Annotated in this window: 42 protein-coding genes, 1 pseudogene and 1 riboswitch (2 of these 44 cut by a window edge); of the genes and pseudogenes, 21 read left to right on the forward strand and 22 right to left on the reverse strand. The window is 42.3% G+C overall.

The annotated features are described in order from the left end of the window. On the forward strand, positions 1 to 2,680 hold the 3' portion of the coding sequence (locus tag D0907_RS15950; protein WP_065979461.1) for an ExeM/NucH family extracellular endonuclease. Its footprint begins 71 nt before the window's first position; 2,680 of the gene's 2,751 nt are visible here — the last part of the coding sequence; the start codon falls outside the window, past its left edge; the stop codon is at positions 2,678 to 2,680. A 43-nt stretch (positions 2,681 to 2,723) separates the two neighbouring features. Here D0907_RS15950 and D0907_RS15955 read toward each other — a convergent pair whose 3' ends face one another. The 7 genes from D0907_RS15955 to D0907_RS15985 all read right to left on the reverse strand — a co-directional run bounded on the left by D0907_RS15955 (position 2,724) and on the right by D0907_RS15985 (position 10,514). After that, entirely contained in the window at positions 2,724 to 3,143 is a 420-nt protein-coding gene (locus tag D0907_RS15955; RefSeq protein WP_036973553.1) for a hypothetical protein, read from the reverse strand. Positions 3,144 to 3,544: 401 nt separating this feature from the next. Then, on the reverse strand, positions 3,545 to 5,632 hold the full coding sequence (fusA, locus tag D0907_RS15960; RefSeq protein WP_118844741.1) for an elongation factor G: 2,088 nt from the start codon (positions 5,630 to 5,632) through the stop codon (positions 3,545 to 3,547). A 226-nt stretch (positions 5,633 to 5,858) separates the two neighbouring features. Then, the gene (locus tag D0907_RS15965) at positions 5,859 to 6,518 is read right to left on the reverse strand and encodes a 3-oxoacid CoA-transferase subunit B (RefSeq protein WP_074989499.1); all 660 of its coding nucleotides are present in this window, start codon (positions 6,516 to 6,518) and stop codon (positions 5,859 to 5,861) included. Positions 6,519 to 6,529: 11 nt separating this feature from the next. Then, positions 6,530 to 7,237, reverse strand: a complete 708-nt coding sequence (locus tag D0907_RS15970; protein ID WP_118844742.1) for a CoA transferase subunit A — start codon at positions 7,235 to 7,237, stop codon at positions 6,530 to 6,532. A gap of 9 nt (positions 7,238 to 7,246) precedes the next feature. Next, positions 7,247 to 8,008, reverse strand: coding sequence for a 3-hydroxybutyrate dehydrogenase (locus D0907_RS15975; RefSeq protein WP_036973558.1), 762 nt, complete (start codon positions 8,006 to 8,008; stop codon positions 7,247 to 7,249). 4 nt (positions 8,009 to 8,012) lie between these two features. Beyond that, complete coding sequence (locus D0907_RS15980; RefSeq protein ID WP_118844743.1) at positions 8,013 to 9,203, reverse strand: E22 family MetX-like putative esterase; 1,191 nt, start codon at positions 9,201 to 9,203, stop codon at positions 8,013 to 8,015. Between the two features lie 9 nt (positions 9,204 to 9,212). Then, positions 9,213 to 10,514: a GntP family permease gene (locus D0907_RS15985; protein ID WP_036973562.1), complete on the reverse strand. Its 1,302-nt coding sequence runs from the start codon at positions 10,512 to 10,514 to the stop codon at positions 9,213 to 9,215. Positions 10,515 to 10,808: 294 nt separating this feature from the next. On the opposite strand from D0907_RS15985, the gene D0907_RS15990 reads away from it, so the two are divergent. From D0907_RS15990 to D0907_RS16025, 8 genes are all read left to right on the forward strand, one after another. Further along, a complete protein-coding gene (locus tag D0907_RS15990; protein ID WP_036973565.1) occupies positions 10,809 to 13,100 on the forward strand; it encodes a TonB-dependent receptor in 2,292 nt (763 codons plus the stop codon). Positions 13,101 to 13,200: 100 nt separating this feature from the next. Then, positions 13,201 to 13,863, forward strand: a complete 663-nt coding sequence (locus tag D0907_RS15995; RefSeq protein WP_036973567.1) for a response regulator transcription factor — start codon at positions 13,201 to 13,203, stop codon at positions 13,861 to 13,863. Positions 13,864 to 14,079: 216 nt separating this feature from the next. Then, the gene (locus D0907_RS16000; protein WP_231387292.1) at positions 14,080 to 15,564 is read left to right on the forward strand and encodes a serine hydrolase domain-containing protein; all 1,485 of its coding nucleotides are present in this window, start codon (positions 14,080 to 14,082) and stop codon (positions 15,562 to 15,564) included. 161 nt (positions 15,565 to 15,725) lie between these two features. Further along, a complete protein-coding gene (locus D0907_RS16005) occupies positions 15,726 to 17,003 on the forward strand; it encodes an HlyD family secretion protein (RefSeq protein WP_036973572.1) in 1,278 nt (425 codons plus the stop codon). Further along, positions 17,000 to 17,755, forward strand: a complete 756-nt coding sequence (locus tag D0907_RS16010) for an ABC transporter ATP-binding protein (RefSeq protein WP_036973573.1) — start codon at positions 17,000 to 17,002, stop codon at positions 17,753 to 17,755. Before D0907_RS16005 ends, D0907_RS16010 begins: the two co-directional genes overlap by 4 nt. A gap of 1 nt (position 17,756) precedes the next feature. Next, positions 17,757 to 20,207 (forward strand): ABC transporter permease, encoded by a 2,451-nt coding sequence (locus D0907_RS16015; RefSeq protein WP_036973575.1) that lies wholly within the window; start codon positions 17,757 to 17,759, stop codon positions 20,205 to 20,207. Between the two features lie 64 nt (positions 20,208 to 20,271). Next, positions 20,272 to 21,648, forward strand: a complete 1,377-nt coding sequence (locus tag D0907_RS16020) for a sigma-54-dependent transcriptional regulator (RefSeq protein WP_118844745.1) — start codon at positions 20,272 to 20,274, stop codon at positions 21,646 to 21,648. Continuing rightward, on the forward strand, positions 21,649 to 22,938 hold the full coding sequence (locus D0907_RS16025) for a sensor histidine kinase (protein ID WP_118844746.1): 1,290 nt from the start codon (positions 21,649 to 21,651) through the stop codon (positions 22,936 to 22,938). Here D0907_RS16025 and D0907_RS16030 read toward each other — a convergent pair. After that, positions 22,931 to 23,449, reverse strand: a complete 519-nt coding sequence (locus tag D0907_RS16030; RefSeq protein ID WP_118844747.1) for a DUF2569 domain-containing protein — start codon at positions 23,447 to 23,449, stop codon at positions 22,931 to 22,933. The genes D0907_RS16025 and D0907_RS16030 overlap by 8 nt on opposite strands. A 207-nt stretch (positions 23,450 to 23,656) precedes the next feature. On the opposite strand from D0907_RS16030, the gene D0907_RS16035 reads away from it, so the two are divergent. Continuing rightward, complete coding sequence (locus tag D0907_RS16035) at positions 23,657 to 26,626, forward strand: DUF3857 domain-containing transglutaminase family protein (protein WP_118844748.1); 2,970 nt, start codon at positions 23,657 to 23,659, stop codon at positions 26,624 to 26,626. On the opposite strand, the gene D0907_RS16040 is transcribed toward D0907_RS16035, so the two are convergent. Both D0907_RS16040 and ylqF read right to left on the reverse strand, forming a co-directional pair. Beyond that, entirely contained in the window at positions 26,623 to 30,072 is a 3,450-nt protein-coding gene (locus D0907_RS16040) for a PAS domain-containing hybrid sensor histidine kinase/response regulator (RefSeq protein ID WP_118844749.1), read from the reverse strand. The genes D0907_RS16035 and D0907_RS16040 overlap by 4 nt on opposite strands. 457 nt (positions 30,073 to 30,529) lie before the next feature. Continuing rightward, positions 30,530 to 31,474 (reverse strand): ribosome biogenesis GTPase YlqF, encoded by a 945-nt coding sequence (gene ylqF, locus D0907_RS16045; protein WP_065979469.1) that lies wholly within the window; start codon positions 31,472 to 31,474, stop codon positions 30,530 to 30,532. Between the two features lie 91 nt (positions 31,475 to 31,565). Between ylqF and D0907_RS16050 the strand changes: the two genes are divergently transcribed. After that, entirely contained in the window at positions 31,566 to 32,102 is a 537-nt protein-coding gene (locus D0907_RS16050) for a YaeQ family protein (RefSeq protein ID WP_036973580.1), read from the forward strand. Positions 32,103 to 32,110: 8 nt separating this feature from the next. Continuing rightward, positions 32,111 to 32,713, forward strand: coding sequence for a PGAP1-like alpha/beta domain-containing protein (locus D0907_RS16055; protein WP_065979470.1), 603 nt, complete (start codon positions 32,111 to 32,113; stop codon positions 32,711 to 32,713). 7 nt (positions 32,714 to 32,720) lie between these two features. Here the strand turns inward: D0907_RS16055 and D0907_RS16060 are convergent, their stop codons facing one another. Next, positions 32,721 to 32,930, reverse strand: coding sequence for a hypothetical protein (locus D0907_RS16060; protein WP_036973582.1), 210 nt, complete (start codon positions 32,928 to 32,930; stop codon positions 32,721 to 32,723). Between the two features lie 367 nt (positions 32,931 to 33,297). On the opposite strand from D0907_RS16060, the gene D0907_RS16065 reads away from it, so the two are divergent. Then, positions 33,298 to 33,771: a Dps family protein gene (locus tag D0907_RS16065; protein ID WP_065979471.1), complete on the forward strand. Its 474-nt coding sequence runs from the start codon at positions 33,298 to 33,300 to the stop codon at positions 33,769 to 33,771. 44 nt (positions 33,772 to 33,815) lie between these two features. Here the strand turns inward: D0907_RS16065 and D0907_RS16070 are convergent, their stop codons facing one another. The 5 genes from D0907_RS16070 to D0907_RS16090 all read right to left on the reverse strand — a co-directional run bounded on the left by D0907_RS16070 (position 33,816) and on the right by D0907_RS16090 (position 41,721). Beyond that, on the reverse strand, positions 33,816 to 34,217 hold the full coding sequence (locus D0907_RS16070) for a hypothetical protein (protein WP_036973584.1): 402 nt from the start codon (positions 34,215 to 34,217) through the stop codon (positions 33,816 to 33,818). A gap of 54 nt (positions 34,218 to 34,271) precedes the next feature. Continuing rightward, complete coding sequence (locus D0907_RS16075) at positions 34,272 to 36,350, reverse strand: S9 family peptidase (protein WP_036973585.1); 2,079 nt, start codon at positions 36,348 to 36,350, stop codon at positions 34,272 to 34,274. Positions 36,351 to 36,490: 140 nt separating this feature from the next. Continuing rightward, entirely contained in the window at positions 36,491 to 37,060 is a 570-nt protein-coding gene (locus tag D0907_RS16080; RefSeq protein ID WP_065979472.1) for a chitin-binding protein, read from the reverse strand. Positions 37,061 to 37,174: 114 nt separating this feature from the next. After that, positions 37,175 to 37,265, reverse strand: a riboswitch (cyclic di-GMP riboswitch). Between the two features lie 133 nt (positions 37,266 to 37,398). After that, entirely contained in the window at positions 37,399 to 40,536 is a 3,138-nt protein-coding gene (locus tag D0907_RS16085; RefSeq protein ID WP_036973587.1) for an efflux RND transporter permease subunit, read from the reverse strand. A 9-nt stretch (positions 40,537 to 40,545) separates the two neighbouring features. Next, positions 40,546 to 41,721, reverse strand: a complete 1,176-nt coding sequence (locus D0907_RS16090) for an efflux RND transporter periplasmic adaptor subunit (protein WP_118844750.1) — start codon at positions 41,719 to 41,721, stop codon at positions 40,546 to 40,548. A gap of 264 nt (positions 41,722 to 41,985) precedes the next feature. Between D0907_RS16090 and D0907_RS16095 the strand changes: the two genes are divergently transcribed. Beyond that, positions 41,986 to 44,496: a zinc-dependent metalloprotease gene (locus D0907_RS16095; protein ID WP_118844751.1), complete on the forward strand. Its 2,511-nt coding sequence runs from the start codon at positions 41,986 to 41,988 to the stop codon at positions 44,494 to 44,496. A 55-nt stretch (positions 44,497 to 44,551) separates the two neighbouring features. Here D0907_RS16095 and D0907_RS16100 read toward each other — a convergent pair whose 3' ends face one another. Next, a complete protein-coding gene (locus D0907_RS16100) occupies positions 44,552 to 45,166 on the reverse strand; it encodes a hypothetical protein (RefSeq protein ID WP_118844752.1) in 615 nt (204 codons plus the stop codon). A 267-nt stretch (positions 45,167 to 45,433) separates the two neighbouring features. On the opposite strand from D0907_RS16100, the gene D0907_RS16105 reads away from it, so the two are divergent. Further along, positions 45,434 to 46,576, forward strand: a complete 1,143-nt coding sequence (locus tag D0907_RS16105; protein ID WP_231387293.1) for a tetratricopeptide repeat protein — start codon at positions 45,434 to 45,436, stop codon at positions 46,574 to 46,576. Between the two features lie 3 nt (positions 46,577 to 46,579). Here the strand turns inward: D0907_RS16105 and D0907_RS16110 are convergent, their stop codons facing one another. The 5 genes from D0907_RS16110 to D0907_RS16130 form a co-directional block, all read right to left on the reverse strand. Continuing rightward, on the reverse strand, positions 46,580 to 49,402 hold the full coding sequence (locus tag D0907_RS16110) for a TolB family protein (RefSeq protein ID WP_075594249.1): 2,823 nt from the start codon (positions 49,400 to 49,402) through the stop codon (positions 46,580 to 46,582). Positions 49,403 to 49,499: 97 nt separating this feature from the next. Continuing rightward, positions 49,500 to 49,742 (reverse strand): hypothetical protein, encoded by a 243-nt coding sequence (locus D0907_RS16115; RefSeq protein WP_036973594.1) that lies wholly within the window; start codon positions 49,740 to 49,742, stop codon positions 49,500 to 49,502. 79 nt (positions 49,743 to 49,821) lie between these two features. After that, a complete protein-coding gene (locus tag D0907_RS16120; protein WP_118844754.1) occupies positions 49,822 to 51,357 on the reverse strand; it encodes a PH domain-containing protein in 1,536 nt (511 codons plus the stop codon). Then, positions 51,350 to 51,883: a PH domain-containing protein gene (locus D0907_RS16125; protein WP_065979478.1), complete on the reverse strand. Its 534-nt coding sequence runs from the start codon at positions 51,881 to 51,883 to the stop codon at positions 51,350 to 51,352. The genes D0907_RS16120 and D0907_RS16125 overlap by 8 nt, the downstream gene beginning before the upstream one ends. 60 nt (positions 51,884 to 51,943) lie before the next feature. Next, a complete protein-coding gene (locus tag D0907_RS16130) occupies positions 51,944 to 52,795 on the reverse strand; it encodes a D-hexose-6-phosphate mutarotase (RefSeq protein ID WP_118844755.1) in 852 nt (283 codons plus the stop codon). A gap of 328 nt (positions 52,796 to 53,123) precedes the next feature. On the opposite strand from D0907_RS16130, the gene D0907_RS16135 reads away from it, so the two are divergent. The 6 genes and pseudogenes from D0907_RS16135 to D0907_RS16160 all read left to right on the forward strand — a co-directional run. Continuing rightward, entirely contained in the window at positions 53,124 to 53,609 is a 486-nt protein-coding gene (locus D0907_RS16135; RefSeq protein WP_036973598.1) for a MarR family winged helix-turn-helix transcriptional regulator, read from the forward strand. A 100-nt stretch (positions 53,610 to 53,709) separates the two neighbouring features. Continuing rightward, a complete protein-coding gene (locus D0907_RS16140; RefSeq protein WP_065979480.1) occupies positions 53,710 to 55,035 on the forward strand; it encodes a porin in 1,326 nt (441 codons plus the stop codon). 224 nt (positions 55,036 to 55,259) lie between these two features. After that, positions 55,260 to 55,643, forward strand: a pseudogene (locus D0907_RS16145) (YbaN family protein); the annotation flags it as partial. 201 nt (positions 55,644 to 55,844) lie between these two features. Further along, a complete protein-coding gene (locus tag D0907_RS16150) occupies positions 55,845 to 56,477 on the forward strand; it encodes a PepSY-associated TM helix domain-containing protein (protein ID WP_036973600.1) in 633 nt (210 codons plus the stop codon). Then, on the forward strand, positions 56,477 to 56,977 hold the full coding sequence (locus D0907_RS16155; RefSeq protein WP_036973601.1) for a DUF2271 domain-containing protein: 501 nt from the start codon (positions 56,477 to 56,479) through the stop codon (positions 56,975 to 56,977). The genes D0907_RS16150 and D0907_RS16155 overlap by 1 nt, the downstream gene beginning before the upstream one ends. Before the next feature lie 9 nt (positions 56,978 to 56,986). Continuing rightward, positions 56,987 to 57,671, forward strand: partial view of a DUF4198 domain-containing protein gene (locus tag D0907_RS16160; protein ID WP_118844757.1) — the 5' portion only. Its footprint extends 158 nt past the window's final position; only the first 685 of its 843 coding nucleotides appear in the window; it begins with the start codon at positions 56,987 to 56,989; its stop codon lies beyond the right edge, outside the window.

A 57,671-nucleotide genomic window follows, 5' to 3' on the forward strand; every position in this document is an offset into this window, starting at 1 on the left:
AATCATCTCAGAATACGTTGAAGGAAGCGCCAACAACAAAGCTGTTGAGCTTTACAACACGTCAAGCACTGAGTTATCACTCGATGGTTACACTATCTCATTGTATTCAAATGGAAATGGTGACTTAGCCTCTCCTAATAACAGCCTCACCTTAAGCGGTACCCTTGCTGCAAATGGCACATATGTGATTGCTAATGCAGGCGCTAGTGCAGAATTAATAGCAAAAGCAGATACAGATTCAACCATTACCTACTTTAATGGTGATGATGCGTTGGTATTAAGCAAAGACGGAGCAATTGTTGATAGCTTTGGTCAACTCGGTGTTGATCCAGGTTCAGCGTGGTCTGAGGGGGGAGTAACAACGGCTAATAAAACACTCCGTCGTAAAACGACTGTAACCACTGGCCGTACCGATGCAACGGCAGGCTTTAACCCAAGCGAAGAGTGGGAACAATTCGATCAAGACGATTTCAGCAACTTAGGCCTATATGGTGACAGCAGTGAACCAACACCTGAGCCAGAACCAGTAACACCACTTGTGTGTGGCGCAGAAAAAACCTTAATCAGCGCCATTCAAGGTGAAGGGGGTGATAGCCCACTTATTAACACTGAAGTAGAAGTTGAAGGCGTAGTCACTGCTGACTTCCAAGGTGATGATCAACTTAAAGGTTTCTTCATCGGCTCACTTGCGGCTGATATCGATGCAAACCCACTTACCTCTGAAGGCGTATTCGTTTATTTCGCTGATACTGATGTGACTGTTGGTGACCACGTACGTGTTAAAGGCAGCGTGGCTGAATACTACAGCGCAACACAACTGGGTGATGTTAGCCAAGTAGAAATTTGTGCGACAGGTTTAACTACCGACGCTACGGCTATCACCTTGCCAGTTGCTGACGTTGCAGATCTTGAAGCTTACGAAGGTATGCTCGTTACCCTCTCTCAACCACTTGTCGTTAATAACAACTATGGCCTTGGCCGCTACGGCGAAGTTGACTTAGGTACTGAGCGTTTATACCAAGGCACGCAAGTTGCGCTCCCAGGTGATGCTGCGAATGCAATTGAAGCTGAAAACCTGAAGAAGCAAATCTTAATTGATGATGGTTCAACCAAACAAAACCGTGATCCAATTGCTTATCCTGGCACGGGCCTCGATGCTTATAATACTCTGCGTTTAGGCGATACAGTAAATTCTATCACCGGTGTAATGGGTTACAGCTTTGACCGTTACCGTATTCACCCGACTGTGCAACCTAGTTTTACAGCAACAAATCCACGTGCAGACGCTCCTGAGCTGGCCGAAGGTGCAGATTTACGTGTTGCTAGTTTCAATGTACTGAACTACTTCAATGGTGATGGCCAAGGTGCAGGTTTCCCTACTAGCCGCGGTGCAGACAGTGAAGAAGAGTTTATTCGTCAACAAGCGAAAATCGTCAGTGCAATCACTGCAATTCAGGCAGATGTGATTGGCTTAATGGAAATCGAAAACGATGGCTTTGGTGAAAATAGCGCTATCGCCAGCCTAGTCGCAGCACTCAATGATGAAGACGTAAACAACAGTTATGCTTTTGTTGACTTTAACGTCCCACAAGTAGGCACTGACGCGATTACAACGGCAATTATCTATCGTGCAAATAAAGTAACCGAGGTTGGCACAGCCGCGCATACTACGGTTGCACCATTTGATTACAGTAATCGTCCGCCAATTGCACAAAGTTTTAAATCGCTAGAAACAGAAGAGGTTTTCACTGTTGCTGTTGCGCATTTAAAATCAAAAGGTGGCTGTGGCAGTGCCGAAGGCAATAATGCAGATTTAGGCGATGGCCAAGCATGTTGGAATGAAATTCGAGTTGCGGGTGCCAATGCCTATGCAGATTGGTTAGCCACTCATCCTACGGGTGTCGCAGATGACGATGTCATTTTGGTTGGCGATATGAACGCTTATGCCATGGAAGACCCTATCCGTGCATTTGCAGACAAAGGCCTTAAGAGTGCTGTTACAGAGTTAGATGGTAACACATTAGGTTATTCTTATAGCTTCTCTGGTCGTATTGGTAGCCTTGATCATGCATTAGTATCTGAATCACTGCTTGGTAAAGTAGTTGCAGCGACAGATTGGCATATCAATGCCGATGAGCCAATTAGCTTAGACTATAATCTTGAATACAAGTCATCAACTCAACAAGCAAGCCTCTATGCAGACAATGCTTATCGAGCATCGGATCATGACCCAGTCATCATTGATATTAAATCAGAGCCAGCACCAGAGCCTATTCCTGAGCCACAAGCCCCAGTGATAAGCCCAGAGCAAGCTTTTGAAGTACTTGAAAATAGCGCGATTGGTACTGTCATTGGCCAACTTGAATTCAGCGATGCTGATGCTGAGTATACGCCTGTTGTAAAATTCATTGTTTCTGGTGAAAACGCAGATGCGATATCAATCGACGCACTCGGTCAAATCAGCCTTACGAAAGAACTTGATTATGAGTTCGAAAATAAACTAACACTTATGATCCGCGCTGAAGATAGCGCAGGTAACTTATCGGAAGCGCAACTACTTTACATCAATGTGAAAAATGATGAAGCTGACGATGAAGACGAAGACGATTCTGGCTCATTTGGCTGGCTGAGTTTACTTGCTTTACCTTTCGTGGCTGTACGCCGCCGCTTTAAAGCATAAACATTAAAAAGGCCGCAATTGCGGCCTTTATTCATCCTGCGATTTAAGCCTTACACTCTACATGTGCCTTAAATGTACTAGAGCCTTTGTTTACTTTATACAACTTCGTAATTGCTAATTGCTGCTCTTCATTAATTTGCCAATTACTAAAATGGTATTTTTCACCATTCTCAAGGCTAATCTTAAACACCGTAAGAAAGGCCACTTTCTTAAACTCAATGGCTTTAATCTCTTCAGCATTTATATAACGCTTACCAAAACCACGAGAATAGCAAATGCCTGCTTTGTAGCAGTGTAAAAAACGGATCTGCAAAAAGTTTAATACCGTGATAAACAGTAAAACTGGCAAAATAAACATCAGTAATGACGTACCAATAATGTTAACACTAAATGCAACAAGACTAGCCAGCACTAACTTGCTTCCCTGTACGGTCCAATTTGGACTTAACTTAATCGTTTTCATGAGAATATATCTTTAATTTTTAATAAAAATAAGCAGGACTTTTAATACAAAATGATTAACTAATCATTCGCAAGGCAATTCTACACCGTTCAAAAAAGGTACACAAGGTACAGAATAAGACTTTTAGACTAGAACAAAATGATTAATTCACAACTTACTAAAAAGCATAGCTTTTTAGATTAAAAATAAATTTGTACAAAAATCATGCACATCAAACCACTTAGTACTTATTTGGTAATTATGAAAATAAAACCAATACTAAAAGTCGTGATCATATTGGGAACATTAATAAAGAAGCACTGAATAGAAGATTAATTTAGATGTGTTATTTGTAATCGTGCTTGGCGGGCAATAAAAAACCCGCAACAAGTGCGGGTTTTTTTAAGAAGTTAAAAGGCTAATTACTTAGCAGCTTTTTTCTCTTTTTCTGCAGCGATTACAGTTTCAGCTACGTTTTGTGGACATGGTGCGTAGTGTGAGAACTCCATAGAGAACTGACCACGACCAGACGTAATAGTACGTAAGTGACCGATGTAACCGAACATTTCAGAAAGTGGTACTTCACCCTTGATGCGAACGCCCATTGCGCCTGCTTCTTGGTCTTTGATCATACCACGACGACGGTTAAGGTCACCGATTACGTCACCTACGTTGTCTTCTGGTGTGAACACGTCAACTTTCATGATTGGCTCAAGAAGTTGTGCACCCGCTTTAGGGATAGACTGACGGAAAGCGCCTTTAGCAGCGATTTCGAACGCGATTGCTGATGAGTCAACTGCGTGGAAAGCACCGTCGAAAAGTTCTACTTCAACGTCTAATACTGGGAAGCCAGCTAGAACACCTTCATCCATCATAGACTTAAAGCCTTTCTCAACTGCAGGCCAGAATTCCTTAGGAACGTTACCACCAACAACTGAAGACGTGAATGTGAAACCTGAGTTAGGCTCACCTGGCTTGATGCGGTAATCAATTTTACCGAATTGACCAGAACCACCAGATTGTTTCTTGTGCGTGTAGCTATCTTCGATTTCTTTCGTGATAGTTTCACGGTAAGCAACCTGAGGTTGACCAACAACTAGGTCTACGCCGTAAGTACGCTTAAGGATATCTACTTTGATATCTAAGTGAAGCTCACCCATACCTTTAAGGATGGTTTCGCCTGAATCTTCGTCAGTTTCAACTTGGAATGAAGGATCTTCTGCAACCATCTTACCGATCGCGATACCCATCTTCTCGTTACCGCCTTTGTCTTTAGGCGCAACAGCGATTGAGATAACTGGATCAGGGAAGATCATCGCTTCAAGTGTACATTCGTGCTTAGGATCACAAAGCGTGTGACCAGTTTGAACGTTCTTCATACCAACAACAGCGATGATGTCACCCGCTTGCGCTTCAGAGATCTCGTTACGGTCGTTAGCTTGCATCTCAACCATACGGCCGATACGCTCAGTTTTACCTGTTGCTGAGTTAAGTACTGTGTCACCTTTTTTCATACGACCTGAGTAGATACGGATGAATGTAAGTGCACCGAAACGGTCGTCCATGATTTTGAACGCTAGCGCTTTAAGTGGCTCATCAGCAGAAACTGTTGCTACTTCACCTGTCGCTTCACCTGTTTCTGGATCAGTTAGAGGCTGTGGATCAACTTCTGTAGGCGCAGGTAGGTAATCTACAACCGCGTCTAGTACTAATTGCATACCTTTGTTTTTGAATGCAGAACCACAGAACGTTGGGAAGAACGCAAGATCACGAGTACCTTTACGGATACAACGCTTGATTTCTTCTAATGAAGGCATTTCACCTTCCATGTACGCTTCCATTAGCTCATCGTCTTGCTCAACAGCAGACTCGATTAGCATCTCATGGTATTCTTCAACTTTGTCTACCATGTCAGCTGGAACGTCTTGTACTTCGTAGTTTTCAGGAAGACCTGTCTCGTCCCAAACGTATGCTTTTTTCTCAAGTACGTCTACAACACCACAGAATTGGTCTTCGATACCGATTGGTAAAGTCATAACTAGTGGGTTAGCACCAAGTACTTTTTCTACTTGACCAACTACGCGGTAGAAGTCAGCACCCATACGGTCTAGTTTGTTTACGAAGATTACACGTGCAACTTCTGATTCGTTCGCATAACGCCAGTTAGTTTCTGACTGTGGCTCAACACCACCAGAACCACAGAATACACCGATACCACCGTCTAGTACTTTAAGTGAACGGTATACTTCTACTGTGAAGTCAACGTGTCCCGGAGTATCGATAACGTTTAAGCGGTGGCCTTTCCACTCACAAGTTACAGCTGCTGATTGGATTGTAATACCGCGCTCAGCTTCTTGTTCCATGAAGTCAGTAGTAGACTCACCGTCGTGTACCTCACCAGTCTTATGAATTTTACCCGTAAGCTTAAGGATACGCTCAGTGGTGGTAGTTTTACCCGCGTCAACGTGGGCGAAAATACCAATATTTCTGTACTTCGATAAATCTGCCATTATTTTACTCTTAATAAAGTCGAAAAATTATTCGGCGGGAGTATAGCATTACTTAAAGCGAACATCACCATAGAAGTCGCTTAAAATGCAATCAATTTTATAAAATTTTTATATGCAAAGGATAAGCGGCACTTTTTAAAGTGCCGTTAAAGTGATGTTAAGGTGCCAAGGAGTCATTTTATGTCTCCAAAAATAAAAAGAGATTCGAAATAATGCGAAAAAACGCCTAATCAAATGCCATCTCAGGAATCTCACCCGAGACAATAAGTTTGCCTTGTGTCTTTGCAATAATCTCATCAACCGAAACACCTGGGGCACGCTCTAATAAATGAAATGCACCGTCTTTAATTTCTAATAACGCTAAATCGGTGATCACTTTATTAATACAACCAACACCAGTGAGCGGTAAACTACACTCTGTTAGTAGCTTTGATTCACCGTGTTTATTGGCGTGCGTCATGGTGCAAATAATGTTTTTAGCACCGGCCACTAAATCCATTGCGCCTCCCATGCCTTTAACTAACTTTTTCGGGATCATCCAACTGGCAATGTTACCGTTTTGGTCAACTTCAAAGGCACCCAGTACCGTTAAATCAACATGCCCACCGCGGATCATGGCAAAGCTTTCTGCAGAGTTAAAAATAGCCGCCCCCGTTGCCGCAGTGACCGTTTCTTTACCGGCGTTGATCATATCGGCATCAACTTGGTCTGCGCTTGGGTAGGGCCCCATACCGAGCAAGCCATTTTCTGATTGCAGCATCACTTCGATGCCATCAGGGACATAATTCGCGACTAAGGTTGGAATACCAATGCCTAAATTAACGTAGTAACCGTCTTGTAATTCCATCGCCACGCGTTTAGCGATTTGTTCTCGTGATAATGCCATCTGCGTGCTCCTTATTGACTCTCTTGCTTAGTGGTAACTTTCTCGATGCGTTTTTCAAATTCACCTTTAATCACGCGGTCAATATAGATACCCGGTGTGTGAATTTGACTTGGCTCAAGCACCCCTGGCTCAACGATTTCTTCAACTTCAAGAACCGTAATTTTGCCCGCGGTTGCCGCCATCGGGTTAAAATTCATTGCCGTATGTCGATAAATACAATTGCCGTAACGGTCTGCTTTCCACGCTTTTACTATCGCAAAGTCACCCGTAATACTTGGCTCTAATAAATAATCGCGACCATTAATATTGCGGGTTTCTTTACCCTCAGCGACCGGTGTACCCACACCCGTCGCGGTATAAAATGCAGGAATACCCGCACCACCAGCACGCATTTTTTCAGCTAAGGTGCCTTGCGGTGTGAGCTCAACCTCAAGCTCACCGTTTAATAATTGCTGCTCAAATAACGCGTTTTCGCCGACATACGAGGCCACCATTTTGCGGATCTGCTTGTCTTCGAGCAACACACCTAAGCCAAAACCATCTACGCCGCAGTTATTCGACACCACGGTTAAATCACGCGTGCCTTGACGTTTAATTTCAGCAATTAGACCTTCGGGAATACCACATAAGCCAAAGCCGCCAGCGATGACAGTCATGCCATCTTCAAGGCCTGCCATAGCATCACTATACGTTGTTACTACTTTATCAAAACCAGCCATGGGCTCCTCCTATTGTGCTGTCCAACCGCCATCAATGGCGATTGCTTGCGCAGTAATGTTTCTTGCTGCATCCGCCATTAAAAAGCTCACGGTATGCAGTATTTCATCTAAGCCGATAAATGCCTTTTTCGGCATAGGAGCAAGCATAATGGTGTCGATCACTTGCTGCTCAGAAATGCCATGTTCTTTCGCTTGAGACGCTATTTGCTGCTCCACCAGCGGGGTTTTCACATAGGCCGGACACACCGTATTAATCGTGATGTTGGCATCGCCAGTTTCGAGTGCCATGGTTTTTGCAAAGCCAATTAAGCCATGTTTTGCGGCGATATAAGCCGACTTATACTTAGAGGCGACCATGGCATGAATTGAGCCAATGTTAATGATGCGACCAAAATCTTGCTTACGCATACGCGGCAATACCGCTTTGGTCATCATTGCCGGACCAACAAGCATTACCTGTTGTAAAAACTGCCATTTATCTGCCGGAAAGTCTTCAAGCTTGGCAACATGCTGGATACCCGCATTATTAATAAGAACATCAATCGGCTGATTTAGCTCAGTGAAAAATTGCTCTATCGCAGTGCTGTCTGCCACATTCAGTGCATAGCCTTCAGCGCTGCCGCCTTGCTCTACAATTCCTGCTGCTGCTTGCTGCGCCGCATGTTGATTTAAATCAGTGACAATAATGGTATGCCCTTGCATCGCAAGTTGCTGGGCAATATACAGCCCAATACCACTGGCAGCACCGGTAATTAAAACTGTTTTGCTCATCGGGTTACTCCTCTAAAAACTCACTGATAAGCTGCGCCTTAGGCGCAATTGAGAACAGGCCATCAAGGTGCCCCCAACCGCCTTCGATTTCAGAAAGCGTGACATCTTTACCTTGCGCTTTCATGGTTTCATACACAGCGCGCATGTTTTCAGGGCGTAGCAATAAGTCGTTACTTGCAGGAAGCAGTAAGGTTTTTGCAGATACGTTTTTAAGTGCACTGGTTAAATCACTTTGCATACCCGCCGTAAATAATTGTGATGCCCGGACCAAATACAATACATGGTTCGCATCTTGAGTTTGCGCACGCGCCATTGCACGCTGTGCAAGCACTTGGTTTAATTTAGGCAAAGTGCGAATGTCTTTTAATGCCCCGTCATCTAGAACGTTAAAATCTGGGAAACTGGCATTGTAAATAATCGGGTGCATTGCATCTTGAGTGATATTGAGCATGGTTGCAGCAAGCCCCTCTAACGGGCGCTCTTTGCCATAGTAATTACCTTGTTGCCAATTTTTATCAAGGCGAATTGGTAAAGCCCATTTTTCAAGTGCTGCGACAGTCCATGCGTCCATCGTTGCCGCACCAATAACATGAATTAAACGCTCTACTTTATCGGGGTAACGTGTTGCCCATTCAAGCGCTTGAAACGAGCCCATAGATGCGCCCATTACTGCATGTAATTTATTAATGCCTAGGCTGTCTAATAAACGCTTTTGCACATTAACAAAGTCAGTGATTGTCACAACAGGAAAATCCAAACCATAGGGTTTACCCGTTTTTGGGTTAATCGATGCTGGACCTGTGGTGATCACATTAGAATCGTGCCAATTCGCATTCACTAAGGTGTCTGAACTGATCACAAAATATTTATTAGTATCAATCGCCTTACCTGGGCCGATGATCGCATCCCAATACCCTGGTAATGCATCATCTGCTTTATATTTACCTGCAGCATGTGAGGTACCCGAAAAATAATGGGTAATTAAAATCACATTATTTTTGTTGGCATTTAATTTACCGTAACTTTCCCAACCAATATCGACTTTAGGTAAAGTCACGCCAGAGACAGTGGTAAAGTCCTTTGTCGTAAAATGCTGTTTTTCTACCAGCATTGTCTGAGGTGGTGTGTTATCAGCAGCAAACGCTGTGCAACTAAATACAACCAACCATAGCAACATTATTAATTTAGTTTTCATTGCTGTTCCTTAAAATAAAATAAAGAGTCCAAGTGCCAATGCCACACCTATGAGCGGAATAACCGCTGTTAGCGCTGCCATTGACCAATAAGCGCGTTGATGCGTTTCTTTACAGATAGCGCGTATGGTCGTTACCACATAGCCATTATGCGGCAAGGTGTCGAGTGCGCCCGAGCTAATTGCCACCACACGGTGTAGTTGCTCTGGGTTCACACCCATATCTAAATACCCAGGTGCGACAAGGGGTAATGCAATGGCTTGCCCGCCAGAAGCCGAACCAGTTAAACCCGCAATGACACTCACGGCAACCGCAGCCCCTACAAGTTCATTACCAGGCATATGCGTCATTACATCCACAGCAGCAGTAAACGCAGGTGACACCTTAGCCACCGCACCAAAACCAACAACTGCTGCGGTATTACCAATGGCGACCAATGCCCCGGTTGTGCCCACATTAATGGCATTCCCCATATCGTGAAAATGCTTAAAGTTAATAATCACAATACTTAACACCCCTCCCAGCAACGCAACGATCAATGCTGTTTGCTGTAACACATCGTGTAAAGTAAATGATAAAAGCAGTACCACAATCAAAGGGATCACACCCGTAATTGGGTGCGGGCGACGGCGTTCAATTATTACCGGGTCGTCATCACGCGCTTCAAAAGTTTCGCCATTAGCCACCGCTTTTTTGATCATTTTGTTTAACCAAAAATACCCTGCTATAGCCATGAAAATAGCCACCACTAAACTCACTTCCCATGCAGCATAAGGCGAGGTACCTAAGTGCTTCACGGGGATCCAGTTTTGGATTTCAGGTGAACCAGCCGAGGTCATGGTAAAGGTCACTGAGCCAAATGCGAGGGTCGCTGGAATAAAACGGCGCGGTAAATTGGCATCTTTAAACAAACTAAGTGCCATTGGGTAGACAGAAAACGCTACGATAAACACGCTAACGCCACCATACGTTAATACAGCACACGCAATCACCACAGCAAGCACCGCGTGCTTCATGCCTAGTTTACCCACAATATAACTTGCCACACTGTCTGCCGCACCCGTGTCTTCCATAAACTTACCGAATAAAGATCCCAGCAAGAACATAAAGAACCACGCACTTAAGAAACCAGCAAAGCCGTCCATATAGGCATTGATAAAGTTTGAGTCAGCCGACACAGGAAAAATAGCCATGCCACTACTGAGTGCGACAAGTAGCGCACAGATTGGCGCGGCAATAAATAAATTTACCCCACGCAACGTTAAAATGATCAGCAGTATTAAACCGCCTAACAGTCCTATCATGCTCAGCATAGACATTCCTATAATTATTGTTATTAAACAGATGAGGTGACATCGGAATAATGCATTCAGTCTTACCTTAAGCGCCAAAAAAAGACATAACACTAAGGTACTATCTGCTTTAAAAATAGCTTAAAAGCTTGATAAATAAAGGCCTATAGCGGGTATAGCACTATGGTACTAATTCATTTTTCGCAACTATCTTCTACATTAACTGACAGGTGACACGGGCAAATATTATGAGTCTTAGGCAACATCATCGTGAGTGGCCACAAGACAAATGACAACAATAACAAGGAATACAACATGATAAAGCTTAACCCAAAAGTCGCGCCACTTACTCTGGCAGTCTCCCTTGCTTTAGCAGGTGTGAATGCGCAAGCAGCTGATCAAGCAGAACCTGCAGCCAAGAAAGGTGAACTTGAACGCATTCAGGTAACAGCGCGTAAAACCGTTGAAAACCTACAAGAAGTACCTGTTGCAGTGACCTCAATTGGTGCTGAAGAGCTGGCTGAAAATGGCATATCAGTGATGACCGAAGTTCAGCAGTTTTCACCTAACACCACACTACAAGCAAGCCGTGGTACTAACTCAACCATTACTGCATTTATTCGTGGCGTAGGTCAGCAAGATCCACTGTGGGGCTATGAGCCTGGTGTCGGTATCTATATTGACGACGTCTATTTAGCGCGTCCACAAGGTGCGGTACTCGACCTACTAGACGTACAACAAATCGAAGTACTTCGTGGTCCACAAGGGACGCTGTATGGTAAAAATACCATTGGTGGCGCAATTAAGTATGTCACCAAAGAAATGAGCGGCGATGCCATGTTAAATGTGCAGGGCACAGTGGGTAGCTACAACCAAAAGGACCTTAAAATCACAGGTCAACTGCCTATTGTTGACGAAAAACTGTATGTGGGCTTTGGGTTTGCTACATTAAACCGTGATGGCTTTGGTGAGTTTTTAACCTCAGCACTTGATAACCAAGACCGCGAAAACTACAACAAAGATGTCACTGCAGCTCGTGTTACATTAGAATACACACCAACAGATGACTTATTCTTCCGCTTAGCGTGGGATAAAACAGAAGATAAATCGAACGCCAAAGGCGGCTACCGTTTACTACCAAGCTTACTCACGGATGCGCCAGTCCCCGACAGCGTATACGACTCATACACCAGCTTACCAACATGGAATAAAGTAGAGCTTGAGGGTTACAGCTTAACTGCACGTTGGGATATGAGCGACCGCACCAGTGTTAAATACATCGGTTCGAGCCGTGAAAGTTATTCACCAACCAATATTGACTTTGATAACACCTCACTGCCTATTTTTGACGTACCGGCTATTTACGATGACGAACAAACGACACACGAAATTCAACTAAACCATCAAGGCGATAACTACAAGTTGGTGTCAGGCCTTTACTATTACGATGGTGAGTCATGTGGTCAATTTGAGGCTATTTTAGGTGTGTTAGGTCAAAGCTTAGGCGCTGCGGGATTAACGCGTGAAGTAAGCGGCTGTAGTAATTCAAATAGTAAAGCAGCCTATATACAAGGCTCGATTGATTTGAGTGAAAAATGGTCAATGACATTAGGTGCGCGCTACACCAAAGACAGCAAAGAGGCCATTGTTAACAACGGCCTTGTATTTGACATTGTTTATCCTGAATCAGACTGGATCCCAGGTTATGTGCGCCCAGAAGGCCAGCTAGTCCCTACCGTACTTGATGATGAAGAAGAGTGGTCACGCTTTACACCTCGTGCAGGTGTTGAGTACCAATACTCAAACGACATTATGTTCTTCGCAAGTTATGCGCAAGGCTTTAAATCAGGCACATTCAACCCGCGTGCAACAACCGCAGAGCCAGCTGCACGACCAGAAATTGTTGATTCTTTCGAAATGGGTATGAAGAGCGAATGGAACAATAACTTACGTGCAAACGTCACCGTATTTACCCTTGATCATAAAGACCGCCAATATATTTCTGTACTACCGGGCGACAGTGCAGCTGATTTAAACCAACGTTTAGGTAACATTGGTGAATCTAAATCAGACGGTATTGAGCTTGAACTTAATTACGTAGCAACAGAATCACTCAGCTTTGATGCCTCAGTCGGTTATATCGACAGTAGCTTCGACAATGTTATTGATTACAATCCTGAAACAGGTGAAGCATTTGACAAGTCAGACCGCTTTAGCGTTTCAAATACGCCTGATTTAACCTTTAATTTAGGTGCAACATACCGTATGTACACTGAAATGGGTGACTTTGTCGTCAATGGTAATTACTACTACCGTGGTGATTATGCACTGTTCGAAGAAGACAGCCTATTAACGCAAGATGCTTACGGTATCTTCAACATGGGTGTGACATGGTACAGCACTGATGGTCATTGGACGGCGGGTCTTTACGGTAAAAACTTAACCGACGAAGAGTACATGATTGGGGGTTACCAATTCGTAGCACCTGATCCGAGCGACCCTACCGATACTAGCAAATACACCCCAGGTTTAGGGGGTGATAATACGCTAATCGGTTACTACGGCGACCCTCGCACTGTCGCTTTCACCGTAGGTTACCGTTTCTAAATCCTTGTGTGAGAAAGGTTTGCCTGATACTTCCCCTCAGGCAAACCTTGTTTCCAACTGTAAAATCACTTATAACATAACGCATTGGAGAATCGAGGGAATGTCTTTAGCTGTGAACACCATAATCGCCGATGATCATCCGTTATTTAGAAGTGCACTTCGTCAAGCGGCCGCAACATCTGTGCCTGAAGAACACATAAAAGAAACCAGTGATATTGATGGCTTATTTACATTATTAGCCGCTCACCCAGAAATTGAGCTGATTTTTTTAGATCTCACCATTCCTGGTGCAAATGGTCTGCAAGCCCTGTCGCAATTGCGTAATCACTACCCCGATATTTTAGTCATTATGGTCTCAGCCAATGAAACACCCGCCATTATTAAACAAGCAATGAGCCTAGGTGCAGCTGGCTATATTCCTAAGTCATCGTCTCTTGATGTGATCAGCGAAGCAATTAGTCATGTGCTAAATGGCGATACGTGGTTACCTCCTGAAGTTGATTTAACCGATGTGGTAATCAATGATGAGCAGAGTGAGTTTGCTCGTAACCTTGAAAAACTCACCCCACAACAATACCGCGTGCTGGCGATGATTGCCGATGGTTTACTCAATAAACAAATTGCTTTTGAAATGTCGATTCAAGAAACCACCATTAAACAGCATGTATCAGCCATTTTACGCAAACTCAATGTGTATAACCGTACTCAGGCAGGTATTTTATTTAATCAGCTTTCGCAGGTTGGTAAAATAGAAGACAACTAAAATAGAAGACAACGAGTACTGTACTAAACCCACATTAATAAACCACAGCAATAAACGCGACTCCCGTTTTTATTTAAAATTCCCATTAGTGGGAATTTACCTTCCGCATTAAAAACAAAAAACTATATATTTTAATAACTTAAACCTTGGCACACTCCTCGCTTATGTGTTCGTAAAAAGCATATACCGATAAAAATGAACGCTAAGGATAATCACGTGTACTCAACAAGCAAAAAGCTTAGACAAAAACTCATACTACAAACCATCACCTTTCTTACCATCACATTCAGTGCTTTTTCTGTGCATGCAGACGAACTCGACCAATGGATCGTTGAGTTAATGCAAAAAAGAAATATCCCAGGGTTGCAGCTAGCTGTCGTGCAAAATAATAAAATAACCAAAACTGCCAACTATGGCACTGCAAATATTGAAGATAATATTGCCGTTGATTCAACTACTTTATTTGCTATTAACTCAGTCACCAAAGCGTTTGTCGGCGTAGCCCTAATGCAACTGGTTGAGCAAAAGAAACTAACCCTTGATGCGCCTATTTCCACTTACCTACCAGACCTCCCTAAACAGTGGCACCCAATCACAACAAGGCAACTAATGAGCCACACGTCTGGTTTACCTGAGATTTTAAAAGATGGCATTGGTAATTTAATCTCCGATCAAGGCCCTGATCACGCGTGGCAACGAGTACAAACTATGCCATTAGAATTTAATACAGGTACTCGTTTTAAATATAACCAAACAAATTACGTTATTGTCGGTCAGCTTATTAACAAACTCTCAGGCATGCCTTTTCAGGAATTTATTCAAAAAAACCAGTTACAACAGGCCGAAATGAACAGAACAATTGAAGCAGGCTTTAACAACCTCAATAACGTCGTAAAACACTCAGCGAGACGATACGAAAACCAAGGCAATGACCTTTTAAACTCTAGAGAAGCGATTTTTTCTCCTCTATTGCAAACAGCCGCGGGCATGGCTTCTACAGCAACTGAGCTGGCACATTGGCTAATTGCATTACAAACAAATCAATTAATGGGGGCTGATAGTGTGCGCAAAATGTGGACCCCTACTCGTTTATTAAATGGCAATACGCAAGGGTTTAACCAACGTTTAAATGGCTATAGCCTCGGCTGGCCTGTAATGGCGAGAGAAGAACACCCTGCGATAGCTGCTGTAGGTGGCGATAGAGCAGGTGTGTTTGTTTACCCTGAAGATAATATGTCAATCGTCATTTTAACCAACTTAATTGGCGCACTTCCCTCGCAGTTTGTTGATGAAATTGCCGGTTTTTATATCCCTGAAATGAAACGTGAGAATGGCTTTGGTTTAAGCAAAAATCTTAAAAAACTATGGCAAGTACTTGAAGTTCAAGGCTATGAAAATGCAATTGAAGCAGCACACATATTGAGCCAAAAAGAGCACATCCAATTTGATGAAAAAAATATTAACCAGTGGGGCTATTCACTTATCAATCAAGATAAGCTCAATGAAGCATTAGCCATTTTTAAACTCAACACACACCTTTTCCCAAATAGCTACAATACCTTTGATAGCTTGGCAGAAGCTTACTGGTATTTGGGTTACCACAAACACGCAATCGCCAACTATAATCATGTGCTTACGCTACAACCTGATAACGCGCATGCGAAAAAGCAACTGGCTAAGCTTGCAAAATTAAATCAATAAACGCCGTTTTTATACGCTGTCCCACTTTTGATTTATTAATCCCGGAAGTGGGAATTTCCGCATTCACAAAAACATAAAAATCCATATAATTCATAAACTTAAATATTGGCATGTTCCTCGCTATTGTATTTATTAATTAAAAACACAATGAAACATAGCCAATGGATTTAGATAGCACCTTAAAACCTAGCAATAAGCCAAGTCAGCGTAAAAAGTTGATCATTGGCGTCTTAATTATAAGCACGTTGCTTGTAATGTGGTTGGTCAAATCATGGCTCGCCCCCACGACGCTCTTGGCCAAGCAACTGCAAATCGCCACCGTTAAAAAAGCCGATTTTATAGTGAAGATACGCGGTTTTGGTCGTTTAAAACCCAAATTCCAACGCTATTTAACCAATACCGATACTGCCATGGTCGAGGCTATCCATGTTTACCCTGGCACCTTAGTGACTAAAGACACGGTTATACTCAGCTTAATAAACCCGCAACAAGCACAACGTTTATCGGTTGCACGATTAGAACTCGCCCGCCAAAAAGCCAGTGTCAATGAGCAACAAATTAACCAGCAAAGTGAACTACTTGAACGCCAAGCTAACCTCGCGATTTTAAAAAGTGAATTACAAAGTGCAGAGCTTAGAGCCGATGCCGAAAGCAAATTAGTTGAGCAAGGTATTGTTTCAAGCTTAGATTACAAACGCAGTTTACTCAGTGTCGCACAACTAACCGAACGCGTTAACATCGAAAAGCAACGCCTTATGCAACTAAAAGAAATGCACCTACAGCGCGATAAAATTCAGCAAGAGTTATTAAGCCAATTTGAGCTGAATTATCAGGTAGAACAACACGCATTTGATGAACTGCAAATCAAAGCTGGTATCGATGGCATGCTGCAAGAGCTCAATGTAGAACTTGGACAAAACCTCATGCCGGGCACCCGCCTTGCTGTTGTGGGTTCAAATAAAGCACTCAAAGCTGAGCTCAGTGTACAGCAAGCCGATGCAGAAAAAGTGGCACTTAATATGACAGCTAAAGTAAACACCTTTAGCCAAGCGGGTCAGGGAGAAGTAAGCGCTAAAGTGACCCGAATTGACCCTATCGTGACCGACGGTCGCGTGATCATAGAACTTGATTTAGAAGGGACGCTGCCTGCCAATGCTCGACCCGACTTAAGCATCGAAGGCTATGTAGTGAGTAATATCATCCCCGATGCATTAACCATTAATGTACCGCAAAGAGCAACGGCGCACAGCCATGCCACTCTTTTTAAACTCAATCCAAGTACTCAGTTAGCAGCGCCAATTAATATCGAATTTGGTACACTCAGTGACAACCAAATTCAACTTTTGAGCGGCGCCACTGAGGGCGAACAGCTGATCATTTCAGATCTTTCTAAATGGCAGCATTTGGCAACAATAAAAATCGAACAGGACAGTTTATGAAAACCAATACGCTTATCTCATTAAACAATATCGCCAAAGTCTATCGCGGCCAAAATGTTGAAACCTATGCATTAAAAAACATCAGTCTGAACATTAATCAAGGTGACTATATTTGCATTAGCGGCCCCTCTGGCTGTGGTAAATCAACGCTGCTTTCACTACTGGGCTTGCTTGATAGCCCTACAGGTGGCGACTATTTCATTAAAGATGTCGACACTAAAACCCTCGATATGGATAAACAAGCAGAGTTGAGAAATCTACATATTGGCTTTATTTTTCAGTCGTTTAATTTAATTGATGAACTATCTGTATTCGATAACGTTGCACTACCTCTCACCTATAGAGAGCCCGCAATGAGCCAAAACGACATTGAAGCGGCAGTAAAGCAAGCACTCGATGAAGTAGAAATGGGCCACCGTGCTCAGCATAAACCCAATCAATTATCGGGTGGTCAACAGCAGCGCATTGCTATCGCCCGTGCGCTGGCTGGTAAACCCAGCATTCTATTAGTGGATGAGCCAACGGGTAACTTAGACTCAAAAAATGGTGATGCGGTTATGGACTTGCTCGATGAGCTAAATAAAAAAGGCACCACGATTTGCATGGTTACCCACGACTTACGTTACGCAGGACGTGCCAAAACCCAGCTAAAACTACTCGATGGCGAAATTATTTCCTACTCAGAGGCGCGTCAAGCCTCAGATCACTTAGCAGCCACTGAACACAATGAAGAAAGTGCAGAGGTGATCTAACATGAAACTAACCAAAATACGCACTCAATTGAGTTTAGCGTGGGCATCTCTAATGAATGCTCCCGGCTTTGTAACGGCGGTTATCGCAACATTGGCACTCACCCTCGCCACCTTGTTTGTGGTACTCAGTTTAGTAAACAGCTACTTTTTAAAGCCACTAGATGTCTACGATGAAAATCGCATGGTGGTCGTTGAACAATCCCTTACTTATGATGACTACGACGCCACCGGCTTTCAAAGCTATCAGTCGATGGTGCATTGGCTCAAGCATAATCAAAGCTTCGAGCAAAGTATGATGATCAATGCTGGCGAGGAAATCTTTGCCAACCTCGATGGCCAACCAAAAGAACCGGTACTTTATGTGGGCGGCAATTATTTTGACTTGTTGCACACCCCATTCATACTAGGGCAAGGTTTTGACCTTGGCGAAACACTAGAAACACCCGACGATCGCGTAGTGATTTCAGCCAACTTTTGGCGCAAGCATTACAGCAGCGATCCGAATATTATTGGTAAGACACTCTCAGTAATGGCCGGTAAAACCGATTATGTTCACCGTATCGTGGGGGTTGTTGATGATTCATTTAGCCCACCTTATATGTTTAAAGCAAGTGATGTTGAAGTGTGGTTTCCATCAAGCGCCGACCGTCGTTTTTTTCACAATGAAGACTGGCAAAGCCCGTGGACAAACACCTTTAAAAACTTAAAGCTAATTGCCGTTTTAAAACCCGGCGTAACAATTGAGCAAGTTAAAGTCGACTTAAAACAACAAATTGACACCATAAAATCAGAATGGCTCAACAATGGCGGCATTACCGATGTAAAACCCGAAGTAACCGCCTATCGCGACGTTGAATTAGGCAAAAATGATGACTTAAGCTTAATGATGCTTGCAGGAGCCGTGGGCTTATTAATCATTGCGGTGCTGAACGTCAGTACTTTATTTTTCTCGCGTGCGCTGGCGCAACATAAAACCCTCGCTTTGCAAGCAGTGCTCGGTGCTAAACGAAAAACCTTGTTTAATAGCATATTCTTACAGTCACTGATTCTAATGACTTTGTCGGTCAGTATTGCACTGTTTTTAGCAGTCTGGGGCATTCGCTTATTTAAAGTATTGGCCGAAGGGCGTTTACCCTTGGTTAATAGCCTTGCTGTTGATAGTACACTGGTGATCGTTGCAGTGCTTTTATGTATTGCACTTGCCACTATTTTCTCACTGATAACAGCGCGTTTAGTGAATTACAAAACCCTAAACACGCAAATGCAGAACAGTGGTAAAGGCGGGGTATCACAAGTATCTGGCCGTACGGTACGCATTTTAATTGGCTCACAAATGTTTGTTGCCGCTCTACTCGTTAGCTTTTCGGTAATGGTTGTAAGCAAAGCCCTCGGTACGATTAACCGCCCTTTAGGCAGTGACACTGAGAACCTCTATTTTGCCAACCTGTTCCAGCCAAATAATCAAATGTCATTGGCTGAGCGCTACGAACACATGCTGCAATACAAGCAAGTTTTACTTAATAGCGAAGGCATTGAAGATGTGGCTCTCGGTCACAGCCCGGTGTCGCCAAGACAAAACGCCAATACCCTGACTGATGTTAATGGTAAAAGCTCAATTTTCTTCCCAAGTCAGTGGGTGGGGCCTGATTACTTTGCTTTAGTTAACACGCAAATTCTTGCGGGGCGCACTTTTACTGAGCAAGCAATACGCGGTGAAACCAACGAGATACTGGTGTCACAAAGCGTGGCAGAAAACTTATTACCCGATCAAGATTATCGCAATATTATTGGTAAATCTTATCAAGGCCTGGAAGAAAAAATGTTTGAAGTGGTCGGCGTAACCGAAGACTTTAATCACCCAAAATACTACGACGAGTCGTTTGGCCGTCATATTTGGTGGCCGGCCCAGCCGTATAGCTATATGTTCACAATTAAAGCCTCTGAAGGCGTCAAGCTGACCAATAAACAAATACTTAATACACTAAAAGAAAAGAACAGCGACTTAACCATGTGGCAGTTTAATGACTTACAACACGAGTATGACAATTTACTGTATATGAGCCGACTAACTGTGGTTCTGTGTAGTACCTTAGCGCTATTTACTCTATTATTAGCGGCAATCGGTATTTTTGGGGTACTGAGCTACAACCTTGGTCTGCGCCGTTATGAATTCGGTATACGCATGGCTTTAGGTGCTAAAAAAGCACGTTTATTCAAACTGATGAGTGTTGAAGCGATTATCCCTGTTTTAATTGGTTTTAGTGTCGCGTTGGCTGCTGTGATTGCTGGTTTTTACTTATTACAAGGGCAGCTAATGTCTTGGCTGGTACTTGATGTAAGGCTGCAATTACTCGCTTGGAGCATTACCTTATGTATTGCCCTATTCGCTTGCTTTAGGCCTTTGGTTTTACTGCTTAAAGCAAAACCTATGGCTGCACTGCGTAACGATTAACAGCACAAAACGGTGGCTTAAGTGCTAACTTAAGCCACATCAACAGGACAAAAAGAAAAACATCATGGACAAAATCTTAGTCATTGACGATCAAGCTGATGTGCGTCTGGCTGCAACCGTTGCATTACAACAACTCGGCTTACAATGCCTTGAAGCGGAAGGCCCTGAACACGCTTTTGACGTGTTGAAATCAGAACATATTAGCTTAATTTTACTCGACATGAACTACAAACTCGACACCACATCGGGTGAGGAAGGACTGCGTTTTTTAAAGCAACTAAATACGTTAGGTTCAACCATTCCCGTGATCGTAATGACGGCGTGGGCAAGCATTGATGTCGCCGTTAAAGCCATGCAATTAGGCGCGGTCGATTTTGTCGAAAAGCCATGGAATAATTTGCGCTTAACAGCGGTGGTGCAACAGCAGTTAAAACTAAAACAAAGCCACCATGATAATGCCTGCTTAAAAGCACTTACCAATAACACACACGCTAGCTATATAGCCCATTCTGAGGTAATGCAACAACTACTCGCCAAAGCAGAGCGCGCCGCAAAAACCGATGCCAGTATTTTAATTACCGGCGAAAATGGCACAGGCAAAAGTTTACTGGCCAATTATATCCACCAGCATTCTATACGCAGTGACAAACGCTATGTAAGCGTAAATATAGGCGCCATTGCGCCATCACTCTTTGAAAGCGAATTATTTGGCCATAAAAAAGGGGCGTTTACTGACGCCAAAGAAGATCGCTTAGGGCGTTTTGAAATTGCCGAAGGGGGCACTTTATTTCTTGATGAGATAGCCACTTTGAGCCTTGAACTACAAAGCAAAATGCTGCGCGTGCTCGAAAGCAAAGAATTTGAGGTATTAGGTTCAAGCCAGACCAGAACAGCCGATGTTCGGATTATTTCGGCAACCAACTCAGAACTTGCAACGGCGATTGAGCAAGGTGAATTCCGCCGTGATTTACTGTTTAGACTCAACACCATTGAGCTACATATTCCTGCGCTTCGCGACAGAAAAGCGGATATTGCCCCCTTAGCGGAGCATTTATTACTCACTCATGGTAAAAAATACCAACGTTCAAATATGTCGTTAAGTAACTCAGCCATCGAGGCATTAGAACAATACAGTTGGCCGGGTAATATTCGTGAACTGAGCCACTGCATTGAACGTGCTGTGATCATGAGTGACAACATCAATATTCAAGCAAGCGATCTCATTTTAGATCAACCTAGCTGCGAGCAACCTATTAACAGTGCAGATAAAACGCTGCCCTTATTGCCTCTTGAAGAGCTTGAAAAACAGATGATTCAAAAAGCGCTGCTGCAATTTAATGGCAATGTGATTGCTGCTGGCGAATTTTTAGGGTTAAGTAAATCAGCTATTTATCGTCGCATTGATAAACACCAACTTGACCTAAAAGAAGTAGATCGTTAAATGGGTGCAAAGCTGTCGTTAGAGAAGCGTGTAAAACGTTATTATTCTGTGGTGTTAATTGCTCTATTCACACTGGGCATCGCACTCACATTGAGCCTAAAGCTCGACTGGTTCGCCAGCATTAGTCTACTGCTGCCTTTTATTGGCGTAAGCGCATTCGCATTAATTAAAAGCTACCGTCTGATCACCGATGTCGTAGAGCGTTTTGGTTTACAGCTTGACGCACTCGCCAACGACGAGAGCAATAGCTGGCATTTAGCTTTTTATGAAAGTGGCCGAGTTGCCTCACTCAAAAACGACTTTGCTAAGCTGAGCGATAAAATAGCGAAAAACAAACGCCACTATATGCAAACCGAAGAGTTTGTATTTGAGTTTGCGAGCATGCTAGATTTACCCATTGTGATATTAGACCCACATAGCTTGGTATATTTTAGCAACCGTGCTTTTTTAAACAGTATACAAAATAGCAATATAGAAGGTAAAACTGCCAGTGAGCTGGGGTTAACACTTCAAGACGGGCAATGGCAGCAGCAAAAAAGCGCCCCCTTTACACAGCGCTTTCAGATAGCCTCTCAAACTTTTTGGCGGGCTGGCAGAAGCTTTGAATTACTGACCTTTTTTTCTATCGAGAAACAACTTCGCGAAAACGAGCAGCTTGTCTGGCAGCGCCTCATTCGGGTATTAAATCACGAAGTTCGTAACTCCCTCACCCCGATTTATTCAATGAGCCAATCGCTGCAAACCATGAAGCGTCAGGGACAAATAAGCAATCACGATGATCTTGCTCAAGATATGCTGCAAGTCATCGAAAAACGCGCCCAGCACTTGTTAGACTTTGTGAGCAGTTACAGCGCCTTTGCAAAACTACCACCTGCAAACAAACAACCGATAAGCAACGAGCAATTAAATACGCGTTTAACAGCTATCTTCCCTGAACTCGTTATAAATAGCAGCGAAAAGCTGCATTTTAGTGCCGATTTAGGGCAACTCGAACAAGCCTTAATCAACCTGATAAAAAATGCATTTGAAGCAGGTAGCAATTCTGCTCCTAGCCTCACTTGGTCAAGACAAGGTGATAACTTAAATATTGAAATTAGAGACCAAGGTTGTGGCATTCAAAACCCCGACAACCTATTTGTGCCATTTTACTCAACCAAAGCTAACGGCACAGGCATAGGACTGATAATCACCCGCGAACTAATACGCAATCAAGGTGGCGAGCTTACTTTAACGTCGCAGCCAGCGCACGGAACGCAAGCAAAAGTGAGCGTGCCCTGCAGCACTATTTAACAAATGTTGCTTTAACACGCTGAGATAAAAGCATATAGGGGCCCCAAATTAAGGCTTGAATAACTCCCCTTATCAGCATAGTTTTCATTTCACTATCAAAAATGGTGACACTCGGCACAAGTAAGCTCACAACAAAAGCATCAAGCACTATAAATGCGAGGCCGCCGAGTAAAATAGCTAAATACCAGCTAACAAATGCTTTTTTATGCTTAAAGAACAACACAATCAAATAAAGTGATGCAAAAAATAATGTAACATTAAAGAGTATCTCAATAATTAAAAGAGGCTCCCACAACGGGTGATACATATCACCAAATTGTGAGGTTAATCTTTGCCACATATCAGTAGTAAAGATAGGTTTAAATATGTTGATACTTTCATAAAAAACCCGAAGTGGGCTGATAACCACTCCAATAGCAACCAGAATCAGCCAACCTTTTATACCGACTAAATCCTTATCTCCTTGAACATCGGCTGTTTGAGTCGCGCTTTGTTGTTTAACCTCTTCCATGACATCTCCTTTTTATTATTTTTTCACTATACGCCGATTTTTGAAGAATCCTATTTCCACCTCACACTATTTAAACATCATCCACTCTTCATTTTCACCAAATGCCTTTATAACTAAAAAAGAGACAAAAAAGGCTAATTTTGGTTGGCTAATACTGTTTATTTCAGTAATTTGTCATATAAAACTAAACGTAATTAGAAAATAATAATGAAATGGACGCACCTATACCTCACGTTATCATCGCTTTTTTTACTTTTTATAAGCTGCTTGGTAGTTGCTGATGATTACCAGGTTACGCCAGCGGATAGCTGGGTCAAACAGCATGAACTACTAACACCGAATATCCCCAATGAGCATATTAAAGATGGGACCTTCTATCTTATGCTCGATACACAGTTTAAGGTGACTGAACAAGCACCACAGCAACGCTTTACTCGAACGGTTATGCAAGCTGCCAATCAATCTGGAGTAGATTATATTAGTCAACTCAATATTGATTTTGACCCTAGTTATCAATCACTTTCGCTCAATAGTTTAGGGATTATCCGTAATGGTGAATATATAGACAAACTGGGTAGTGCTCAGCGACAGGTTTTACAACGTGAGACCGACCTAGCAAGTCGAATATACAATGGCACATTAAGCCTAAATATCATTATTGATGATATGCGGGTAATGGATATATTAGATTACAGCTATACGATTTCGGGCAGCAATCCAGTTTATCAACACTTTAGTACAGCGAGAACTCTTAATTGGTCTGTGCCTGTCGTGCAGCAATTTATGCGGGTTCTATGGCAAAAGCCAAACCCTTTACACATCAACTTTGTCAATGGCGAATCAACTCTTATCAGTACTCCCCTAAATATAGGATTTGACTACCAAATAAACCAACACAATGAACCTACAATGATCTCAGCAAGTGAAGTACCTTATTGGTACTCACCGTATAAACAAGTTTATTTCTCTGAAGTTAATAACTGGCAAGAGGTCATCGATTGGTCACTGCCACTTTACCAATCAGCCATTGAAATTAGCCCTGCTATTGAAACTATTACTCGTCAAATCAAGTTGCAGCATACTGATTTAGAGTCACAAATAGTTGCAGCACTGCGTTTCAGTCAAGACGAAGTTCGTTACTTGGGGCTCGAAATGGGCACCAACTCGCATCGGCCAACTCCGGCATCAGAAACCCTTGCACTGCGCTATGGTGATTGTAAAGACAAAACAGTACTGCTTATTTCATTGTTAAAAGCACTGGGCGTTGACGCCTATCCAGCATTGGTAAATACAGAAGAAACAAAGCGTTTAGCGAGGTTACCTGTCGCCCCAAACTTATTTGATCACGTCATTGTCACCCTAGAGCACCAAGGGAAGCGCTATTGGCTTGATCCTACCACGTCATATCAACGCGGCGACTTAGCGCATTTAGCACAACCAAACTATGGCGTGGCTTTAATCGTTAAAGAAGGTGAAACAGGCTTTACAGACATGCTTACTAAGCCTCTGGTCAAGCGTGTTCAAGTCTTTGATAGCTACTCAATCCCCGAAAAGGTAGATGATGCCACCCACTTTACAACTCGCTATGAATACGGCGATTATGAAGCGATAAGCCGCCGTAGTTCAATAGCAAAAAATAGCCTTAAAAGCACAGAAGATGATTACAGAGAATATTATCAAGACTCTTTCAAAGGTTTAAAAACAGCTAAACCCATGACCGTAGATACCCTTGATGACACAGGTCAACTAATTACAAATGAATACTACACAATTGATAATTTCTGGAAACCTGACAATAAAGGCTATCGCAACGATTTTTATGCCAGCGAAATTCAAAACAGCGTTTATAAACCAGAACAGCTAGAGCGTAATGCACCCATGTGGTTTCGGTATCCAAATGATATTGAAACAACAATTCAAATCGCATTCTCAGAGCCTAATTGGGAATTTGAGGAAGAACAACTCAGTATCGACAATCCCTTTTTCCATCTGGAAAAACGCGTTACCTTCAAAGACTCTATACTTACCCTTTACTTTGATTACAGTGCGAAGCAAGACCATATTCCTGCAGACCAAATAGAGCAATACCTCAACGCGCGGAAAAAACTAATTAACGAAACGCAATATGGCATTATCAAATATGTTACTAACACTGCGACTACCATGCAGGTAGATGAAGAAACCAATTGGTATAGCGTTTTTATTTTAAGCTACTTAGCGGCAATCATCTTTTTCATCGCGGCTTGGCGTTTTGAAGTTCGAAAACGTCCAGAATTTGAAGGTACGCAGTTCTACCCTGTCAGTAACAGTAAGTTTGTTATTTACAGCTTATTCAGCTTAGGAATATTCATTAACTACTGGAGCTATCGCAACTGGAAAGCGATAAAAGAGCAACAACAAAGCCATATAATGCCGATTGCCCGAGGTATATTTGCACCACTGTTTTTTATTCCGTTGTTACTTGAGCTTTGCAAGCACAGCGAACAAACCTTTGGCAAAAATAAGATCATGCCCGTCGCGGTTGGGTTCGTGTTATGGCTGGCGATTATCATTTCTGAAGTCGTAAGCTATAACTGGGAATATGGTACCTGGCTGTTTTTAGTTACGCCTGTTTTATGGTTGCCTCTAGTTAATTACATTCAAAACCTCAAGCAACCTGAACAAGCTCTTGAGTATCACTCTCAATGGCGAGCAAGGCAGGTTATCATTTCGATATTCATGTTGCCTTGGCTATTTTATGGCTTAATTTATGAGCTATATTTGTTGCCAAATTCAACCATAGTAACCGGCGATAAGCTATGGTCGTATCAAGTTAACTTTTTAAAACGAAAAGAGATCATCCCAGCAAATGAGAATGTGCAATACTTTTATAGTGATGCCTTTGTTGATTTTAAAACTGATGGAAACGGCATAACTGAAAACACCATTTTTAGTTACTGGGAAAATGAGCACGGTGTGCTTGAGAAAGATCAGCGCCGCTTTAGTGACATTAAAAAGCTCAACGTTGATTATGCTAAAAGCGCCCTACTAACCACCACGCTAACGGTCATTGACCACAATGGTGATGAAATGCTGTTATTTTTGAGCCATGAAGATGACTTAGATAAGAAGTTTGTCGCTGAGGTAGAGCGCTTAATTAAAGCCAATACCCCAGCAACTGAGCAAAACGCAGATTAAGTCAGTCGCTTAATCATACGCTTTAATGCGGGCGCTTTCAGTGGCTTATAAAGCAACGGATAGCCCGCATCGAGCACTAACTCGCGTATACCCTCGTCATGGTTTGCGGTATTTACAATTGCAGGCAGTGTTGTTAAGCCTGCTTGCTCTATGACCTCAAGACCCGTAACACCATCATCAAGTTGATAATCAATGATCAGCAACTGCGGCAAGGGCTGCTCAGCTTTTAATTGTTCCAGCTCAGCTAAGTTAGTTGCCGTAGAGATTTCGCATCCCCAGTTTTCAAGTAACTGCTTTAATGCCTCTAATACATTACTATCGTTATCCAGCAGCCAAATTCTTAATTGCCCAAGTTCTGTTTCTTGCGATATTTCAGCATGTTGCGCCTGCTTTGGTGCAGTGCTAACTTTGCACGGTAAGGTTAAAGTAAACTGTGTACCTTTGCCCAGCTCAGAGCCCATTACGAGCGGTATTTTTAATAAGTCGCAAATACGTTTTGTAATGGCAAGGCCTAACCCAAGTCCTTCAGCACTCGGTTTAACACCCAACTGCTTAAACTCTTGGAATATGGTGTGTTGATCACCGGCAGCAATACCAATCCCTGTATCTTCAACAATAAACGATACATGGTCATCATCGTGATGCATTTTCAGGCGAACTTCGCCGTGCTCCGTATAACGAATTGCATTACTGAGTAAATTGCGAAGCACACGACGCAATAATGCTTTGTCTGTATGCAAACGGACATCACATGTTTCTAAAATGAACTTTAACCCTTTGTCACTTGCTAACGCTTCGTAATCATTGCGCAATGGTTCAACCAAACTACTGATGGCAAATTCACTCATTTGCACTTTAAATGATCCCGAATCAAGTTTAGTTAACTCTAAAATACTCGATAACAATTCTTCAGCACTGCCGAGCGAATTCTTAATATTCATTGCCAGTTCTTTAAGTTCTGTGTCTTGGGCTTTTTCATTCATTAAGGAACAAAATAAGCTCGCAGCATTAAATGGCTGTAATAAATCATGGCTGGCAGCTGCAAAAAAGCGCGTTTTACTGACGGTTGCTTGCTCGGCGACTTGTTTTGCCATTGATAGCTCTTGGTTCGCTTGAGTGAGTGCTAAGGTCCGTGCCGCCACTTTTTCTTCAAGGCTCACATTGGCCTCTGTGAGTGCTTTTTGTTGTTTTACAAATTCAGTAATATCTGTGTAAGTCGTTACAAAGCCACCACCTGGCAGCGGATTACCTTGCATTTCAAACACGCGGCCATCATTGTGTGAGCGCTGATATTTATACGCACTGCCTTGGCGCAAATACGCCAAGCGTTTTTCAACTTCACTGGTCATACTTTCACCGCTAAACAAGCCGCGCTCAGCATTAAAGCGAATAATATCGGCAACCGGACGACCGATATACAAGGCATCATCTGGGTAAGCAAACATGTTTTTGTAGCCTTGATTCCAAGCAACTAAACGCAGTTCACTGTCGACTACACTGATACCTTGTTGAATATTTTCTATGGTTGATTGCAACAGGTCACGATTAAATTTCAATACTTGGCTTGCTTCATCAACAAATTCAGCAACTTGCTCAAGAGGTTGGCGCTGCTCATTTTTGGCAACATCCAAAATAAGCCGTGCTGAAGCGCCCCCGATGACCGCCGACATTTCACGCTCTACGAGTAACTCAAGTTCAACATTTGCGGGCCGCTTCCATTTACTTTTATCTTCAGGAAAATAGTGATTTACCAGCGATTGCCCCGCTTCTTTTTCAGCAAAGCGCTGCAATAAAGCCCCTAAATCGTGATAACTTAAAGGCTGCAAATGGTTACTTACACGAGATTCATTTCCTTGAGCAACAAACTTATTACTTTGTAAACGCTCAGCCAGTGTTGCACGACTAAACAGAGGCACCAAAAAGTACACCAAACAATTCGCACCCAACGATAACAATAAAGCCTGACTGATACTTTCAAGACCCAGCGAAAATAAATCAGTCGGTGCAAGCCAGTTAATGTGCCAAGGGCCATCAACCAACCATTGGCTATCGTTACCTAATCCGCCCGCTAAATTGGGCAGTAATAACGTGTAACCCCAAATAATAAAACCACTCAAAATACCCAGTTGTGCACCCCGGCAAGACGCTTGTCGCCACCACAAACCAATGATCATGGCCGGTGAAAATTGGGCGACCAACGTAAACGACATCAAACCAACATTAGCTAAGGTAGTGCTTTCGCCTAAAACCCGATGCGTGAAGTAACTTAATAATAAAATCAGTACGATAACGATTTTACGCGCATGCAAAAGGTTATTTTTATCCAAGCCTCGGCTACTCGACGTGAGTTGTGAGCGGCGTAAAATGAACTGGTTAATAAAGTCATTGGTGATCATCACCGAGAGTACAATTGCCGACACAATCACCATACTCGTCGCCGCTGAAAAGCCGCCTAAAAAGGCCAACAATGCAACAAAGGCATCGTCTGCGGCCATGGGTAATGCCAATACAAAGGTATCGTAGCCTACGTCTTGTCCTTGAAAATAAATAAGCCCGGCATACGCAATCGGCAAAATAAACAAGTTGATAAGTAATAAGTAAATAGGAAACAGCCAACGTGCTGAAGCCAGTTCTTTATCGTTATTTTTTTCAATAAAGCTCATATGAAACTGACGTGGTAAGCACAAGGTAGCCAAAATACCCAAGAGAGTATGTGCAACATACACATAGGTCGGACTCTTTGAAGCCGCAACTTGTTGGTCAATATTTAATTGTTGTGCCGTTTCAAAAAGAGCGATGGGACTGTCGAATAAAACGAAGCATACGTATAAACCAACCGCTAAAAATGCCAGAAGTTTCACCACCGACTCAAAGGCAATACTGGCGATTAAACCGGGGTTATGTTCACTGGGTTTTAAGCGTCTTGCACCAAATAAAATTGCAAATAACGCCAACAAGAGCGTGATATAAAAAGTGCTGTCGGCCCATACCTCACTGCTTTGTGTCACTGCTCGGTCGGTTAGTAAATTAATACTTTGTGCGGTCGCACTGAGTTGCAACGAAATATACGGTACAATAGCAATCACAGAAATTAGCGATATTAAGCCCGACAAGCTTGATGATTGACCATAACGAGTCGCGATAAAGTCAGCCATGGAAGTGATTTTTTGCTGTCTACAAATATGGGCAATTCGGCAGTAAATCTGCCAGCCAAAAATAAACAGCAGAATCGTGCCAGCGTACGTTGGAGCTAACCACCAGCCGTTATAAGCTGCTTGCGCCGTAGTGCCAAAAAAAGCCCACGACGTACAATACACGCCCAACGACAAACCATAAGTTAAGCCTTTAAAAGGCAACACCTTTCTTTTATCAGCCCAGCCTGCAACAGCAAATAAAATTGCTAAATAAACAATCGCAAGTAGGCTTATTGACCAAATTGAAAACATCGCATGTGATTTTTTTAATTATTATGACACCAGCATAGTTTTTATTGGCGCTAATTTACAGCCTAACTTTAGTGCTAATGCGTGTAATAGCTATACTTTGAAGAAAATAAAAATTAAATGAGAATTATTTGCAATAGAGTGTTGACAGATATCTAAATCTAATTGATAATCAATATCAACAAGACGGAAAAAGCATTACGGATTGTAATAGCTGTTCGCTTAATTACGTATTTTGGCGAATTGTTATCGGAATAAACTGATTTGTTTCTCGACCCTGAAACACGTGTGGCCCACGATAAAGCTAAGATCACTTGTTGCTAACCGCAGCGCCCCTTGATGTTGGCAACAGGCGATCGCCCTACTTATTTTACTTGCTACATTGCTCATATCGGTGACGGTAGATATGAAACTAAAAAAGCCCTTACGGGCTTTTTTTATGTCTGCAAATAAAGTGTGATTAACGGCGGTTTTTACGAGCACGCGCTCGGCGCTGTTTTTTCTCTTCTTCTTTTGCTGCTTTTTTAGCTTCTGCCGCAGCGCGAAGCTCTGCCACCATGCGCTCTTCTTCTTCACGCATTGCGGGGGTTTCCATGGTAATTCGACCAATAATGCCATCACGTAATTCATTTATCAGAATTTCTGACATTTTATAGGTATCAATTTGATTACCACCACGGATACAGCCACGCTTTTTACCGGCCATTTCAACAAATTCCCAGTCAGACTCAGGTAATTCGTCAATCTTATAACGGCTTTTTAAAAGCTCAGGGTATGCGTGCAATAAATACTCCGCCGTGTAGCTTGCCACTTCCTCATAATCAATCGCGGTATCACGAATCGCACCTGTTGCACCTAAACGATAACCTGAGTTTTCGTTTTCTACTTTTGGCCACAACATGCCTGGCGTGTCGTACAACATAATGCCATCATCAAGTTTAATGCGTTGCTGGGCTTTGGTTACAGCAGGCTCATTACCCGTTTTTGCAACAATTCGGCCAGCTAAGGTATTGATTAACGTTGATTTACCTACGTTTGGAATACCCATTATCATAGCTTTTATTTGCTTATCTGCACCCACTTTATGCGGCACTAACTTTTTACAAAGCTCATTAATACGATGCACTTCACCCGCTTTATCATTCCCAAAATCAATTGCTTTAACACCGCTTTGTTGTTCAAAGTAGTCTTTCCACGCTTGCGTGAGTTTAGGATCAGCAAGGTCAGCTTTATTCATGATTTTTATAACGGGTTTATCACCGCGAAGCGCTGTAACCATCGGGTTTTCACTACTATAAGGAATACGGGCATCAAGCACCTCAATGATCACATCCATTTGTGGCATGATTTCTTTAATTTCGTTACGGGCTTTGTTCATGTGACCCGGGAACCACTGGATTGCCATGTTTTACTCCTACAAGATAATTTCACGGTATTTTAACTGGCTCAGCAGTTAATTGCGCTATAATGACGCAAATTTTTTCAAGTAAGCAGTTATGGCTCTTAAATCAACCATTATAAAAGCACACATATCGCTGAGCGATATGGACCGACACCTGTATCAAGATTTCAATCTAACCCTTGCTCAGCACCCATCAGAGACCGAGCAGCGACTGATGATCCGCTTGCTGGCATTTGCACTTAATGCCCGTGAAGGGTTGGAGTTTACCAAAGGCTTGTGTGCTGATGATGAACCTGAGCTTTGGCACATAAACTACAGCGAAGAAATTGAGTTATGGATTGAGCTTGGTCTACCTGATGAAAAGCGTTTGAAAAAAGCCTGTAACAAAGCTAAACAGGTTATTTTGTATACTTACGGCGAAAATAACCAAACTATTTGGTGGCAAAAGCATCAACCTAAGTTGTATGATTTTAAAAACTTAAGTATTTTTAGCCTCGATTATGCTGCGACTCAAGCATTAGCCGCACTGGCTGACCGTAATATTAAGCTTACGATTACGATTCAAGACGGTGAGGTATGGGTTAGCTCAGACACAGCAAATATCGAAATTAAACCTCAGCAACTCATGTAAGGAATGCGATGGCAATTAGGCAGGTTGTAGTATTACACGGACTTTATATGTCGGGCTTTGTAATGCGCCCTCTGTGCGCACGTCTTGAAAAATCAGGGCTTAATATACTCAATTTGACCTACAATACGCTGTCGCCAAATAGAACGGCTATTTTTGACAAGATTGACCGCTTTATTAATGGCAAACCCACAGCAATGGTGTGTCATTCAATGGGCGGTTTAGTCGCCCGAGCCTACCTTGAAGCAAACTCTCTACAAAGCAAACATGTTGAAAAAGTCATTACCTTAGGCACGCCTCATAAAGGCAGCCATATTGCTAAGCAAATGCAGCAAAAAGGCTTCGATATGTTACTTAAAAATAGTGTCGAGTTTTTGTTGTCTGAAAATGGCGACTGGCCGTTTAATGCCAAGCTTTATAGTATTGCAGGCGACTTACCCATTGGATTAATGCCGCTCATTGCTAAAGGCAGTGCTTCCGATGGCACAGTGCTTATAGATGAAACCAAACTCAATGGCATGGCAGAGCACAAGGTGTTTCATTTAAGTCACACCAGTATGATCTACTCACGCCAAGTCATGGATTACATTATTAAGCTTATCAATCAACGTTAGCTGTATTTTATTTCTCAGCACTTGCGGCAACTTTGTAAGAAATTAATACAATAATCCCCAGAATCAGCGGCACCGGCGCAGCGATATAACCAAAGGTGTCAAAATTAGCAAAGCTTGCCCCTGCAAGATGACCAACTAAACCGATTACAAACGCAAGTAATGCAATAACAACAACCACTATTTCTGCTTTGTTTTCTTTTACTGTTTTACCGTCCATTTTTGTTCTCCTAGCTAAATGCGGTAAAGGTATTATGCGCTTCTGCTGCGTTGATTTTTTGACCTAAATCAAGTTCTAAATCGGCGTGTATATTAGCTAAAGCAAAACTTGTTTTAGATCATATTTTGACCTTCATTAAAAAATAATCACTTTTTATGGTGGTTTTTTGCGTCATTTGCCCCAAGTTTATAAAAGAGTACTTCGAGGTTATGCTGATAGTGGACGACTGATTCAAAATGCGCATTGATAGCTAAAACCTATCACCCTGTTCGAATTAAACCATTTTACAGATTAATAAAAATGGCCAATACTTGATATCACGCACTAGCAAGTAACCTATTCACGATTATTTTTAAGGAGCTAATCTATGTCACAGGTAAATGCAATTGGTTTAAACAGCGCAAAAAGTGAAGATATCGTAAAATCTCTCAATACTTTATTAAGCTGCTACCAAATTCAATATATGAATGCACGTGGCTTTCATTGGAATATTAAAGGTCGTAACTTTTTTGAATTACACCTTAAATTTGAAGAAATTTATAACCTACTTCTTGAAAAAGTAGATGAAATTGCAGAGCGTATTTTGACACTTGGTGGCGCACCTGTTCATGCGTTTTCAGAATACCTCGAAGCAAGTAAGATTAATGAAGCGAAGAACATTACTGAAGGCACCGCAGCCGTTGAAAACCTATTAGCAGGTTACAGCACACTTATTCAAATGCAGCGCGAAATTTTAACAGAAGCTGGCGATGCTGATGACGAAGGGACTGCATCACTAATGAGTGATTACATTAAAGAACAAGAAAAACTTGTTTGGATGTTAAAAGCTTACTTAGGCTAGGCCCTTACTCTACATCACTTGAAAAGCCCTCTATGAGGGCTTTTTTATTTTAACCACTTTCTCAGATGACTGTATTCTGGCCTGTCTTCAAAAAAGCTATCAGCATTGTGATGAAAGTTAATATCCATATCGACACCCGACCATATTGTCTCGAGTAAATTGCGCGCAATTATATTTGCTTTGATATAGTCAACGCGTTTGTAACCACGTGCTTTTATAGCTTGAAAATACGCCTTCGCGGTTTCAATACTATCTGCCGTTGCTAATTCAAATTGCGCTAAATTAACAACAGCATACTGAATTGAGTGCTCAGGGTATTTCATTATTTCTTGAGCAACTTCAACACTAAACGAAGCAACAGCTTCTTTATTAAAACTGCCACTTATTTCCACATAAATCACTGGCGGTTCAATAAAGTAACACCAATCACCGTGGGCTTTAAACATGCTCACCCCTTAAAATACAACTTAAGTTTTGCACTTATAGGTGTTATCTAAGCTTTAATTCGATAATAAAGCAATAAAAAATGCGATTTCGAGTGCCTTTTCTTCAAGGCTTTTAAAACGACCCGACGCACCACCATGACCTGCATCCATATCTGTTTTAAAGACAAGAATGTTGTCATCTGTTTTCATCTCGCGAAGTTTAGCCACCCATTTCATGGGCTCCCAATACTGTACTTGTGAATCATGAAAGCCCGTCGTCACTAAAATATTAGGGTACGCTTGCGCCTTAATATTGTCATACGGAGAATAGGCCTGAATCACATCATAATACGCGGGGTCGTTCGGGTTTCCCCACTCATCATACTCGTTAGTCGTAAGCGGAATGCTTTCATCTAACATGGTCGTCAAAACATCTAAAAATGGCACATGACAGCCAATGCCTAAATAAAGCTCGGGTGCTTGGTTAACGACGGCGCCCATTAATAGACCTCCAGCACTGCCACCCGACGCACAGACTTTTGCAGGGTGTGCGTACCCTTGCTTGGTTAACGCTCGCGTAATATCGATAAAGTCATTAAAGCTATTTTGCTTATGCTGTTTTTTGCCTTGTTCGTACCAACTACGCCCCAGCATTTCACCACCGCGAATATGAGCAATCGCATACACGAAGCCACGATCGAGTAAGCTCAATGAGCTACTAGAAAAGCTCGGATCGATAGTAATGCCATACGCACCATACCCATATTGCAGCAATGGATTTGTGCCGTCTTTTTTAAACTTATCGATGCGGTAAACCAGTGATACAGGTACCTGTTCGCCATCTCTTGCCGTCACCATGATACGTTCTGAACGGTACTTTTCTGGTTTAAACTCACCCAACACTTGTTGTTGTTTTAATAAGGTTTTTTGCCCTGTATTTAAATCAACATCATACAGTGATCCCGGTGTCGTCAGACTCGAATAATAAATACGCGCAGAGCGTACGTTGGGTTCTGGATTCATTGCAATTGCAGCGTAATAACAGGGATCATCAAACTCTAAAGTGAGTCGCTCACCGTGCTTATTCACCACAACAAATCGTGTTTGTCCTAGCTCTCGCTCAGTTAAAATTAAATAATCATCAAATATCTCTACACCTTCTAGTAACACATTGTCGCGGTGTGGAGTGTGTTCTTGCCAAAGTGATTTATCTGCGATTGTACTTAACGTAGCCGTCATTAAACGAAAGTTTTTTGCCTGCCAGTTAGTCACGATATAAAACGTATCACCTAGCTTATCTACATCAAACTCATGGCCTTCTTCACGTGGTGTTAACGCACTAAATTCACCACATGGATTGTTGGCATCAAGCACCCATGTATCACTGGTTTCTGTGGTCGCAAGATCAATGATAATAAGGCTTTCATCACGGCTTTTGCCAAGTCCCATAAAAAAGCTTTTATCTTGCTCTTCATACACCAATACATCGTCGGCCTGAGGCGTGCCTAACACATGGCGAAAAACCTGAAAACCAAGCAAGGTTTGCAGATCTTTTTTCACGTAAAATACGGTGTTACTGTCGTTTGCCCACACGACTTGCCCTTCGGTGTTTTCGAGTACATCAGTAAACATGTCACCTGTGGCAAGGTGTTTAAATCGTACCGTATAAACACGTCGGCCTTCAGTATCCTCTGAGTAAGCAAGCAACTGCTCATTTGGACTAATGGCCACTTCGCCCAGCTCGTAAAACTCAAACTCACCGGCTAATTGGTTTACGTCTAATAGTAACTGCTTATCATGGGCGTCAATTGAGCTACTGCGGTAGTGGCGGGCATATTCATCATCGCCACGTACTTCTGAATGATACCAATACGTTCCATCTTTTACGGGTACGGTATTATCGTCTTTTACAATACGCCCTTTTAGCTCATCAAATAGCTGCTCACGAAGTGGCTTTATACCTGCAAGCTGCTTTTCACAATAATCATTCTCGGCATGCAAATGAGTTAATACTTCGGTATTTTGTCGTTCATCATCGCGCATCCAATAGTAATTATCGATGCGAGTAAACTGATGAGTGCTTAAGGAATGAGGCTGTTTTTTAGCAACCGGCGGATGCGCTAATAATGACAATGAATACGAACTTGATGACACAAAGAAACCACAATTAAAAAACGAATTAAACCGAGTTTACCATAGAAGCTTGGCCAATTCGCTTAACAAATGGGTATAAAAAAGCCCACTCAAATTGAGTGGGCTAAGCAATGCTAAAATAGCATTTAGGGGGAAAACGGTTAATGCGATATCTGCTGCCATGCCATGGCCCAACTTTTGCCAACTCCCGGTTCAAACAACGGGTTATGTGAATCTTTAACACGACAAAATTCACTAAATGGCCAAGGCTTACACCTATAAATGTGGCCTGTTTTAGGCTGTAGCACTTTTACACCAGCACTGTAATCACTGCATGCCTGTGGGTAAACATAATCATAATCTTGTGGATTATCGACCGCGCGTTCTTTACATTTCGCGATGCAGTTAAACGCCACTTTTGCATGTGTTATGCCCGAACCTTCAAGGGCATAAATTTGGTTTGAGCGGTATGCAACCACCAAACCTTGTTCGGTCATTTTTCCGGCCTCAACCAGTGGAATGTGCACGTTTATATGCTCGGCAACTAAACGTGGCCAATTATGAGGCTCACCTTCATCCGTACTGGTGATCCGGTAATTGAATGATAAATCGACTAGCTCTCCTTGCATGTCATAAAAGGTTACGACCACCGTGTCCCCAACAAAAAGCTGAGTATGATGGTTCAAGCAACCAATCGGTAACCACTTTCCAGAGGCCAATGACGAATGCATAAACAAAGTAACACCCTAAGAACAACTAATAGGTACTATCCAACAATAACCGAACAAAATAAATACATTTTTTAGTTTGAGGCAAAAGATCCAAAGCCCGAAGAATATGCGCTTATCGGCGGCCCCGCTATCATAGTTTTGTTAACAAAACCTTAGACCGGAAACTTTGCGTCCTAACTTTTCAGTTAGTTTGCCAAAAACTGAGTTGAGTATAATCGCGACCGGAAAACAAATCAAACAAAAGAATGTAACCAAAACATACATATAACTATTAAGTACTAGCAAATGCAGATACAAAAAAGCCAACCCGGAGGTTGGCTTTTAAACATTATCTTAACTTAATCTCTTACTGGCTTAGCGCTTGGAAATAACTCACGCACCGAGCGAAAGAAACGTAAGAATACGTGCCCAACGTCACTCATCACAATGTATAAGCAAGGGACAAGCACTAAGGTAATCAACGTTGCAAACATCACAGCAAAACCCAGTGCGACCGCCATCGGAATAACAAACTTCGCTTGTAGGCTTGTTTCAAACATGATCGGCAACACACCGGCAAACGTTGTAATAGAGGTTAGGGTTATAGCCCTAAAACGTGCACACCCCGCCTCGATAACGGCTTGACGAGTTGAAATGCCTTCTCGTCTCGCTTGGTTTACAAAGTCTGTCATTACTAAGGAGTCATTAATAACCACCCCAGCAGCTGCAATTAAACCAAAGCCCGACATTAAACTAATGTCTAGGCCAAACCAAAAATGACCCCATATAGCGCCTGTTAAGCTAAATGGAATAACTGACATCACAATCAACGGCTGTGAATAGCTCTTAAGTGGGACTGCAAGCAAAATATACACAAGTATCATACCGCCAATGAAGAACATTAATTGCTCGTTTGCTTGCGCTTGTTGCTCTTCAATTGAGCCTCCTAACTCAGTTTTCACTGATGGGTACTCTTCTTTTAATTGTGGTAATAAAGTGTCTTCAACTTGTTTAACAACGGCACCCGGCTCAATGGCTTCTTCATCAATACTGCCGTAAATATAAACCGTACGATAACCGCCTTCGCGGCGAATATAGCTGATGCCCGGTTTTTCGGTTAGTTCAACCACGTCACCTAGCATAACTTCTTTACCCGCAGGGGTTGTGATTACAGCATGCTTTAAAGAGGCAAACGCTTCACGTGTGAGTTTAGGGTAACGCACCATTACACGCACCTCTTCACCACGACGAATAACACGTTGTGCTTCACCACCATAGAAGCTTGCGCCGACTTGATTAGCAATATTTGCTAAGTCTAACCCTAAGTCATACGCCACAGGTTTTAAGCTGAGCTGTACTTCTTTACTGGCTGGGTCGATAGTCGAGCTAATATCAAACAGCCCTTTTTGCTGTTGTAATAACTGAATAAAGCGACGCCCTGCATCATTTAAGGTATCAATGTCTGGGCCATAAAGTAGATAACCAAACTCGCCATCACTGCCACCGCCATTCACGTCATCGTAAATTTGTAAAGACTTAACCCCCGCAATGCTTGGCATTTGTTCACGCCAGCGGCGTGATAGCTCAAAGGCATTATATGGACGAAGGTCTTCATCAACCAACGGCGCTAAAATTTGTGCTTCAGTTCGGCCTTGATTAAATACCAAAATATCGCGGATCAGTTTTTGGCCAAACTCACGCTCAGTTTCCTGATCAACTCTTAACACCATGGCTTCAATTTCACGAACCGCATCAATTGTTTGAATGTCCGACGCATTTTCGTTCATCTCTAAACGAATTTGTGGGAAATCATGAGGTACCTTAGGTGTTGGCACTACGCGCACTTGATTAGAAGAAATCAAGCCAAAGGTTAAAATTAATAGGCCAATGAATGAAAACAACACAAACCAGCGCCACTCTACACAACGTACGATAAATGCTTTATATGGGCCGTTTACAAATTTGAAAAAACGCTTATTAAAACGGGCACGCCAGCTATTTGGGTTAATAGGTGGAAACTTCGTGTGCGCAATGTGAGCCGGTAGAATCAGTTTAGATTCAATTAAGCTGAATATTAAACACAGTATAACCACCACTGCGATACCAAAGAAAAACGCACTTTCGGGGCCACTTGATAATGTAAACGGTGCAAACACCGCGATGGTCGTTAATACGCCAAAGGTTGCTGGTGTTGCAACTCGCTTAGCACCATTCACCACATTAACAACGCCTCCCCCTTTTTTCTCAATTTCAGTGTAGGCGCTTTCTCCTATGACAATGGCATCGTCGACCACGATCCCCAGTACCATAATGAAGGCAAATAACGACACAATATTAATACTGATCCCAAAGAGCGGCATCATCATCATCGCCCCTAAGAAACACACGGGTAAACCAATCATTACCCACAGTGCTAACTTAAAGCGTAAGAAAATCGACAACATAATGGCAACCAAAATCGCCCCTTGGATCAGGTTGGTTTTCATCATGTCTAAACGCGCATTAAGATAGTAGGTCATATCCATGAGCGGTTCTAGGCGCAAACCAACTGGCAGCTCTTTATTTTTCTTTTCTATAAAGGCTTTAACAGAGTCTGCAACGGGGATCATGTTCTGCTCTTTCGTTGCTTTTACCGATAAATAAACCGCATTCTCGCCATTAAATTTAAAGTAGCGTTCACCTTCGATAAATTGATCTTTAATTACGGCAATATCTTGCAACAGGACTTTCGCACCATTTTCACCAATTTTAACGGGAATTTGGCGGAATTCGTCACCGCTGTAATATTGATTTTCAACACGCACAGAAATAATACCTGCATCTGTGCGTAATTGACCCGCCGAAATGTTAGCCGAGTAACGACGCACCGCATTAGCAACATCGCTTAATGTCAGGTTGTATTGACGCAACGAATCAGGGTCTATTTCAATCGCAATCTCATCAAGTGGCACATCGTTTTGTACCAAGGACACATTCGATAATTGCAGTAGCTCATCTTCAATTTGATTAGCAACCGGTTTTAACTCAGTTAGCGGAATATCACCGACCAAGGTCATACCAATGACGTCTTGACGAAACTCGACCTGACTAATGGTAACTGGCTCCATACCTGCAGGAAATGTTGCAATACCGTCAACACGCAGCTTTACTTTATCAAGTACATCCGTGAGTTCTGCATCGGTATTAATCTCTAAACTTGCTCGTCCATTGTTGCGAAACGCACGATACACACCTCGTTTGATTTCGGTGATGTCTTTTAACGATTCTTCTATCTTGATCAGAATACTTTCTTCAATTTCTTGCGGTGATGCACCCGGATAATTGGCTTGTATCTCAATGTAGTTAATTTCGACATTCGGGAACATCTGACGCTGAATCGTAAAATAACTAATAATCCCCATAATAACGATAAAGACCATCATGAGGTTCGCAGCAACTGAGTTATTGGCAAAGTAGGCAATAATGCCAGACTGTTTTTCTGTGTTTTCGTCTGTCATAGCGCCACCTTAAAGCTTTTCAACCGCTGCAGTATTCTCTGCATCGCTCGTCATTTCTTTCATGCCTGCAATTTTCACTTCCATACCCGCTTGCGGGTATTCCGGTAATGTAAGCACCAATTGATCATTAACTTGTAAGCCGTCACTGATATAGAAAAACTCACCTTCTTCACGCACTACCGTGACTTTACGAGGCTCAAGTTTTTGCTCGTCATTTACAACCCAAACCGTTTGATTATTAACAAGTGATTGCGGTAAACGGTAAATATTTTGCAGTGTTTCACCCGCGAAGCTAACTTGCACATAAGCACCAAACTTAATCGGCTGTACGTCATGCTTGAGACCATATGGATCGTTCACTCGTATCACCAAATTACTCATACGCGTCGCATTATCAACAACCCCTAGATCGCGGTCTATCACCGCTTCACGTGTAAAGCTGTTTAAACCTTTATTAATAATCGTCGCCTTAACACCTTTAAGGCGTTTCGGTAAAAACACACTATCAAAACCAGCAATAGGAACAATGATTTCGGCACTTTCAATGTTATTAAGTTCAGCAACTTGGCTTCCCACGTTAATGTATTGACCTACACCAATCTCACGGTTAATGACCAATGCATCGTAAGGTGCTCTCACTTCACAGCGAGCAAGGTCACGCTCAGCGCGTTTCAATGCAGCTTGTGCTGATTTTACAGCCGCTTGGGCACTTAATACTTGCGGTTTACGAAGGAATAAGTCTGTGCGTTCACGCTCTGGGTAACGTTTTGCTTCATCCTGTGCAACCTTTGCTTGTGCTTGCTCTTCAATCAATGCCGCTTGCGCACTTGCAAGCGAAGCCTCTGCTTGTAATACAGCAGCTTCGTAGTTATCTTTTTCAATAGTAAATAACACTTCACCACGCGCGACGATTCCGCCCGCAACAAAATTTAGATGCCAGCTGGTCACTTCACCTGCAACTTGCGATGCAATCAGGGTACTTTCAAGTGGTTTCACTTCACCGTAACTGTTAATAATCACTTGGTGATCATCACTAGAAACAGCTTCAACTTTCACGAGAGGACGCACATCAACTTCATCCTTATCTTGTGGCTCTTGGGCAATCGCATTGATCCCCATAAAACCAGCAATACCAATGAATAAAGCGATAATAGGTAACGTCCATTTTAATAAATTCGTGCGCATAACTTACACCTTTAATATTTTAACTGGTCCTATCATACCAAAGCTGACAGAAACATTAATGTGACATTTGTAAGTAACTGTTACAAACAGACATAGAATGACACCGTTCAGATTAAAGTGACGTATAAAACAATTTGTTACAAAGAAAACCATTTTAATTTCAGCTGGTTAAAAACACAATTTCACATTTGTTAACATATAACCTTTTATCAAGACATTATTTCATTAAACTGCTCTATGACATAGTTTAAGGACATTCTAACAGTGAAAATAACAAATATTGCGCTAGCGTTAAGCCTAGCATTGACAGTCAATGGCCACGCCATTGCAGCAAAAAAAGAAGAAAAAAAGCCAGAAACACTGGCTGAGATGATCAAAGATAAAACCGAATTTGTCGGTATTTTTACACTTTACCAAGATGCCAAAACGGGTAAAAACTTAATGGTCATCAATGAGTCACAGCTTAATACCCCGTTTGTGTATTTTGCGCATACCGTTGATGGCGTGACAGATGCAGGCCACTTTCGAGGCTCATACCGAGAGACCAAACTCATAGAGTTTAGAAAGCATTTTGATCGTATTGATATTGTAAGCAAAACACCACGCTATAAGTTTGACGAGAACTCAGCGCTTGCCCGCTCTGCAGATGCCAATATCAGTGAAGCCGTTCTCGCAAGTATCAAAATAGACAAAGAAGAAGACGGCAAAATAGCCTTTGACGTTGATAAGCTATTTTTAAGCGAAGCACTGCATAAAGTGTCTCCATGGGTTAACCCTGACGATAAAAACGCTAAAAAACGCTTCAAGCTAGGTAAACTAGATGACAAAAAATCGCGTATTGTTAACCAGCGCCCTTACGCAAATAACCTAGATGTTATTGTTGATTATGTATTCAGCAACGCCAACCCAAGTGTGCGTGGCTCTGCCGCTATAAGCGACCCTCGTAACGTATCAATAAAAGTACAGCACTCATTTGTTGCTTTACCTAAAAATGACTACCAACCTCGTCAAGATGATGCGCGAATTGGTTATTTTACTAACCAGTTCGATAATATGACCTCTGCCGACTGGGCCCCTTATGAAGACGTGATCAAACGCTGGGATTTACAAAAGAAAGATCCATCCGCAGCCTTATCTGAACCTGTAAAACCAATTACGTGGTGGATTGAAAATACCACACCGGTTGAGTGGCGCGATACCATCCGCGATGCGGTACTGGCATGGAACACCTCGTTTGAAAAAGCAGGTTTCAAAAATGCGATTGAAGTAAAAATACAACCAGACGATGCAGACTGGGATGCAGGCGACATAAATTACAACGTATTACGTTGGACCGCATCTCCACGTCCACCATTTGGTGGCTATGGTCCTGCACTTGCTAATCCATTAACGGGTGAGATCTTAGGCTCAGACATCATGCTTGAGTATGTCTTCATGAAAAACCGTTGGATGTACGACACCCTATATACACAGGGTGCGGCGACACTCACTGAACATATGAGTGACTCAGAACTACACTGCTCTTTGGGCCACAGTATTCAAGAAAACATGTTACTTGCAAAAGGCCTAGGTACTGGTGCAAACATCGAAGACAAAGAAATTTTACGCCAAGGTTTAACACAACTTGTCTTGCATGAGGTCGGTCATACCTTAGGCTTAAACCACAATATGAAATCTTCTATTTTGTGGAACGAAAAAGACGTACACGACAAGCGTAAAACGCAAGGGATTGTTACAGGCTCTGTTATGGACTATGCGCCGGCAAATATCGCTCCAATTGGCATGCAACAAGGCGACATTTTCCAAACGAAGCCAGGTCCTTATGACGACTGGGCTATTGAATATGGTTACAGTCAAGCTTTGGCAGACGCCGATGCCGAGCAACAACGTTTAGAAAAAATTCTTGCTCGCTCATCTGAGCATGCGCTTGCATTTGGTAACGACGCTGATGATATGCGAGCGCCAGGACGTCACATTGATCCACGTATCATGATTGGTGATATGTCATCAAACCCAGCGGCCTACGCCGCAGACCGTATGGCCTTAATCAATAAACTATTTACTGAACTAAAAGACAAAGCCACGGTTGAAGGTGAGTCATATCAGCAACTAGTTACTTCTGCCAACATCCTATTTGGTAGTTACAGAACACAGGCTGGCGTAGTATCTCGTCAAATTGGTGGGGTGTATGTTGAGCGCAACGTCGTGGGTGATGATAAAAATGGCGCACCATTTACGCCAGTGCCATTAGAGCGCCAGCAACAGGCTATGCAAATTCTGGCCAAAAATGTGTTTGCACCTGATGTGTTAGTCAGCATGCAACCGCTATATAACTACTTACAACAGCAACGTCGTGGTTTTAATCATTACGGTAAGAACGAAGATCCAAAACCACATAACATGATTTTAGGCATGCAAAAGCTTGTGCTTGCGCAATTGTTGCACCCTGCAGTCATGCTGCGTATTTCAGACAGCGCAATGTACGGTAATGAGTATTCACTAAGCCAATTCATGGATGACCTAACAGCCAGCATTTTTGTCGATAGTAAAAAAGCGAACTCATTAAGTCATAACTTACAAATTGAGTATGTGAACCAGCTGATTGCGATTGCAGGCTTAGGTAAAGCGAGCAAGCACGACAACCTAGCCAAAGCTGCTGCGCTTTATCAGCTAAACAAAATTGCTGATATCAGTACGCCATGGGGTGCCGACACTGCTGCAAAAGCACATAAGCAATATATCGATCGCTTAATTAGCAAAGCGCTCGAAGCTTAATTAATAAGCACAAAAGGCTGCCAACGGGCAGCCTTTTATTATTTCAACGTTATAATCATGCCATCGCTGGACGTGACTTGTAATATTGAATACAACCAAGTTGGGCGGCATTAGTTAGCAATATCATCACAAAAGTTAGAACATGTGACACACTCGGTGAAGCCATCGCCAGTTCTGCGCCTAAACCACAGGCTCCCGCTACAAACTGTAAACTAAAATAACGTGCACTTAAGTTACTAATATCACCGCTTTTAATTGTTTTGTAGGTTTGCGGCATAACACGGATAGAACTCATCGCTAAGCCAACATATGTCAGCCAATTAAGGACAATGGCAGTATCAAGTGACGGGCTAAGCAATAACAAAAAAGGCGTCACCGACACAATTAATAGCCCAGTTAATTGCAACCGTTGCTGGCGCGCTGCATTGTAACGCACGAAGTAATAAAGAATTAAACCACTTAACACACCCGTCACGATAAACGGTAAGACCATGTAAATGCGCTGAAAGTACACATTGTAGGTAATGAAATATAGACTTTGTGCCACCCCAAAGCTCATCATTAGCAACGACACGCCCGACACACTGCGATTTTTACGAATTTTATTTAATAGCGGATAAAAGCTAAACGCCAAAATAAAGCATGAAATAATCGGCAAATAGTGCGCCAAAACAGACCTCTCTCGTTACAATTTAGTTAATACGTTAGCAGTTTATAAACAGCCCATACACAACAAGTAAATCATTGTTTTTTAAGACATTTAAAAGAGCGCGGCATTCTAATGAGATGCTCATAAAATGCAATGAAGATGAAAAAATAGCCAGCGAGGACTTGGCAAGATTTCCGTACAGTGTGTTTACAGCTTAGAGACAGCATTCATAACTTGAATACAACGAATAACATAGGTACATTGAATAAAAAACAAGCTTAGAGGTAGATGATGAAGCAACTCTTCTGCATCTTACTTATCAGTATGTTACTGCTCGGATGTGCCAGTAAAAGTAACCAACCTGTTATGCCACCTCGTGTTGCAGACCTCCTTAATAGCACACTTTTTCAGCCTGTTACTTTAAAAGACACTGAGCTATTTGCTCTGCCCATCGACGAGCAACAACAATTCCTTGATTACTTTACACAAAGACAAGGTGGCTATCTCAGAGATGATCAAATTCTCTATCACTATTTAGAAAATAAACTCACTAATTTTAACTATTACAGTGAAACACTCACTGCCTCTGAGACAATTCAAAAACAGAAAGGTAATTGTATTAGCCTTGCTATTTTAACTCAGGCGTATGCTCAGTTAGCTGGGCTAAAAACAGGGTTTCAATCAGTGTCGAGTGAACCGGTATACAGCAAAGAAAGTAATATTGTGTATGTATCGGGTCATTTTAGGACCAAAGTCTATGCCCCACTTGATGATGAGGTGACTTACTTAATCACACCGGGAAGTATTATTGATTATTTTCCGAGCCGCGGCAGTTTTTATACCGGCAAAGCCCATTTAAATGATTTAATAAGTCGCTACTACAGTAATTTAGCAGCCGAGGCTTTAGCCGCTAAACAATTTAATTTAAGTTACAGCTATATTCTTAAAGCTGGCGATTACACCCCTTACGATCCTGCACTGTATAATCTTGCAGCGGTATTACACCGTCAAGCTGGTGACTTAGTGGGAGCAAAACATATTTATCAAACCGCATTACAGCACAACATTGAAAACACCAATTTACTTCATAACTACGCTGTGCTGGCCGAACAGCTCGACGACCAAGTACTTCTAACTAAACTCAACTCACAGCTTGCTCTAGCAAAGCAAGATCCGTTCGAATTATTAGCAACGGCAATAAATGCACGCAACAATGGTCAGTATTTTAAAGCCCGAAAGCAGCTCGAAGACGCCATAGCCTTAGCACCTTATTTGTCTGAACCCTATCTAGAGTTGGCTATTATTAACTACCAACAAGGCAATGAGCAATCGAGCAAAGAATGGCTCGAAAAAGCCATTGAGCTTGAAAGGGAAGACGAAAAGCGGGCGCTCTATCACGCCAAACTATTCGCCTTAAATACCAAGCAGTAACCGTTATAAAGAATAGTAAAAACTAAGCCAAGCACGTAAATCGTTTTCAAAGTCGTCGCCTTCAACACGGGCGACGCCCAAGTCAATATTCACATCATTCAGCCCGGCAGGCCCTAGGCCAAAGCTAAACTCGCCTTGCCATTTTAGTCCATAGCTTTGTGCATATACTCGGTTATCTACTTGATGCTGTTGATAGTAAAGCCATGGGAGCGAATCTTTATAACTAACCCCGCCGCCATAACCTTTATAGCGGTTACCAAGCTGGCTAATAAACGGTAATTCGGGTGCCACTACTAAACCACTTTGAGTCTCGTTGTTAATTAAGTTAGAAGCAAAACCACCTAACGCAAGCGTATTATTGTCACGATAATGCTGAGCAAAGTTAACATAAACAGGAATATTAAACGCATGCGCACCAAACTCAGTAGCAAAGTCGTAACCTTGCCAATTATGCGTTTTGCTATCACCTTTCAGTAAAGCTATCTTTGCTGACTGAGAAAACCCCACTGTTTGTCTATCATATTGCCACTTTTGTTTTAGCCCCAGCTTTAACCATTGATCATCGCCGTGAACAAAGTCGCTGTAGTTATAACTCACAGAAGGAATGATACTTAATTGTTGAAACTGCATTGGATAACTTGTTGCCAAGTGTATACCCGTGTTTTCAATTTTTTCAGCATGGTGTCCGTGGTACTGTTTATCTGTATCTAACTGATAATCGAATAACAAAGCTTTAAAGTGTAAATCAAAGGCTGAATATTTGGCAGCGGCAAACGCCCCCTCTAATGCGCTATCTTGTAAATCAATACTGTAGCCTGCTTGCAAATCAAGCTGTTTTAAAAAGTCACTGCTTTTAACACCCAAGGTTAATATTGACGATGATGCGGAGTAATACTGAGAACCCAACGATAAAGTCGGCTTTTGCTGTAATACATCATAGTCAGTTTGTCGACCTGTCGCTTGTTGATAAATAGCCGCTTTAGGGAGTACTTCGCTTGCGGTCACACCACGCGGTGGTGTGGGGTTTACAGCAAGTTCAGTCACTTTTTCGCGCTGAGTTAAGTCTGTAAAGTGCTTAATATTTGGGCCATCCGGTGTGACTGATAAATACAATAACTCACCATTATTCATCGCCATGGGATGAGCGATAACTTCTTGGCCTTGGCTTAGTTGATAAAGTTCATTTTTATCAAAGTCATAGTGGTACAAATCAACTGCTGCATTTTTACCCGCCACAAAATAAAGGCCTTTCCCATCAGCTTGCCAATTAGGTTGCGATACATATTGATACCCTGCAGGCATAGGCACACGATATGATTTTGTCGTGTTTAAATCTTGTATATACAACTGCCAATTCTGATTCAATGTGGTTTTCAAATAGGCCAGCCGCGACTTATCAGGGCTTAATACGGGGTAGTCATAAACAGTTTCAAGGCTTTTTGTAAACAAGGGAGTGACGTCACCATGAGTAAGGTCTACTTTCACTAACGCTGAGAAACCATGCTGATTTTGTTCTGCATAAACAGTTTCGCCATTTTCGCTAATGCTAAAACGACGCAAGCCCGCGTGATGCGTCAATGCTGTGACCTCACCCGTTGTAATATCGTAACGGTATAAATCAGAAATCCCAAGAACAGACCCTTTGCCCACGGTGGTTGTTGCTGTAAAAAACAGCGTATTTTCATCCAGCCATTGTGGATTTTTAATCCCTTGTCTATTTATTTGCTGCAATACATGCTTCTGCTCACGCTTAAATACTGCGGGAGCTTTATCGACAATATCCAGAGGATCATCGTTTAAAAGCGCATTTTGCTGTGTTGCAAATTCTTCTGCAGCCTGTGTATTTTGCTCTGTACTGTAAATAACTAAACGTGTATCACCCTCTTTATTACGCTCAACAATAGCCAGTTTAGAGTTGTCTGGACTAAGTGCTGGATTTGATGCGTAGAGATCAAGCTCCAACCAAAGCTTACTTGTAAGTGGTTGTTCACTTACCTCTTTAGCCATTGCTTTGTATGTATACTCAGCAACAAAGCGGCGATACAACTTGGCTGGAGAATCAGCAAATACACCTGTAAATGCCTCATCGAAATCACGGTCTTTTACTGCCTGCATTCGTGTCCAAACAGCATCAAGCGTTTGTTCTGAATAGTTTTCTTCAAGCCAAGCCAAAAAACGCGAACCGACCAAATACGCCATCGACCCCGCCAAAAAGCCGCCTTTTGTATTGCTTAGTTGCTTATAACCTGGCAATGCACCTTGCTGAGCAAACTCAATTAAAATCGCTTCAGACAAATTGTCAAACACTCGACCACGGCCTGTCATTTTTGATTCTAATAATGTTGCGTAACCCTCTGCGGCCCAGCGTGGCATGTCTTTTTCTGCTAAGTCATACAGATCCCAGCTATTTTTAATTGCTTGACGAAAATCACTGCGAGTCGGCTGAGCTAAATGCACCAAGTGAATATATTCGTGCAAGATCAATAGCTGTTGCCAACCATCGGTATTAGAAATCACCGTATCGGATTGCGGTGGCGTGGTAAAAAGTGCCATCAAGGGTTTATTAGAGACAGGTAGAGCAAAGCCATTTGCGGCATTCAGAGGGTCAAACACGACTACATCAACGACTTCATCCAAAGCACGATGCTGTTGCTTAAGCACTTTATCACGCACAATTTCAAGCTCTGTGGCAGCCGATTGCGCCCACTGTTGGTTTTCAACGCTAAAGTGTACATTAAAATGCTCAGTGTGAATTGTTTGCCATATTTCTTGGCCAGACGCCTCGCCTGCAACAAGCAGCGCAACGCTCAATAGTGCTTTTTTCATCATAATCCTTGATCCCCAGCTTGGGTATATTGATTTTAAATATTCACACTAGTATGCGTTGCTTTTTTGCGCGGGTGTAGTTAAAAAATGTAAGAAATTAATCGATTTTGATAGGTTTTACTAACCCCAAAAGTTGATAAATAATAAAAATAGTTACTGCAAACATCATACTGCTTCTGAGCGCACCAAGGCCTGCGAGCATCATTGCACTGGTTACCAATAACGCGATACAAGTAATTGCGCAACTAATACAAAAGCCTTTACACTCATTTTTAAAGCGCGCGTACCACAGTAAAGCAACTAAGCCTGAAATAGCGATAATTGGAAGTAAATAAATCATCTGAATACCTGCATCCCTCACTTTTGGACAGTATACCCAAAAACGAAACCGAATCAACGGTATTGATAATCATTTTCATTTAAAACCAATTGCGTGGCTCTGATTCTATTTCATAAAGCACAAAATCAATTAACTGTTCTGCATCAACTGATTTTAAATACGGCATTGATACAGAACCCGATGCAAGTTGTATATACAGGCTTTTTAAACCTGATTTTCGCATTAAATATGTACTAATAGTCGTGGCACTTTGTGCTTTATAAATTTCAAACAAACGATACTGAGTCCCTATCATTCCCGTTCTAAACACGGCAAATGAGCGGCCTTCATGTCGATATAGCGCCATGCCTGTTTTTTGATAACGTAAAAATACGGCAGCCATCAATATACTCGCAGGTAATAAACCCCAAAGCATTGATAACGTTTCAACTAGTTGATCAATAACGACAACGCTAATCACACTCGGCAAAAATACATACAGCACAGTGTTTTTATACAGCAGTGCCCGTTCGGGTTTAATAAAATTAAGCTCATTTAAATTAATAAACCACGGAAACAACCAACGGCACACTTGCTGAACATGCGCTGCGGTTAACACGGGCATCACCAGTGTTTGTTTGTTTTTATGCGCCGCAACACCTGGGGCTGTATTACCACTGCTCACTTGTGGACATATCAATGTATAACGCTTTAATAATCGTGCAATGATATTTTGCTTAATTTGTACACTTTGTATTTTCTCTGAGCTTATTGATAACTGCTGGCGCTCAAAGAGCCCCGCTACACGTTTAAACTGATTATCTTGAAAATATAAATGAAAATTAAAAAACCTAATTAAAGCCATAGTAACCGACAACAACACAGCGCACAGCACGATAACAACAATGACGGTCACCACAGCCAATGCTGCCGCACTGCCAACAAAGGCAGCCTGCTCGTTAAACATGGCTTCTAGACGCGCAATCAATGAGGTTTCAAGGTAATCAAAAATGGCATTCATAAAAGGGGCAAGCGCCGCTAACGCTAAAATAGCCATATTCGACATCAAACCAAACTTCGCTATTTCGGCGTTACTAAGCGTGAGTGTGTGTTGTGCTGATGGTTGTGCTGCATGTTCCGCTTTTTCAGGCGTGTCACTTTGCTGCAACTGCGCTTTAAATGCCATCACTTGTTCGCGTACATGCTCGGCATAACTGAGCTTTACACCTGGGATCACGGCTTCTTGAGCGCTACTGCCTGCAGCATCAAAAATACAGTTAACCAAATTTACGGGCTGGAAATAAAAGGGCTCAGCGATATTCACATTTTGCACTCTGGCAAACTTCAGTGTTAAACGCTCTTTCTTGAATACCCCTTTGTTTAACAGGATTTCATTTTCGCTACTGATGCGATAAGAGAAATTTCTATAATATGCAAATGCATAAACAACTAATATGACAATAGCGGTGCTTGCAGCGACTTGCCCCCAAAACCATTTTTGCTCAACCTGAGTCACAAAAATAACTAAAATAGGCAGTAAATTTAGTAAGCCATCTTTAACAAATCGAATAGCAAAATGCACAATAAAATATAAAAGTGCCCACGGCGACACGCGTTGCCAATCATTGTTATTCATCGACTAGCTCATCAACTGTTGCATGATTGTCATAACCATAGCTTTGTACAAACTGCCTAATGTCATTGCATTGTTTATCTGTTAAACCACTGATATGAAGATCCGCACTCATGCCACCAGCACTGTAGAGTCTGAGTGTTGCTAAGCCAAGTTTCCGCTCAATGGGTCCTCGATGTATCTCAGTATGTTGAACTCGAGAAATAGGTAACAGGGTCACTTGTTGCCAAATTAAACCACGCTTATAAGCAATATCATGCTCACGTAATGCAATCCCTTTTACACGAACACTGTAAAAGTTATACAGCATTGAAAGCACAACGAGCACGGGCAGCAGTAGCAACCAAGGTGCAGATACCGCATCAGCAAACGGTTGATTAAAATACCGAACAGCCACAATGACCGTCATGAGTGGAATATAAAAAAGCAGCCAATTAATTTGTACATGCCAAATAGCGTTATCTGCAAGTGGCTGAAATTTAATAGTATGGTGGCGAGGCAGAGTGTCGATTTGTTGATTACTAAACACGATTATTCCTTGTAAAGGCCAGTGTCACTGGCCTTACTTGCTAACGTTGAGCGTGGTAAATTAAACCCAGCGAAGTGTCGTTGCAAGCGTATGGCTGGCACCTGGCGCAAGCTCTACACTGTCATCAAGTACATTTGCTGCTTCTAAACAGAGCATCACATGATACTCATCGTCGGCAAAGTTCGACAAGCGTTTTGACTTCTCAATCCACGGATTCCACAGCACACATGATGTTGAGTTTTCACGACCTACTTCAATAATGCCGTCTGGGGTAATTATACGCTGTGTAGCCTCTGCTTCGGTGTACACCATGTCGGTTTCGCGCGCAAAAGCAACCAAGTCATGCTGCTCAAAAGGGCCTTCGCCAAACTCAATGTATTTTGCCCCTTGCAAACCATCAACTTTGGTTTCTTCAATCGCAGGTGTTGGGAAATACGTGTGTAGTGCTTGAGTAAAGTGAATGGTTTCATTATCCATGTTCGTGGTCGTTAAGCGTAACTCAAGACTCGACGTTAAAATAAATTCAGCAAGTAGCTTAGTTTTGTGGGGCCAATATTTATCATCAACCTGAGTCATCGGTAACGAAAGGCTGATATAGATTGAATCTTCTTGTTCTTTCACTTCTTCAGCGCGCCAAAGACCTGTACGAGCCACACCATGCGCAGGCCAACCTTCATGCTGACTTACACCAAACCATGGCCAACAAATAGGGATACCGCCACGTACACCTTTTCCTTCTTGATAGTCTTCTAACTCAGACACCCACAACAACGGCTTTTTGCCTGCAGGCGTGAACTCAGTAATTTGCGCACCTTGCAGAAAAATAGTTGCTTCACACAACTCACTCGCAACCTTAATAAACTCAAGTCCGGTGTCACTTTGTTCAATCGTAACTGATGGCGATAACTTCATAATTCGTCCCATTTAATGAAAGAAAAATCCACCTTACCCAAAGCGGTGGCAATTAGTAAATAATATTTAGTTATTTGATGAAAATGTTTTACAACCAAATGCTAAGTCACCCCATATTAGCATTTTCAGTGTTAACAACAATTACTCTATCTAAACGACAAAATAGAGCATTTAATTTCTGCTCTAACTAAATAAAAATCAAAACCATGCCATTATTAGCTTTAATCTATGGCTAATATAGGTGTAATTTATTTGAACTCAATTTATTAGATGTGTAATATTTCGCGATTGCGGTCGCCAGATACCGCCTTTTTAAAGAGACACAACTATGCAAAAGTATGACGAGCTATTGGTATCGTTACGTAAAGTTATCAGGGCTATCGACCTTCATTCAAAACAACTCAACAAAACATCGGGATTAACAGGCCCACAATTACTTATAATGAACGAAGTCGCGCACACCGATGGCATTACGGCCAGCCGCATCGCACAAAACGTTAATTTAAGTCCCGCAACTGTCACCAATATTTTAGACCGCATTGAAAACCGTGAGCTAGTTACGCGTGTTCGCAGTCAACTAGATAAGCGCCGTGTCAGTCTATACCTTACCGAGCGCGGCAAAGAAATTTTGAATAAAGCGCCACAGCCTTTACAAGAGCACTTTATTGAAAAGTTTTCAGCCCTTGAAGAGTGGGAACAAAGTCTATTGTTGTCATCTATGCAACGTATTGCAGCCATGATGGATGCAGACCAACTTGATGCCTCCCCCTTACTTGAAGTAGGTGCGCTTACGCGAACCATTGAGTCTCAATAATAAACCCGTTGATTAATATTAAATTTATGTGGCTACCCTTGGGTTCAGTGTGAATATCATCTATGCTAAATAGTACCCATTCTTACATTAGCGATAATTCATGCTTAAACTTTCAAAGTTAGCCCTAGCGATAGCGTTGGGCACTACTTCAAGTCTTAGTCAGGCATCAGAAATCGATGACCTTCAAAAGCAGCTGCAATTACTAAAGCAACAGATGCAGCAACTTCAAACTCAGCTCGATAAAGCAGAGCAACAAGCAAAACAACAAGCGGCGCAGCAAGAACAAATTGATGCCCAAGTTGCTAAACAGCAAAAGCAGCTTGAGCAGCAAACGGCTGCTGTTGATTCAGAGCTCGAAAAGAAAGAATCTGGGATTCGAGTTGGCGGTGCTGTACGTACCAATTTTAGTCACACATCTTATGATGACGGCAATAAGAACCGCGGTGGCGACTTCGATTTTGATATTTTCAGATTGAATTTTGCAGGCGATGTTGGTGACGTGCAATTAAATGCAGAAATTCGTTTTTTCGATTACATGACTGCAGTTAAATATGCCTATGCAGCCTATGACTTTGCCGAAGATTGGCAAGTGCAAGCGGGGATCACCAAAGTCCCCTTTGGTAACTGGCCTTATAACTCTCATAACTACTTTTTTGGCACCACTTATTACGTTGGCTTAGAAGATGACCACGATTTAGGTGTGTTATTTAAGCGTAAAATAGCCGATAACTGGCAAATTGACCTTGGCTTTTTTAAAAATGATGAATTAGGTGGTGTTGACGGTTACGTTGATAATCGCAGCGATCGTTATTCGTATGATGTCGTTGGTTTTCGTGATGCCGACGAAGGCGTTTACGCAGAACCCACCAATGCGATAGGTGAATACAATACATTCTCTGGACGTTATGGTTACCACTTCGAGCATGATGGTGGCACCACTGAGTTAGGTGTTTCTGCGTTATCAGGCGGCCTACACGACGGTGAAGACAAAGCAGGCGACTACATGGCTTGGGCTGTGCACCTTAACAGCACCATTGGCCCGTGGAACTTCCAACTGCAACATGGTGAATACGATTACGACATTGATAACGTAAATCGTATGGCTGTCGGCGCCTACTCTTTTTATGACAGTATCGCCGCCGAAGCCACCATGACTAATGCCAACATTGCTTACAGTTTACCTGTTGAGTGGGGGCCAGTAACCAACCTGCAATTTTATAATGACTACGGCATTATTTACGATAAGTCAGATAACAGTGCAGACACGTGGATGAATGTAACGGGTGTGTCGGTCGCCGCAGGTGGCTTATTTACCTACTTTGATCTTGTAAAAGCGAAAAACCAACCGTTTGTTGGTGGCTCAATAGCTGGCGACAGCGACGAGACCGAAACGCGCTTCAATATCAATATCGGTTACTACTTTTAAAACGATTAGCCCAGCTATTGCTGGGCTTTTTTAAACTTTCTATGCCCCCATCCCTCGTTTACCTCTAAATAACACAGCAATTTTTTAACCCCTTAAACGTTCTTCATGCAACATTAGGTAAAAAACGTTAGCTGAGCTACAGTTAAAAGTAACGCAGAATAAATGTATGATTTTGCAAAATATGCATCACCGCATTTTCAGTTTTATCAGGCTCAATTATATTGATGAATGTAAGAACGGTATTTACCGCCTATAAAAATGGCTGCTATCAATTACTTGGATTATTGATGGTTGGCTTAGGTATCATAGGTATTGCACTCCCTGTGATGCCCACAACTATTTTCTTTATTCTTGCTTTGGGCTGTTTTACACGCTCTTCTCCCGCTTTGTCTGCTTGGCTATTAAATCATCCTCGGTATGGCGAATCACTTCGATATTGGCAGCTCTATAAAGTGGTTCCGCTAAGAGCAAAGTTTTTAGCTGGCCTTGGCATGGCCGTGGGCTATTTCTTCTTACTGCAAAGCGCAGCACCGATTTGGGTTATGTATCTTATAGCTGTTATCGAGGTATGCGTGTTGGGCTATTTAATCAATCGTCCCTCAAAGCCTAATCATCCGACGCTGATCCAACTTAACATATCCACTCGGCTGCAATTAATGCTACTTGCTAGCCTGTTTACCTCACAACTCGCCATTATTGCGTACCTCGCTATTCAGTATTAACTGCTCGAATGTAAAGAACGTAAACGTACTTGTTATTAATAATACGAACTATTATCATGTGAGTATCAATAACAAGTACCTTACATTATGTTCTCTTTCAATAAACGCATGTTTTATAGCGTTAGCCGTGCCTTACATATTTATTTATCAACCGCGCTATTTTTTCTACTGATCTTATTTTGTATCAGCGGCATCATCCTCAATCACGTAAGTTGGCTTGAAAATGACAAACATAATGGTCAAACCCACGTGCTCATTTCTGCACAGCTCTTTGAAAAAGCACAGCAGAACCTTAATACATTACCCACTCTTTACCCTGAAATTGAACGCTATATGGCAGATCAGTTTTCTCTGCAGAATGTAAAAAGCATTGAATGGGAAAAACAAGACGCACTAGTCATGCTCGACTACCCGTTGCCTGCAGGGTTTGCTTATGCCGAAATCGACTTTCAAACGGGAGAGCTCAATCTTGACTACCAAACAGGCGGGGTTATGAGCCTTATTGGTGATTTGCACAAAGGCCGTCATACAGGCGAGGCATGGAGCTGGGTAATTGATATATCAGCAGTATTAATGATCATCTTCGCTATAACTGGCTTATTTATTTTATTTCAAAACCGTAAAAAGCGTACCTCAGGGCTTTGGCTAACACTGTTTGGTGTCGTCACACCTCTGGTTATTTATCTAGTTTGGGTGCCTCAACTTAAAGGAGTATCTTAATGAAACAAGCCCACTTACTACTTGCTCTACTGTTCAGCTGTTTATTCAGCCCACTTAGCTTTGCCAAAGACGCCAACCTCACCGTTGAGTTCACTTTGCCTGAGCTTGATGTATCCCCTTATCACCGCCCATATGTTGCGCTTTGGCTTGAAACCCCAGAACGTAAACATGTAACCACAGTGGCACTTTGGGTTGAAAAAGCAGAGTGGTTTAAAGACTTACGTCAGTGGTGGCGTAAAGCTGGTCGCAGTAACGATAACTTCGACGGCGTAACAGGTGCCACAAAACGTCCTGGTACTTACACCATTGAGTGGCACGGTAAGGATTTAAAAGGTAACCCCGTTAAACCCGGTAAATATTTACTCAATGTGGAAGTTGTACGTGAAGAAGGTGGCCGTGATTACAGCCGTGTTGAAATCGACTTAACAAAAGATGGCAAAGTCACTCTCGCTGGCGAAAAAGAATTCGCGACTAGCTTCGTTACTATTACTAGCAATTAAGGATAAACAATGAAATTAAAATTATTAAAAACGGCCCTAATCGGTGCTGTTACATTTACCGCACTTGCATCAAGCTACGCACAGGCACACGCACGTTGGTTAATGCCATCGCACACCTCTTTATCGGGTGAAAAAACACATTATGTGATGATTGATGCCAGTATTTCAAACGAGTTGTTTAGCCCAGACAAAGCCTACCGCCCAAATGAACAAGGCGCAGAATATGATGACAACTTATTAATCGCCCTTGCGCCAAACGGTAAGCCTGTAGAAGAGAAGATTCGCGCGTACTACCTAAAACGTAAAAACTCGGCGGCCGTTAGCTTATCGCAAGATGGGACGTACCATATTGCGATGCAGCAAAAGCCCCTGCTAATGACATTCTACAAAGATAAAGACGGCAACCGTGGTCGTGTATTTACAGGTAAAAAAGACGCTGATCTTCCTGCTGGTGCAACCGAAGTACGCACGATTAAGTCAATCGCAACCGTTGACACCTTTGTAAGCCGTAACGGCACTTCTAAACCCACATTACTTGGCCAAGGCTTAGAGATTTCGGGCCCAACGCATCCAAACGATTTATTTGCAGGTGAAGAGGCTAAATTCCAATTATTAATGGATGGAAAACCTGCCGCTAACGTTGAGCTAGCGATTGTACGCGGCAGTGCTCGTTACCGTAATGCGCGTGATGAAG

The sequence above is a fragment of the Pseudoalteromonas lipolytica genome (assembly GCF_003515105.1).
Classification (GTDB): domain Bacteria; phylum Pseudomonadota; class Gammaproteobacteria; order Enterobacterales; family Alteromonadaceae; genus Pseudoalteromonas; species Pseudoalteromonas lipolytica.

What these genes read in the sequence shown, in the direction of transcription:
- D0907_RS15970 (WP_118844742.1), bottom strand. Translation starts at nt 7,237, where the DNA reads ATGGCTGGTTTTGATAAAGTAGTAACAACGTATAGTGATGCTATGGCA.
- D0907_RS16090 (WP_118844750.1), bottom strand. Translation starts at nt 41,721, where the DNA reads ATGCGCACGAATTTATTAAAATGGACGTTACCTATTATCGCTTTATTC.
- D0907_RS16050 (WP_036973580.1), top strand. Translation starts at nt 31,566, where the DNA reads ATGGCTCTTAAATCAACCATTATAAAAGCACACATATCGCTGAGCGAT.
- D0907_RS15955 (WP_036973553.1), bottom strand. Translation starts at nt 3,143, where the DNA reads ATGAAAACGATTAAGTTAAGTCCAAATTGGACCGTACAGGGAAGCAAG.
- D0907_RS15980 (WP_118844743.1), bottom strand. Translation starts at nt 9,203, where the DNA reads ATGAAAACTAAATTAATAATGTTGCTATGGTTGGTTGTATTTAGTTGC.
- D0907_RS16150 (WP_036973600.1), top strand. Translation starts at nt 55,845, where the DNA reads ATGTTCTCTTTCAATAAACGCATGTTTTATAGCGTTAGCCGTGCCTTA.
- D0907_RS15990 (WP_036973565.1), top strand. Translation starts at nt 10,809, where the DNA reads ATGATAAAGCTTAACCCAAAAGTCGCGCCACTTACTCTGGCAGTCTCC.
- D0907_RS15975 (WP_036973558.1), bottom strand. Translation starts at nt 8,008, where the DNA reads ATGAGCAAAACAGTTTTAATTACCGGTGCTGCCAGTGGTATTGGGCTG.
- D0907_RS15995 (WP_036973567.1), top strand. Translation starts at nt 13,201, where the DNA reads ATGTCTTTAGCTGTGAACACCATAATCGCCGATGATCATCCGTTATTT.
- D0907_RS16015 (WP_036973575.1), top strand. Translation starts at nt 17,757, where the DNA reads ATGAAACTAACCAAAATACGCACTCAATTGAGTTTAGCGTGGGCATCT.
- D0907_RS16140 (WP_065979480.1), top strand. Translation starts at nt 53,710, where the DNA reads ATGCTTAAACTTTCAAAGTTAGCCCTAGCGATAGCGTTGGGCACTACT.
- D0907_RS16020 (WP_118844745.1), top strand. Translation starts at nt 20,272, where the DNA reads ATGGACAAAATCTTAGTCATTGACGATCAAGCTGATGTGCGTCTGGCT.
- D0907_RS16115 (WP_036973594.1), bottom strand. Translation starts at nt 49,742, where the DNA reads ATGATTTATTTACTTCCAATTATCGCTATTTCAGGCTTAGTTGCTTTA.
- D0907_RS16055 (WP_065979470.1), top strand. Translation starts at nt 32,111, where the DNA reads ATGGCAATTAGGCAGGTTGTAGTATTACACGGACTTTATATGTCGGGC.
- fusA (WP_118844741.1), bottom strand. Translation starts at nt 5,632, where the DNA reads ATGGCAGATTTATCGAAGTACAGAAATATTGGTATTTTCGCCCACGTT.
- ylqF (WP_065979469.1), bottom strand. Translation starts at nt 31,474, where the DNA reads ATGGCAATCCAGTGGTTCCCGGGTCACATGAACAAAGCCCGTAACGAA.
- D0907_RS16135 (WP_036973598.1), top strand. Translation starts at nt 53,124, where the DNA reads ATGCAAAAGTATGACGAGCTATTGGTATCGTTACGTAAAGTTATCAGG.
- D0907_RS16060 (WP_036973582.1), bottom strand. Translation starts at nt 32,930, where the DNA reads ATGGACGGTAAAACAGTAAAAGAAAACAAAGCAGAAATAGTGGTTGTT.
- D0907_RS16030 (WP_118844747.1), bottom strand. Translation starts at nt 23,449, where the DNA reads ATGGAAGAGGTTAAACAACAAAGCGCGACTCAAACAGCCGATGTTCAA.
- D0907_RS16065 (WP_065979471.1), top strand. Translation starts at nt 33,298, where the DNA reads ATGTCACAGGTAAATGCAATTGGTTTAAACAGCGCAAAAAGTGAAGAT.
- D0907_RS16120 (WP_118844754.1), bottom strand. Translation starts at nt 51,357, where the DNA reads ATGAATAACAATGATTGGCAACGCGTGTCGCCGTGGGCACTTTTATAT.
- D0907_RS16035 (WP_118844748.1), top strand. Translation starts at nt 23,657, where the DNA reads ATGAAATGGACGCACCTATACCTCACGTTATCATCGCTTTTTTTACTT.
- D0907_RS16070 (WP_036973584.1), bottom strand. Translation starts at nt 34,217, where the DNA reads ATGTTTAAAGCCCACGGTGATTGGTGTTACTTTATTGAACCGCCAGTG.
- D0907_RS16025 (WP_118844746.1), top strand. Translation starts at nt 21,649, where the DNA reads ATGGGTGCAAAGCTGTCGTTAGAGAAGCGTGTAAAACGTTATTATTCT.
- D0907_RS16010 (WP_036973573.1), top strand. Translation starts at nt 17,000, where the DNA reads ATGAAAACCAATACGCTTATCTCATTAAACAATATCGCCAAAGTCTAT.
- D0907_RS15985 (WP_036973562.1), bottom strand. Translation starts at nt 10,514, where the DNA reads ATGCTGAGCATGATAGGACTGTTAGGCGGTTTAATACTGCTGATCATT.
- D0907_RS16005 (WP_036973572.1), top strand. Translation starts at nt 15,726, where the DNA reads ATGGATTTAGATAGCACCTTAAAACCTAGCAATAAGCCAAGTCAGCGT.
- D0907_RS16080 (WP_065979472.1), bottom strand. Translation starts at nt 37,060, where the DNA reads ATGCATTCGTCATTGGCCTCTGGAAAGTGGTTACCGATTGGTTGCTTG.
- D0907_RS16105 (WP_231387293.1), top strand. Translation starts at nt 45,434, where the DNA reads ATGATGAAGCAACTCTTCTGCATCTTACTTATCAGTATGTTACTGCTC.
- D0907_RS16040 (WP_118844749.1), bottom strand. Translation starts at nt 30,072, where the DNA reads ATGTTTTCAATTTGGTCAATAAGCCTACTTGCGATTGTTTATTTAGCA.
- D0907_RS16085 (WP_036973587.1), bottom strand. Translation starts at nt 40,536, where the DNA reads ATGACAGACGAAAACACAGAAAAACAGTCTGGCATTATTGCCTACTTT.
- D0907_RS16155 (WP_036973601.1), top strand. Translation starts at nt 56,477, where the DNA reads ATGAAACAAGCCCACTTACTACTTGCTCTACTGTTCAGCTGTTTATTC.
- D0907_RS15965 (WP_074989499.1), bottom strand. Translation starts at nt 6,518, where the DNA reads ATGGCATTATCACGAGAACAAATCGCTAAACGCGTGGCGATGGAATTA.
- D0907_RS16130 (WP_118844755.1), bottom strand. Translation starts at nt 52,795, where the DNA reads ATGAAGTTATCGCCATCAGTTACGATTGAACAAAGTGACACCGGACTT.
- D0907_RS16110 (WP_075594249.1), bottom strand. Translation starts at nt 49,402, where the DNA reads ATGAAAAAAGCACTATTGAGCGTTGCGCTGCTTGTTGCAGGCGAGGCG.